This is a genomic window from Sphingobium sp. DN12 (assembly GCF_051058005.1).
Taxonomy (GTDB): domain Bacteria; phylum Pseudomonadota; class Alphaproteobacteria; order Sphingomonadales; family Sphingomonadaceae; genus Sphingobium; species Sphingobium yanoikuyae.
The window spans coordinates 223384-279591 of sequence record NZ_CP173717.1 but is presented as its reverse complement, the minus strand read 5'-3'; the positions used below and the strand labels follow the sequence as shown (position 1 = coordinate 279591).

58 protein-coding genes, 1 tRNA gene and 1 pseudogene (2 of these 60 cut by a window edge) are annotated in these 56208 nt (G+C 61.6%); 31 read left to right on the top strand and 29 right to left on the bottom strand.

Annotated features, from left to right (window positions below):
* Positions 1-62, bottom strand: the start of a protein-coding gene (gene bdcA / locus ACI6S0_RS01380) for an SDR family oxidoreductase (RefSeq protein WP_037510644.1). 652 nt of this gene lie to the left of the window's left edge; 62 of the gene's 714 nt are visible here — the first part of the coding sequence; its start codon is at positions 60-62; its stop codon lies beyond the left edge, outside the window.
* A gap of 72 nt (positions 63-134) precedes the next feature.
* On the opposite strand from bdcA, the gene ACI6S0_RS01375 reads away from it, so the two are divergent.
* Positions 135-728, top strand: coding sequence for a TetR/AcrR family transcriptional regulator (locus tag ACI6S0_RS01375; RefSeq protein WP_434404673.1), 594 nt, complete (start codon positions 135-137; stop codon positions 726-728).
* Between the two features lies 1 nt (position 729).
* Here the strand turns inward: ACI6S0_RS01375 and ACI6S0_RS01370 are convergent, their stop codons facing one another.
* From ACI6S0_RS01370 to ACI6S0_RS01350, 5 genes are all read right to left on the bottom strand, one after another.
* Positions 730-1719, bottom strand: coding sequence for a nucleotidyltransferase domain-containing protein (locus ACI6S0_RS01370; RefSeq protein ID WP_367347881.1), 990 nt, complete (start codon positions 1717-1719; stop codon positions 730-732).
* Entirely contained in the window at positions 1716-2579 is an 864-nt protein-coding gene (locus tag ACI6S0_RS01365) for an HprK-related kinase A (protein ID WP_434404672.1), read from the bottom strand. The genes ACI6S0_RS01370 and ACI6S0_RS01365 overlap by 4 nt, the downstream gene beginning before the upstream one ends.
* Positions 2576-2860 carry an HPr-rel-A system PqqD family peptide chaperone gene (locus ACI6S0_RS01360; RefSeq protein ID WP_434404671.1) on the bottom strand — a complete coding sequence of 95 codons (285 nt, stop codon included), beginning with the start codon at positions 2858-2860 and terminating at the stop codon, positions 2576-2578. The genes ACI6S0_RS01365 and ACI6S0_RS01360 overlap by 4 nt, the downstream gene beginning before the upstream one ends.
* 66 nt (positions 2861-2926) lie before the next feature.
* Positions 2927-4105, bottom strand: a complete 1179-nt coding sequence (locus ACI6S0_RS01355) for a glycosyltransferase (RefSeq protein ID WP_434404670.1) — start codon at positions 4103-4105, stop codon at positions 2927-2929.
* A 97-nt stretch (positions 4106-4202) separates the two neighbouring features.
* Entirely contained in the window at positions 4203-4643 is a 441-nt protein-coding gene (locus ACI6S0_RS01350; RefSeq protein ID WP_169861711.1) for a hypothetical protein, read from the bottom strand.
* A gap of 99 nt (positions 4644-4742) precedes the next feature.
* Between ACI6S0_RS01350 and ACI6S0_RS01345 the strand changes: the two genes are divergently transcribed.
* The 7 genes from ACI6S0_RS01345 (at position 4743) to phoB (ending at position 12059) form a co-directional block, all read left to right on the top strand.
* Positions 4743-5996 carry an ATP-binding protein gene (locus ACI6S0_RS01345; RefSeq protein ID WP_434404669.1) on the top strand — a complete coding sequence of 418 codons (1254 nt, stop codon included), beginning with the start codon at positions 4743-4745 and terminating at the stop codon, positions 5994-5996.
* Positions 5997-6139: 143 nt separating this feature from the next.
* Complete coding sequence (locus ACI6S0_RS01340) at positions 6140-7195, top strand: substrate-binding domain-containing protein (protein ID WP_434404668.1); 1056 nt, start codon at positions 6140-6142, stop codon at positions 7193-7195.
* A 7-nt stretch (positions 7196-7202) separates the two neighbouring features.
* The gene (gene pstC, locus ACI6S0_RS01335) at positions 7203-8597 is read left to right on the top strand and encodes a phosphate ABC transporter permease subunit PstC (protein WP_037510667.1); all 1395 of its coding nucleotides are present in this window, start codon (positions 7203-7205) and stop codon (positions 8595-8597) included.
* Positions 8597-9841: a phosphate ABC transporter permease PstA gene (pstA, locus tag ACI6S0_RS01330; RefSeq protein WP_434404667.1), complete on the top strand. Its 1245-nt coding sequence runs from the start codon at positions 8597-8599 to the stop codon at positions 9839-9841. The genes pstC and pstA overlap by 1 nt, the downstream gene beginning before the upstream one ends.
* 8 nt (positions 9842-9849) lie before the next feature.
* Positions 9850-10638 (top strand): phosphate ABC transporter ATP-binding protein PstB, encoded by a 789-nt coding sequence (gene pstB, locus ACI6S0_RS01325; protein ID WP_004210863.1) that lies wholly within the window; start codon positions 9850-9852, stop codon positions 10636-10638.
* A 23-nt stretch (positions 10639-10661) separates the two neighbouring features.
* The gene (gene phoU, locus ACI6S0_RS01320; protein WP_004210862.1) at positions 10662-11357 is read left to right on the top strand and encodes a phosphate signaling complex protein PhoU; all 696 of its coding nucleotides are present in this window, start codon (positions 10662-10664) and stop codon (positions 11355-11357) included.
* 3 nt (positions 11358-11360) lie between these two features.
* Positions 11361-12059 (top strand): phosphate regulon transcriptional regulator PhoB, encoded by a 699-nt coding sequence (gene phoB, locus ACI6S0_RS01315; protein WP_004210860.1) that lies wholly within the window; start codon positions 11361-11363, stop codon positions 12057-12059.
* 87 nt (positions 12060-12146) lie between these two features.
* Here the strand turns inward: phoB and def are convergent, their stop codons facing one another.
* Positions 12147-12677, bottom strand: coding sequence for a peptide deformylase (gene def / locus ACI6S0_RS01310; RefSeq protein ID WP_004210855.1), 531 nt, complete (start codon positions 12675-12677; stop codon positions 12147-12149).
* A gap of 99 nt (positions 12678-12776) precedes the next feature.
* On the opposite strand from def, the gene ACI6S0_RS01305 reads away from it, so the two are divergent.
* The 3 genes from ACI6S0_RS01305 to ACI6S0_RS01295 all read left to right on the top strand — a co-directional run bounded on the left by ACI6S0_RS01305 (position 12777) and on the right by ACI6S0_RS01295 (position 15004).
* Entirely contained in the window at positions 12777-13367 is a 591-nt protein-coding gene (locus tag ACI6S0_RS01305) for a TetR/AcrR family transcriptional regulator (protein WP_434404666.1), read from the top strand.
* 108 nt (positions 13368-13475) lie between these two features.
* Positions 13476-14669 carry an aromatic ring-hydroxylating oxygenase subunit alpha gene (locus ACI6S0_RS01300; protein ID WP_434404665.1) on the top strand — a complete coding sequence of 398 codons (1194 nt, stop codon included), beginning with the start codon at positions 13476-13478 and terminating at the stop codon, positions 14667-14669.
* Positions 14666-15004, top strand: a complete 339-nt coding sequence (locus ACI6S0_RS01295) for a hypothetical protein (RefSeq protein ID WP_434404664.1) — start codon at positions 14666-14668, stop codon at positions 15002-15004. Before ACI6S0_RS01300 ends, ACI6S0_RS01295 begins: the two co-directional genes overlap by 4 nt.
* Before the next feature lie 532 nt (positions 15005-15536).
* Here the strand turns inward: ACI6S0_RS01295 and recR are convergent.
* Positions 15537-16133: a recombination mediator RecR gene (recR, locus tag ACI6S0_RS01290; RefSeq protein ID WP_017503434.1), complete on the bottom strand. Its 597-nt coding sequence runs from the start codon at positions 16131-16133 to the stop codon at positions 15537-15539.
* Positions 16134-16312: 179 nt separating this feature from the next.
* Here recR and fmt point away from each other — a divergent pair, with 179 nt between their 5' ends.
* Together fmt and truA are read left to right on the top strand one after the other, a co-directional pair.
* Complete coding sequence (fmt, locus tag ACI6S0_RS01285; RefSeq protein WP_434404663.1) at positions 16313-17221, top strand: methionyl-tRNA formyltransferase; 909 nt, start codon at positions 16313-16315, stop codon at positions 17219-17221.
* Between the two features lie 4 nt (positions 17222-17225).
* A complete protein-coding gene (gene truA / locus ACI6S0_RS01280; protein WP_434404662.1) occupies positions 17226-17984 on the top strand; it encodes a tRNA pseudouridine(38-40) synthase TruA in 759 nt (252 codons plus the stop codon).
* On the opposite strand, the gene ACI6S0_RS01275 is transcribed toward truA, so the two are convergent.
* A complete protein-coding gene (locus ACI6S0_RS01275; protein ID WP_434404661.1) occupies positions 17957-18949 on the bottom strand; it encodes a GGDEF domain-containing protein in 993 nt (330 codons plus the stop codon). The two genes, truA and ACI6S0_RS01275, sit on opposite strands and share 28 nt — an antisense overlap.
* 240 nt (positions 18950-19189) lie before the next feature.
* Complete coding sequence (locus ACI6S0_RS01270; RefSeq protein WP_434404660.1) at positions 19190-19909, bottom strand: queuosine precursor transporter; 720 nt, start codon at positions 19907-19909, stop codon at positions 19190-19192.
* 87 nt (positions 19910-19996) lie between these two features.
* Between ACI6S0_RS01270 and ACI6S0_RS01265 the strand changes: the two genes are divergently transcribed.
* Positions 19997-20073 (top strand) — tRNA-Arg (locus tag ACI6S0_RS01265).
* Between the two features lie 422 nt (positions 20074-20495).
* Here the strand turns inward: ACI6S0_RS01265 and ACI6S0_RS01260 are convergent.
* The gene (locus tag ACI6S0_RS01260; protein WP_037517897.1) at positions 20496-21329 is read right to left on the bottom strand and encodes a hypothetical protein; all 834 of its coding nucleotides are present in this window, start codon (positions 21327-21329) and stop codon (positions 20496-20498) included.
* Between the two features lie 28 nt (positions 21330-21357).
* On the opposite strand from ACI6S0_RS01260, the gene ACI6S0_RS01255 reads away from it, so the two are divergent.
* From ACI6S0_RS01255 to ACI6S0_RS01235, 5 genes are all read left to right on the top strand, one after another.
* The gene (locus ACI6S0_RS01255) at positions 21358-21771 is read left to right on the top strand and encodes an ArsR/SmtB family transcription factor (protein WP_252364921.1); all 414 of its coding nucleotides are present in this window, start codon (positions 21358-21360) and stop codon (positions 21769-21771) included.
* Between the two features lie 51 nt (positions 21772-21822).
* Positions 21823-22866, top strand: a complete 1044-nt coding sequence (locus ACI6S0_RS01250) for a hypothetical protein (RefSeq protein WP_010335961.1) — start codon at positions 21823-21825, stop codon at positions 22864-22866.
* A 135-nt stretch (positions 22867-23001) separates the two neighbouring features.
* Positions 23002-24189, top strand: coding sequence for an RNA-guided endonuclease InsQ/TnpB family protein (locus ACI6S0_RS01245; protein WP_434404659.1), 1188 nt, complete (start codon positions 23002-23004; stop codon positions 24187-24189).
* Positions 24190-24298: 109 nt separating this feature from the next.
* On the top strand, positions 24299-25003 hold the full coding sequence (locus ACI6S0_RS01240) for a pirin family protein (protein ID WP_010335959.1): 705 nt from the start codon (positions 24299-24301) through the stop codon (positions 25001-25003).
* 47 nt (positions 25004-25050) lie between these two features.
* On the top strand, positions 25051-25803 hold the full coding sequence (locus ACI6S0_RS01235; protein ID WP_063977167.1) for a hypothetical protein: 753 nt from the start codon (positions 25051-25053) through the stop codon (positions 25801-25803).
* A 30-nt stretch (positions 25804-25833) separates the two neighbouring features.
* Here the strand turns inward: ACI6S0_RS01235 and ACI6S0_RS01230 are convergent, their stop codons facing one another.
* Entirely contained in the window at positions 25834-27015 is a 1182-nt protein-coding gene (locus ACI6S0_RS01230; protein WP_099233370.1) for a hypothetical protein, read from the bottom strand.
* 313 nt (positions 27016-27328) lie between these two features.
* On the opposite strand from ACI6S0_RS01230, the gene ACI6S0_RS01225 reads away from it, so the two are divergent.
* From ACI6S0_RS01225 to ACI6S0_RS01210, 4 genes are all read left to right on the top strand, one after another.
* The gene (locus tag ACI6S0_RS01225; protein ID WP_010338245.1) at positions 27329-28129 is read left to right on the top strand and encodes a hypothetical protein; all 801 of its coding nucleotides are present in this window, start codon (positions 27329-27331) and stop codon (positions 28127-28129) included.
* 174 nt (positions 28130-28303) lie between these two features.
* The gene (locus ACI6S0_RS01220; protein WP_010338244.1) at positions 28304-30568 is read left to right on the top strand and encodes a Mu transposase C-terminal domain-containing protein; all 2265 of its coding nucleotides are present in this window, start codon (positions 28304-28306) and stop codon (positions 30566-30568) included.
* Between the two features lie 21 nt (positions 30569-30589).
* Positions 30590-31540, top strand: a complete 951-nt coding sequence (locus ACI6S0_RS01215; RefSeq protein ID WP_029547813.1) for an ATP-binding protein — start codon at positions 30590-30592, stop codon at positions 31538-31540.
* Positions 31541-31545: 5 nt separating this feature from the next.
* Complete coding sequence (locus ACI6S0_RS01210; protein WP_249258716.1) at positions 31546-33396, top strand: TniQ family protein; 1851 nt, start codon at positions 31546-31548, stop codon at positions 33394-33396.
* On the opposite strand, the gene ACI6S0_RS01205 is transcribed toward ACI6S0_RS01210, so the two are convergent.
* On the bottom strand, positions 33393-33572 hold the full coding sequence (locus ACI6S0_RS01205) for a hypothetical protein (protein ID WP_037525480.1): 180 nt from the start codon (positions 33570-33572) through the stop codon (positions 33393-33395). The two genes, ACI6S0_RS01210 and ACI6S0_RS01205, sit on opposite strands and share 4 nt — an antisense overlap.
* A gap of 220 nt (positions 33573-33792) precedes the next feature.
* Here ACI6S0_RS01205 and ACI6S0_RS01200 point away from each other — a divergent pair, with 220 nt between their 5' ends.
* Positions 33793-34128, top strand: coding sequence for a hypothetical protein (locus tag ACI6S0_RS01200; RefSeq protein WP_029547811.1), 336 nt, complete (start codon positions 33793-33795; stop codon positions 34126-34128).
* Here the strand turns inward: ACI6S0_RS01200 and ACI6S0_RS01195 are convergent.
* Positions 34108-34377 carry a DUF1289 domain-containing protein gene (locus ACI6S0_RS01195; protein WP_080572840.1) on the bottom strand — a complete coding sequence of 90 codons (270 nt, stop codon included), beginning with the start codon at positions 34375-34377 and terminating at the stop codon, positions 34108-34110. The two genes, ACI6S0_RS01200 and ACI6S0_RS01195, sit on opposite strands and share 21 nt — an antisense overlap.
* Positions 34378-34482: 105 nt before the next feature.
* Between ACI6S0_RS01195 and ACI6S0_RS01190 the strand changes: the two genes are divergently transcribed.
* From ACI6S0_RS01190 to ACI6S0_RS01180, 3 genes are all read left to right on the top strand, one after another.
* A complete protein-coding gene (locus tag ACI6S0_RS01190; RefSeq protein ID WP_004210808.1) occupies positions 34483-34758 on the top strand; it encodes a metal/formaldehyde-sensitive transcriptional repressor in 276 nt (91 codons plus the stop codon).
* Positions 34759-34808: 50 nt separating this feature from the next.
* Positions 34809-35687 (top strand): CDF family Co(II)/Ni(II) efflux transporter DmeF, encoded by an 879-nt coding sequence (gene dmeF / locus ACI6S0_RS01185; protein ID WP_051125431.1) that lies wholly within the window; start codon positions 34809-34811, stop codon positions 35685-35687.
* 222 nt (positions 35688-35909) lie between these two features.
* Complete coding sequence (locus ACI6S0_RS01180; RefSeq protein ID WP_120249344.1) at positions 35910-37694, top strand: MbcA/ParS/Xre antitoxin family protein; 1785 nt, start codon at positions 35910-35912, stop codon at positions 37692-37694.
* A gap of 31 nt (positions 37695-37725) precedes the next feature.
* Here the strand turns inward: ACI6S0_RS01180 and ACI6S0_RS01175 are convergent, their stop codons facing one another.
* Positions 37726-39006 (bottom strand): three-Cys-motif partner protein TcmP, encoded by a 1281-nt coding sequence (locus tag ACI6S0_RS01175; RefSeq protein ID WP_010338237.1) that lies wholly within the window; start codon positions 39004-39006, stop codon positions 37726-37728.
* A 177-nt stretch (positions 39007-39183) separates the two neighbouring features.
* Here ACI6S0_RS01175 and ACI6S0_RS01170 point away from each other — a divergent pair, with 177 nt between their 5' ends.
* The 3 genes from ACI6S0_RS01170 to ACI6S0_RS01160 all read left to right on the top strand — a co-directional run bounded on the left by ACI6S0_RS01170 (position 39184) and on the right by ACI6S0_RS01160 (position 41936).
* Positions 39184-39924 carry a DUF5131 family protein gene (locus ACI6S0_RS01170; protein ID WP_017503063.1) on the top strand — a complete coding sequence of 247 codons (741 nt, stop codon included), beginning with the start codon at positions 39184-39186 and terminating at the stop codon, positions 39922-39924.
* A 66-nt stretch (positions 39925-39990) separates the two neighbouring features.
* Positions 39991-40941 (top strand): three-Cys-motif partner protein TcmP, encoded by a 951-nt coding sequence (gene tcmP, locus ACI6S0_RS01165; protein ID WP_010338235.1) that lies wholly within the window; start codon positions 39991-39993, stop codon positions 40939-40941.
* A gap of 134 nt (positions 40942-41075) precedes the next feature.
* Positions 41076-41936 (top strand): hypothetical protein, encoded by an 861-nt coding sequence (locus tag ACI6S0_RS01160; protein WP_010338234.1) that lies wholly within the window; start codon positions 41076-41078, stop codon positions 41934-41936.
* Between the two features lie 103 nt (positions 41937-42039).
* Here ACI6S0_RS01160 and ACI6S0_RS01155 read toward each other — a convergent pair whose 3' ends face one another.
* The 13 genes from ACI6S0_RS01155 to ACI6S0_RS01095 form a co-directional block, all read right to left on the bottom strand.
* The gene (locus tag ACI6S0_RS01155) at positions 42040-42663 is read right to left on the bottom strand and encodes a carbonic anhydrase (RefSeq protein ID WP_004210803.1); all 624 of its coding nucleotides are present in this window, start codon (positions 42661-42663) and stop codon (positions 42040-42042) included.
* Between the two features lie 145 nt (positions 42664-42808).
* The gene (locus tag ACI6S0_RS01150; protein ID WP_010338233.1) at positions 42809-43684 is read right to left on the bottom strand and encodes a bestrophin family protein; all 876 of its coding nucleotides are present in this window, start codon (positions 43682-43684) and stop codon (positions 42809-42811) included.
* A 52-nt stretch (positions 43685-43736) separates the two neighbouring features.
* Positions 43737-44117 (bottom strand): hypothetical protein, encoded by a 381-nt coding sequence (locus ACI6S0_RS01145; RefSeq protein ID WP_232015805.1) that lies wholly within the window; start codon positions 44115-44117, stop codon positions 43737-43739.
* Between the two features lie 114 nt (positions 44118-44231).
* Positions 44232-46718, bottom strand: a complete 2487-nt coding sequence (locus ACI6S0_RS01140) for a heavy metal translocating P-type ATPase (protein ID WP_026109590.1) — start codon at positions 46716-46718, stop codon at positions 44232-44234.
* Between the two features lie 49 nt (positions 46719-46767).
* Complete coding sequence (locus tag ACI6S0_RS01135) at positions 46768-47169, bottom strand: hypothetical protein (protein WP_232015803.1); 402 nt, start codon at positions 47167-47169, stop codon at positions 46768-46770.
* Between the two features lie 112 nt (positions 47170-47281).
* Positions 47282-47524 carry a zf-TFIIB domain-containing protein gene (locus tag ACI6S0_RS01130; protein WP_010338229.1) on the bottom strand — a complete coding sequence of 81 codons (243 nt, stop codon included), beginning with the start codon at positions 47522-47524 and terminating at the stop codon, positions 47282-47284.
* Positions 47525-47585: 61 nt separating this feature from the next.
* Positions 47586-48209: a cation transporter gene (locus tag ACI6S0_RS01125; RefSeq protein WP_010338228.1), complete on the bottom strand. Its 624-nt coding sequence runs from the start codon at positions 48207-48209 to the stop codon at positions 47586-47588.
* Complete coding sequence (locus ACI6S0_RS01120) at positions 48202-48696, bottom strand: SRPBCC family protein (protein WP_010338227.1); 495 nt, start codon at positions 48694-48696, stop codon at positions 48202-48204. The genes ACI6S0_RS01125 and ACI6S0_RS01120 overlap by 8 nt, the downstream gene beginning before the upstream one ends.
* Positions 48697-48758: 62 nt before the next feature.
* On the bottom strand, positions 48759-51986 hold the full coding sequence (locus tag ACI6S0_RS01115) for an efflux RND transporter permease subunit (protein WP_120249342.1): 3228 nt from the start codon (positions 51984-51986) through the stop codon (positions 48759-48761).
* 4 nt (positions 51987-51990) lie between these two features.
* Positions 51991-53148, bottom strand: a complete 1158-nt coding sequence (locus ACI6S0_RS01110) for an efflux RND transporter periplasmic adaptor subunit (protein WP_010338225.1) — start codon at positions 53146-53148, stop codon at positions 51991-51993.
* A 3-nt stretch (positions 53149-53151) separates the two neighbouring features.
* Entirely contained in the window at positions 53152-54414 is a 1263-nt protein-coding gene (locus ACI6S0_RS01105; protein WP_434404658.1) for a TolC family protein, read from the bottom strand.
* Positions 54415-54488: 74 nt separating this feature from the next.
* Positions 54489-54824 (bottom strand): hypothetical protein, encoded by a 336-nt coding sequence (locus ACI6S0_RS01100; RefSeq protein WP_010338223.1) that lies wholly within the window; start codon positions 54822-54824, stop codon positions 54489-54491.
* A gap of 453 nt (positions 54825-55277) precedes the next feature.
* A complete protein-coding gene (locus ACI6S0_RS01095) occupies positions 55278-55442 on the bottom strand; it encodes a hypothetical protein (RefSeq protein ID WP_257211626.1) in 165 nt (54 codons plus the stop codon).
* Positions 55443-55504: 62 nt separating this feature from the next.
* Here ACI6S0_RS01095 and ACI6S0_RS01090 point away from each other — a divergent pair.
* Positions 55505-55633 (top strand): annotated as a pseudogene (locus ACI6S0_RS01090) (transposase); the annotation flags it as partial.
* Positions 55634-55864: 231 nt separating this feature from the next.
* On the opposite strand, the gene ACI6S0_RS01085 reads toward ACI6S0_RS01090, so the two are convergent.
* A protein-coding gene (locus ACI6S0_RS01085) for an IS110 family transposase (protein ID WP_026109761.1) crosses the window boundary here: on the bottom strand, positions 55865-56208 show its 3' portion. The gene runs 673 nt beyond the window's last position; only the last 344 of its 1017 coding nucleotides appear in the window; its start codon lies off the right edge, out of view; the stop codon is at positions 55865-55867.

The window sequence follows — 56208 nt, the reverse complement described above, 5'->3', positions numbered from 1 at the left end:
GCGGCACCGATACCCCGGCTGCCGCCGAGGACGAGGACTTTCTTGGCAGTGAAATCGGTCATGGGACAATTCCTTGCTAAATTTGTAATGATCGCTATATAAATCACCGATCGCGCCCGTCAAGGATTTTTGTAATGACCATTAAAGAAAAAGCCAAGAGCCGGGGCCGCCCCCGTTCCTTCGACGAGGATGCGGCCCTTTCTGCGGCGCAGGCGCTGTTTCATCACCATGGCTATGACGGTGTCGGCGTCGCCGCGCTGGCACAGGCGATGGGGATCAATCCGCCCAGCCTCTATGCCGCTTTCGGTGACAAGGCGTCCCTGTTCGACCGGGTGCTGGCGCGCTACGCCCGCAATGCCCTGCCGGTGGACGATATCCTTGTGCCCGGTGCGCCGCCGGCGGCCGCGCTTACCGAACTGCTACGCACCGCCGCGCGCATCTATGCCGCCGATCCGGCCGCGCCCGGCTGCATGGTGCTGGAGGCCGCGCGCGGCGCCGACGCCACCGCCGCCGCACAGGCGCGATGCTGGAAGGACAAAAGCGTCGATCGGGTCCGGGACTATCTGGCGTCCGGCCATCCCGAGCAGGCACTGCCGGTCGCCGATTATATGGTGGCGGTCATGTCCGGCCTGTCGTCCGATGCCCGTGACGGCAAGCCGATCGAGCGGCTGCTCGCCATCGCCGACATGGCCGGCCTCGCGCTGGAAGCCACGTTATCCACCGCCTGACCTATTGCGGCCGATGCCCCTTGCGCCATTTGGTCAGCAGATGGCGCGCCAGCATCAGCGGCGGCATCCGCAACCAGTGCGACCGCACGAAGAAGGCGAAGACCAGCGCTTTGCGCGTCTCCTGCCCCCAGCCGTTGCGCGCCAGCAACCGCGCCCGTACCAGCCGGTCCCACAGGGTCAGCCGCGCGCCCGCGCCATAGATCGCCGCCGCCAACCGCTGCGCCTGCCGCACATGGGGAAGTATCCCGTGCCGCGCTGCCCGTGCCTCCAGCGCCACCGGATCGGCATCCGCCAGCAGGCCATGAATATCCCACAGGTTGCGCAGACCGCCCTGCAAATCGCCGTCCGCCAGCAGATGGGCGACCGCATGACAGACCCGGTCCTCCGCGCATAGCATGTATAATCCATCGGTTATCAACACCGCATCCGCCATCATCGCGGCCGCGTCCGGCGTGGGCCGCGCGGTCAGCGGCAGCACGGTATGATGCACGTCGATCATCCGGTCGCGCTCGGTGTGGATCATCGGCGGCAGCTCATGCATCCACTGCCGATAATAGGCGTCGTCATACGGGTCTTCCTTGACCCATTCCCAGCCGGCCGCGATCAGCGCATCGGCCGCCGCATCGATCCGGTCGCGCGGCACCAATATGTCGAGGTCACCGATGAAGCGCCCCCGCCCCGCCGGCAGGCCCGCCGCCGCATAGGCCGTCCCCTTGAGCAGGATCACCGGCAGGCCGATCGGCGCCAGCGCCGCCCGCGCCCGGTCCGCCTCCCATATCGCCTGCCGCGCCTCGCGCGCCGCATCGGCCTTCGCGTCCGCTAAAATCGGCCGCACCGCATCGGGCACGGCCCACCCGTCCAGCCGGAAGGCGAGCGTGCCGATCAGCCGCTCCGCCCGCGCCATCGCGATCAGGCTGTTCCAGCCGGCTGCATCCAACCCCGCCGTCGTCGCCGGATCGCGCAAGGCCCCGACCAGCAGCGCCGCGCTCATGCGATCTCGCTCCACAGCCGGTCGACCATGGCGATCGCCGCATCCCCCGAGGGGAAGTCGATCGCCCGCGCGGGCACCTGCGCCACGAAGCGCGTCAGCGCGGCAAAGCCCGGCTCGCCCAGCGCGACATAATTGGTCGACGCCTGGGTCAGGCGCATGAACACCTCCCCCTGCCCCACCGGCCTCTCCGCCGGTCCGGAGCCGAAGCGGGGGAACAGCAGCAGCGCCGGCATCCCGCCCTCACCCATCCGCGCCACCGCGTCGGCGCGCGGCACCATATGGCGGATATCGCCCTTGGCCGTCGCGCCCAGCAGCGGCCCCATGCGCGCCGTCGGCACCTCGCCCGCGATCACATCGATCGCCTTGTTCTTGAGCGACACCAGCCGGGGAAAGGGCAATATCGCCCCGCTGTCGAGATCCAGCAGCGCAAACTCGTCCCCCATCAGCCGCCAGCCGCGCTCGCCCAGTTGCGCCGCCAGCGTCGACTTGCCCGATCCGGACTCGCCGGTCATCACCAGCACCCGCCCGTCCTTCTCGACGCTCGACGCGTGGAGCAGCAGATGCCGGCGCCAGCCCAGCGCCATCTGCAGGTTCATGCCCATTTCCGCTGCCAGCAGCCCATGGGCCAGGCTCATCGGCGCCGCGTCGGCCAGGGCATGATCGCCGGTGATGAAGATGGACGGCCGCACCCAGCGCCGGACAGCGCTGGTCGGCTGCAACCGCACGGTGAAATCGGCGATCGCGCCGCCGACGTCGGGATAATCGGCATAGAGCCGCTTCAACTGGTCGATCGGCTGCGCCCAGGCGGAACCGATGCGGAAGGTCGCCGGGCCGATGCGCAGGGTCAGGCTGTGCCTCATGCCGGGCGCACCAGTCCGATCCGGTCGAGATAGGCAAGATGCTGGCCGATCTCGCCCACCACATCGCCCTCGCCCAGATCATAAAGCTGTGCCAGCCGATCGCGCAGCATCGTCGCGCTCGCCGGCAGGCCGTCGGCCATCGCCTCCAATATCTCGGGCACCGGGCTGATCACCATATGGGTCTGGCCCGACGGGCGATGATAGAGCAGGACGATATCATCCAGCGGCCGGACGATGATCGCCTCCGCCCCTTCTCGACGATAAACTTCTTCCCTGACCACGCGTCCGGCACCTCCATGGTTCCCCTCTTGCCCTAAAGCCAAAAGGGTAGCCAAGTGCCTAACGCATCAGGGAAAGGCCTGCAGCGCAACGCCGACCGGAAGCTCGCGCGCGCCGACCGTCATCAGCGCGCGCATATAGGTGTCGAGCGCCCGGTCCAGCCCATGTTCGCGCACTGCCTGCGCCAACTGCTCGGGCGGCGCGGGATGGGCCAGCGCCCATTCGATCGCACGGGCAAAGCCATCGACATGGCCGACCGGCACCGGCGGATGCTGGCCGGCGGCGGCCAGCAGCGGATGGATATTGCGGGTGCAATCGGTCGCCACCACGCCCGCGCCGCAGCCCAGCGCCTCGATCATCGTGCCCGCCAGCCCTTCCCAGCAGGACGGCTGCAACAGCAGGTCCGCTTCGGCAAACAGGCTGGCCATGCGGTGCGGACAATCGACGAAGCCCAGAAACTCGACCCGGTCCGACAGGCCCAGCCGCGCGCATTGCGCCTCCAGCTGGGCGCGCAGCGGTCCCTGCCCGACGATGCGCAGCCGCCAGTCGCGATTCCGCAATTGCGCCAGCGCGGCAAGCGCGGTCGCCTGGTCCTTCTGCGGCGCCAGCCGCCCGACCATCAGCAGTTGCGCCGGGCGCTGCGGGCAACAGGCGGTGCCGCGATCGTTGCACGCCTGTTCCATCAGCCGGGTGACGGTGGGACGCGGCATCAGCCGCACGTCGCGACCGCCAAGCGGCCCCTCCTCGGCCAGCAATTGCCGATCGGTCTCACCCATGACGATGGTCATGCTGCAGGCCCTGGCAATCGCACGAAACCGGGTCTTGCGCGCCCAGGCGGACAGGCCCTGCTGTCCCGGCCGGACGATCGGGTTGGAAATGCGGCCGACCGCACGGGTCTGCGTGCCCAGCGTCGCGGCGGCAACCAGCATGTTGCTCTGGTTGCCGGCCGAATAGACGACATCGGGCCGATGGCGACGCACCATCGCCGCCAGCGGCAGGAATTGCGCGATCATCGACAGCCGCCGGCCCCAGCGCGGCGCACAGACACGGCGAACCGTCAGGGCCGGGTCGATCATCCCGGCCAGCGGCCCGTCCAGATGCGCCAGCCACAGTTCGACCCGCAGCCCGCGCCGGTGGAGATGATTGGCAAGCTGGATCGCGACCCGGTCGAGCCCCCCGTCACCGGGGCGATAGAGATAGACGACCGCGAATGGAGAATGTGCCGCCACCTGGCGTGCATGGAACATGGTGTCGCCCTTGCGCTCGACGGAACTGTCGATGCTTCGACGCCGTCAACGCGGGCGACCCGTAATCGGTTCTTTCAGTTCAACCCGGCTTTGGGGCTTAACGCGGCATTTGCAGCGATGCGAAACAGGTGAAGCCGCTCTGTCCCGACTGCAACCGACGGATATAATTCAGATAAGCCTGATTCTGCTCATAGCTGGTGCCGGGCAGCGGCCGGCCGCGCAGCGCCTGCTTGACCTGCTCGCCGGTATAGGTGCGCCCGCTCGCCGGATAGGCGCCCGGCGTTCCCGCCGGCACCATCTGGCCATTGGGGGCGATATAATTGCCCGACCGCGACGGATCGGGCACCGGAATGGTGCAGTTGAGAACAGACGCCGCCGTATTGGCCAGCGCCGGGCGGATCGACACGATCGCCGATGCCGCGACCGCGCCGCCCATCAGCAACTGGCGCCGCGAAGGGACTGCCAGATCGGGCGCTACGGCTTCGTTCGTCGCCTTTTCAGGCTCCACGCTTTCCGGTCCGGGGATGGGCTCGCTCATGTCACAATGTTCCGCTATCGCGCTTGCCAAAGCGTAAATATTGGGCGCTATTGATCACAGCCATCGCAGCAAATGCGCGAAGAATCCAGCGCGGTAACCATGAATCGACTGACTATTTCTCAGATTACGGCCTCGCTGGCCGTGCTTTTGCTGGGCACGGGCGGCGCCCTGATTCTCGGTGGATCGCCGCTCGCCATCGCCCTGCCGGTGCTCGCCGGCCTGATCGTGCTGGTCATCACGGCCGAAGGCGTGCCGGTCGGCCGCGACGTGCCGACGATCGCGCTCGATGCGCCCGACCTGTTCGCCCACCCCGAATTTCCCGGCCTGCTGGAAGCCATTTCCGATCCGCTGATGCTGGTCGAGCGGGGCCGGATCGTCCATGCCAACCAGGCCGCCAAACGCCTGCTCGGCAGCCATATAGAGGGGGAGGATGCGCGCATCGCCATCCGCCACCCCGCCGCCGCCGAACGGCTGGCCAGCGTTGCACCGCTCGCCGAACCGGTGATGATCGAACTGGTGGGCCTGGGCACCCGCGAACAGCGCTGGCAGATGCGCATCGCGTCGGTGGGCGCAGTCGGCGACATGCGCCGGCTCGTCCATCTGGTCGACCATAGCGGCACCTATGCGGCCGAGCGGATGCGCGTCGATTTCGTCGCCAATGCCAGCCATGAACTGCGCACCCCGCTGGCCGGCATATTGGGCTTCATCGAGACGCTGGCCGACCCGGAACTGGGCAAGGATGTCGAAACCCGCAAGCGCTTCCTCAAGATCATGGACGGCGAAGCGCGCCGGATGCAGCGGCTGATCGACGATCTCATCTCATTGAGCCGGATCGAGGCGGAGAAATATCGCCTGCCCGAAGCCGCCGTCGACCTGTCGGAACTGACCGCCGAAGTGGTCGGCGTGTTCCGCACCAGCAATGGCGATCGCGGCCGTGAGGTGGAGATGGAGATCACCCCCGGCCTGCCCGCGATCCAGGGCGATCGCGCCCAATTGTCGCAGCTTATCCACAATCTGGTCGGCAATTCGGTCAAATATGGCCGCCCCGGCACGCCGATCCATGTCACCCTGGGCGAAGGGCCCAGCGGCATGGTGCGCCTGTCGGTCGCGGACGAAGGCGAAGGCATCGGCCCCGATCACCTCCCCCGCCTGACCGAGCGATTCTATCGCGTCGATTCGGGCCGCAGCCGGGCGATGGGCGGCACGGGCCTGGGCCTGGCCATCGTCAAACATATTGTCGAACGGCATCGTGGCCGGCTGGATATTTCCAGCGTCCTTGGAAAAGGCACCAATGTCAGCATCTTGCTGCCCGGCGCCCCGACCGACGACGCCGCGATCAAGGCCAAGGCGTAAGAAAATTTCACTCCGAAGACGCGATCCGGCCCCTATGTCATGAAAATGCAATCTGACTGTCACAAAGGCGCGATGGTCCGCGGCTAGGCGCCTCCCTGAGGGGCGCGACATTGCGAATCGCGGCCTGTTAGTTGGAGGTTTCCGTGAAGCAATTCGCCCTTTTCGCCGCGACCGCTGTGGCCGCTCTTTCGCTTGCCGGCTGCGGCGACCAGTCGGGCGGCGGCGCTGGCGCGACCCGTGACCAGATCCGCGCGGTCGGTTCCTCCACCGTCTATCCCTTCGCCACTGCGGTCGCCGAACTGTTCGTGCAGGGCAATCCCGGCATGAAGTCGCCGATCATCGAATCGACCGGCACTGGCGGCGGCATGAAATTGTTCTGCGCCGGCGTCGGCGCCCAGCATCCCGACATTGCCGATGCCTCGCGCCGCATGAAGAAGGCCGAGTTCGAGCAGTGCCAGAGCAATGGCGTGAAGGACATCATCGAGATCCAGGTCGGCGTCGACGGCCTCGCCTTCGCCGAGAGCAAGCAGGGCCCCGGCCTCAAGCTCACCCCCAAGATCGTCTATGAGGCGCTGGCCGCCAATCCCTATGGCAAGGGTCCGAACAAGGCCCAGACCTGGAAGGATGTCGACCCCAGCCTGCCCGCGATCGCCATCTCCGTCTTCGGCCCGCCCTCGACCAGCGGCACCCGCGACTCGCTCGCCGAACTGATCCTGACCAAGGGTTGCGAGACCGACCCGGCGATGGAAGAACTCAAGAAGAAGAGCGAGGACGAGTTCAAGGCCACCTGCACCCGCATCCGCGAGGACGGCAAATATGTGGACTCGGGCGAGAATGACAATCTGATCGTCCAGAAGCTGGGTGCCAACCCCAACGCCGTCGGCGTCTTTGGCTACAGCTTCCTGGAAGAGAATAAGGACACGCTGAAGGACGTGCCGATCAACGGCATCGAAGCCAGCTACGAAACCGTCTCGACCGGTCAATATCCCGGCGCCCGCCCGCTCTACATCTATGTGAAGAAGGCGCATATGCAGGCGATCCGTGGCCTGCAGGGCTTCCTCGACACCTTCGCCGCCAACTGGAACCCCGACGGCGCGCTCACCAAGCGCGGCATGGTCGCGGCGCCGGAAGACGTGCGCAAGAAGAGCGCCGAAGTCGTCAAGTCGCTCAGCGTCCTCGACGGTTCGCAGCTGAAGTAAGGGCATCATGACCGGTCCTGCAATCCTCCTGCTGCTGGCGGGCCTGGGCGCGATCGCCTGGGTCAGCGCCCGCGCCCGTGCGCTGCGCCTTGCCGGCGTGGCGCGCGCCAGCGGCCGCCGCGACGCGGTACACAGCCTGCCCGGCTATCATGGCTGGTATGTCGCGCTGTGGACGCTGATCCCGGCCGGCATCTTCCTGGCGGTCTGGGCGAATGTCTCGCCCGGCCTCGTCACCCAGTCGGTCCTGTCCGACCCGGCGGCGCAGAGCCTGCCGATGGACGGCTTCTCCCGCTCCGCCATCCTGGGCGAGGCACGGGCGATCGCCACCGGCGCGCAGGCGGGTGCCTTCAACCCGGCCGCCAATGCGCTGGTCGAACCCTATCGCACCGCGCTCAGCCATTATGGCATTGCCGGTGCGGTGCTGGCGCTGGTGCTCGCCTTTGCCGGCGGCGCCTATGCCTTCACCCGCGTCCGTCCGGACTTCCGTGCCCGCACGCGGGTCGAGCGACTGGTCATGGCAACGCTGCTGATCGCCTCGCTGATCGCGATCATCACCACGCTCGGCATCGTTGCCTCGCTCCTGTGGGAAAGCTTCCGCTTCTTCTCGATGGTGAACCCGATCGACTTCCTGTTCGGCACCAAATGGAGCCCGCAGTCGGCCGCCATGGGTTATGGCAATGAGGATGCGTTCGGCGCGGTGCCGCTCTTCTGGGGCACGATCTTCATCGGCGCGATCATCGCCATGATCGTCGCCATCCCGCTCGGCCTGATGAGCGCCATCTATCTCACCCAATATGCCAGCCCCACGGTGCGCAAGTGGATGAAGCCGACGCTGGAGATGCTCGCGGGCGTGCCCACGGTCGTCTATGGCTATTTCGCCGCGCTCACCATTGCGCCGGCTCTGCGCGACTTTGCGGTGATGATCGGCATCCATGGCGCTTCTTCGGAAAGCGCGCTGGCCGCCGGCCTCGTCATGGGCGTGATGATCATCCCGTTCGTCTCCTCCATGGCCGATGACAGCATCGCCGCCGTGCCGCAGTCGATGCGCGACGGCAGCCTGGCGATGGGTGCCACCACCAGCGAGACGATCAGCCGCGTGCTGATCCCGGCCGCCCTGCCCGGCGTCGTCGGCGGCGTGCTGCTCGCCGTCAGCCGCGCCATCGGCGAGACGATGATCGTGGTGATGGCCGCCGGTCTGGCTGCCAACCTCACCCTCAACCCCTTTGCCAGCGTGACCACGGTGACGACCCAGATCGTCCAGTTGCTGACCGGCGACCAGGAGTTTGACAGCGCCAAGACGCTTGCCGCCTTCGCGCTCGGCCTGGTGCTGTTCATCGTCACCCTGCTGCTCAACATCGTGGCCCTGCGGGTCGTGAAGAAATATCGCGAGGCTTACGAATAATGAGCGCCGAACGCCTCCCCACCGACTGGAAGTCGGACGCCATGCGCAAGCGGATCGCCCGGCGCTATGCCGCCGAACGCCGCTTCAAGGCCGCCGGCATGGCCGCCGTGCTGCTCAGCGCCGCCTTCCTCGCCTTCCTGCTCTTCACCATGGTCGGCAACGGCATGCGCGGCTTCACCCGCACGGAAATCGCCCTCAAGGTCGATTTCCCGGCCTCGCCGCTGCTGCTCGATCCGGCCAACATCACCGATGAAGCGCTGGCCAACGCCAATCTGCCGATGGTGACCAGCACCGTCGCGCAAAAGGCATTGGGCAAGGATGCCGACGCGATGATCTCGCCGAGCGCCTGGATTGCCATCCGCGACGCGATCAAGGCCGATCCCAAGATCCTCGCCCGCACCGAGACGATCGACGTGCCGGCCGCAACCGCGATCGACCTCGCCGCCAAGAGCAAGGGATCGCCCGAGGCCGAGGCCCAGGTCGCGCGCCTGCGTCAGGCCGGCCTGCTCGCCACCGGCATCAACTGGGGCTTCCTGACCGCCAGCGACGGCACTGATCCGACCCAGGTCGGCATCTGGGGCGCGTTCAAGGGGTCGCTGCTGACCATGTTGGTGACGCTGGTGCTCAGCTTCCCGATCGGCGTCGCCACGGCGCTCTATCTGGAGGAATATGCCCGCAAGAGCTGGTGGACCGACATCATCGAGGTGTCGATCAACAATCTGGCGGCCGTGCCCTCGATCATCTTCGGCCTGCTCGGCCTGTCGATCTTCCTCAACCTGCTGCACCTGCCCCGCTCGGCCGCGCTGGTCGGCGGCATGACCCTGGCGCTGATGACCATGCCGGTCATCGTCATCGCCGGCCGCAACGCGATCAAGTCGGTGCCGCCCAGCATCCGCGACGCCGCGCTCGGCATCGGCGCCTCGCCGGTCCAGGTCGTGTTCCAGCATGTGCTGCCGCTGGCCCTGCCCGGCATCCTCACCGGCACGATCATCGGCATGGCCCGCGCGCTCGGCGAAACCGCGCCGCTGCTGATGATCGGCATGCGCGCCTTCATCGCCACGCCGCCCGGCGGCGTGACCGATCCGGCCACTGTGCTGCCGGTGCAGATCTTCCTCTGGTCGGACGAAGTCTCCAAGGGCTTCGTCGAAAAGACCTCGGCCGCGATCATCGTCCTGCTGGCCTTCCTGCTCGCGATGAACGGCCTCGCCATCTACCTGCGCAACAAGTTTGAAAAACGGTGGTAATCACACCCATGACCGAAGAACAGCAAAGCCTGGCCGTGGCCAATCCGAAGATGACGGCGCGTGACGTCAAGGTCTTCTATGGCGAGAAACAGGCGATCAAGGGCGTGTCGATCGATGTCGACATGGACCATGTCACCGCCTTCATCGGCCCGTCGGGCTGCGGCAAGTCGACCTTCCTGCGGACCCTCAACCGCATGAACGACACCGTCGCCTCGGCGCGGGTCGAAGGCACGATCACGCTCGATGGCGAGGATATCTACGCCCCCTCGATGGACGTGGTGCAGCTGCGCGCGCGGGTCGGCATGGTGTTCCAGAAGCCCAATCCCTTCCCCAAGTCGATCTATGAAAATATCGCCTATGGCCCCCGCATCCACGGCCTGGCCGCGGGCAAGGCGGACATGGACGTGATCGTCGAAAAGTCGCTGCGTCGCGCCGGTCTGTGGGACGAGGTCAAGGATCGCCTCAATGACAGCGGCACCGCTTTGTCGGGTGGTCAGCAGCAGCGTCTGTGCATCGGCCGCGCCATCGCGGTCGAACCCGAAGTCATCCTGATGGACGAACCCTGCTCGGCGCTCGACCCGATCGCCACCGCCAAGATCGAGGAACTGATCCACGAACTGCGCGGCCGCTATGGCATCGTCATCGTCACCCATAACATGCAGCAGGCCGCGCGCGTGTCGCAGCGCACCGCCTTCTTCCACCTGGGCGAACTGGTCGAATATGGCGTGACAAGCGACATCTTCACCAATCCGCGCCAGGAGCGGACCAAGGACTATATCACCGGGCGCTACGGCTGATCCCGCGCGGAGAGAGACAAGACATGGCTGAACATACGATCAAGGCATTTGACGAGGAAATCGACCGGCTGCGCGGCCTGATCGCCGAAATGGGCGGTCGCGCCGAAGCGGCGATCGAGAATGCGATGCTGGCGCTCCAGCGCCAGGATCAGCGTCTCGCCGCCGAAGTCGTCGCCGACGACAAGCGCATCGACGCGCTGGAAGCGGAAGTCGAAAAGCTGGTGGTGCAGATCATCGCCCTGCGCGCGCCGATGGCCAACGATCTGCGCGACGTGATCGCCGCCTTGAAGATCGTCAGCGTGGTCGAGCGGATCGGCGACTATGCCAAGAATATCGCCAAGCGCGTGCCGCTGATCGCCGCCAACCAGCACAAGCTGGAACCGGTGTCGCTGCTGCCCTCGATGGGCCAGGTCGCGGCCGAGATGGTGCATGACGTGCTCAACGCCTTCGCCGCGCGCGACGCCGAACTGGCGCTGGCGGTGGTGGAGCGCGACCAGGTGGTCGACGATTTCTACGACAGCGTATTCCGCACGCTGGTGACCTATATGGTCGAAAATCCCAAGACGATCAGCGAGTGCGCGCACCTGCTGTTCATCGCCAAGAATATCGAACGCATCGGCGACCATGCGACCAATGTCGCGGAGATGGTCTATTATGCCGCAACGGGCCAGACCCTGCCCGAACGCGAACGCGGCGGCACCCAGCAGCAGGAGAATTGAGGCATGGCGCGGGCGAAGATGCTGTTGGTGGAGGATGACGCGGCGCTCGCCGAACTGCTCATCTGGCATTTCAAGCGTGAGGATTTCGAGGTCGCCCATACCGTTGATGGCGAGGAAGCGCTGCTGATGGCGCAGGAAAACACGCCCGACATCGTGCTGCTCGACTGGATGGTCGAAAGCCTGTCGGGGATCGAGGTCTGCCGTCGCCTGCGCCGCATGAACGGCACTGCCAATGTGCCGATCATCATGCTGACCGCGCGCGGTGAAGAAGAGGATCGCGTCCGCGGCCTGGAAACCGGCGCCGACGATTATGTCACCAAGCCCTTCTCGCCCCGCGAGCTGGTCGCCCGCGTCGGCGCGGTGCTGCGCCGCGTGCGTCCGGCGCTGGCCGGCGAGACGCTGACCTTCGCCGATGTCGAGATGGACACGGTCGGCCACAAGGTCCGCCGCGGCGGCCAGGTCATCCCGCTCGGCCCCACCGAATTCCGTCTCCTGAAGCATTTCCTGGAGCATCCCGGCTGGGTCTTCTCGCGCGAACGTCTGCTCGACAGCGTCTGGGGCCAGGACAGCGACATCGAACTGCGCACCGTCGACGTCCATATCCGCCGCCTGCGCAAGGCGATCAATGTCGATGGCCGCCACGACATCATCCGCACCGTCCGCTCGGCCGGCTATGCGCTGGACACCGACGGCCTGAACTGATCGTCGCCCCCCGCACATGCGGGCAAGAAAAAACCTCCCCGGCGACCTGCGCCGGGGAGGTTTTTCTATTTCGGCAACAAGCGGCGATCAGGCCGCGCGGCGGGCCTTGTTCAGCTTCTTGAGCAGCATGTCGCGCTTCAGGCGCGACAGATGGTCGATGAACAGCACGCCTTCGAGATGGTCCATCTCATGCTGCAGACAGGTGGCGAGCAGCCCTTCCAGCTGTTCTTCGTGGATGCGGCCGTCGCGGTCCATCCAGCTGGCGCGGATCACCGCCGGGCGCTCCACCTCGGCAAACTGGTCGGGCACCGACAGACAGCCTTCATTATAGACCGACTGCTCGTCCGATTCCTTCAGGATTTCCGGATTGATGAACACCATCGGCTTCTTGACCGGCGGCGCGCCTTCCTCATCCGATTCCGGTTCCTGCAGATCCATCACCAGGATGCGCTTGGGCACGCCCACCTGGATCGCGGCCAGACCGATGCCCGGCGCGTCATACATGGTTTCGAACATGTCGTCGATCAGACGCTGCAGATCGTCGTCGATCGCCTCTACGGGGGTCGAGATGGTACGCAGGCGCGGATCGGGCGCCTCAAGGATCGGAAGAATGGCCATGGCCAAAACATAAGCGGAACGGAGGAAAATTTCAAGCGAGACGGGCGCTGGCCCACGCACCGCTTGCCGCCCCGCCCGGCGGGGTCTAGGCGAAGGGGCGTGACTGACGAAACCGCACAGCAGCGCCGCTACAAATCCTTCGAGGATACCCACCAGATGCTGATCGAGCTGGCGGTCGGGCTGATCGCCGATCGCGGCATCGATGCGCTGTCCCTGTCCGCCCTCGCCCGCGCCGCCGGGGTCAACCGCACCACCATCTATTATCATTTCACCGATCGTGACGCCCTGGTCGCGGCGGTGAAGCTCTGGTCCTCGCAGCAGATCGTCGCCGCCTTCCGCCCGGAACTGCCGCGCCAGGCGCGGATCGACTATGTCACCCGCTTCGTGCTCGACAATCCCGCCATCATGTCGCTGTGGATCGAGGATTTCATCGCGCCCGGCGACATCCGCGCCAGCTATCCGCATTGGGACGCCCTGGTATCGGGCATCGGCACCAGCCTTGCCGCCGCCTTCCCCGACGAGCCGATCGACGCCGAAATCTATTGCGTGATGCTGCTCACCAGCGCGCTGATCGGCCCGCGGGTCTTTCGCCATCGCGTCGCCCCCGATCTCGACACCGAAGCCACCATCGCCCGCTTCCGCCAGGAACAGCAGCGGGTGTTGCGCCGGGATGGCATCGCAGACGACTGACAAGATTTACAACAATAGTGTTGCAAATTCAGATTGACCCGCTCATGCTGGCGAAAAGACAGACAGCGGAGAGCGATGATGCACGGCGAACGGCCCGGCTTTCAGGGCATGAGCGACGACAGTCTGGCCTGGCTCGGCACCGCGCCGATCCCCGCCGCCCCCTATCATGATCCGGCCTGGTTCGCCCTGGAACGGGAAGCGGTGTTCCGCCGCGCCTGGTTGCAGATCGGCCATGTCTGCGAACTGCCCGACAGCGGCAGCTTCATCCGCCGCGAGATCGAGGCGCTCAATGTGTCGCTGCTGATCGTGCGCGGCCGCGATGGCGCGATTCGTGCCTTCCACAATGTCTGCACCCATCGCGGCACCCAGCTGGTCGAGGAGGAAAGCGGCAGGCGCGGCACCTTCTCCTGCCCCTATCATCGCTGGTCGTTCGGCACCGATGGCGCGCTGCTCGCCGCCCCCGATTTCGATCGCTTCTTCGTCGACAAGGCCGACTGCGCCCTGCCCCGCGTCGCGCTCGACATCTGCGGCGGGCTGATCTTCGTCCATCTCGGCACGCCAGACAAAGGCCTGCGCGACGATCTTGGCCCCTATGCAACGATGCTCGACGGCTTCCCGGCGGCACAGGCCACCACCTTTTCCGAATATGTCTATGAGATCGACGCCAACTGGAAGCTGACCTACGACAATTTCCAGGAAAACTACCATCTCCGCTTCATCCATCCCCGCTCGGGCGCACCCGCCGTGGGCGAGGACAACCCGTTCGGCTATCCGGCGAAGATGGGCTTTCACGGCCCCCACCGCACCCAGACGATCTGGACCAATCCCGCCCCCGCGCCCAAACCGGTGCAGGCGCAATCCTTCGGCCGCGCCGCCCGCTTCGCGATGGCCGACGGCACCGCCGGCTCGCACAGCCGCGACTATCTCGCGCTCTTTCCCAATTTCTTCATCCTCGGATCGCCGGCCCAGCCCTTCTCCCACACCGTCTGGCCGATCGACGCCCGCCGCTCGCGCGGCGTGATCCGCCTCTACTGGAACGGCGAGGATGACTGCGCCAGCCGCCGCTATGCCCGCGAATATGCGATGGCCAGCGCGCGCGACATCCATGCCGAGGATCGCGACGTGATCGAGGCGGGCCAGCGCGGCCTCAACAGCGGCGCGCTCAAACATATCCATTTCCAGGCGCAGGAGGCGCTGTGCCGCCACCTCTTCAACGCCGTCGACGAACGGGTGCAGGCCTATCGAGCAGAACGGACCAGCGCTACGCCCCGGCCCGTCTCGCGGGCGGAGGCAATGGCATGACCACGCTCCTCCCCGCCGGCTTCGAGGCACTCGCCCCCTTTGCCGATCGCTGGGCGATCGACGGCTCGATTGCCCGCGCCGCCCGGCGCGGCGACGCCGATCCGGCCGACCGCGCCGCCTTCTTCGCGGCGGCCGCCCCCCTGCTCGACGCTGCCCTCACCCATCTCGACCGCTACCCGCTCGACGCCCTGCCGCCGGCCGAACAGCGGCTGATGGACATGATGCTGACCCTCGCCCATGTCTCGCTGACCGAAGAGATATTGGGCGACCAGGAACCCGCCCACGCCCGCCAGCGCCACCATATGCGCATTACCCGGACCCTGGCAGGCGCCTGAGAGACGCAGGCCCGCCCCGTCATTCCGAGCGCAGCAAAGCAATGACGAGGATCGGGTTTTGACCGCTGACGACGAGAAGCGGACGTTTCCTGCTCCCCTCCCTTCCAGGGAGGGGCCGGGGGTGGGTGCGCCGCGTAGCGGCGGTCTACGGTCGATAGGGCAGAAGCTCGCTGCGCTCGCAACCCACCCCAACCCCTCCCTGGAAGGGAGGGGCCATGTCTTGTTCCCACCCAAATTCGCCGCCCTTCCCGTCCATCATCCGGCCTGTCCTACACGCCGCTTGTCTGATCTACTGCCCGAATGGATCATCACCCCTCCGACCTTCTCCCCCTGTCACGGCCCGCTGCGCACGGGCCATCGACGCGTGGTGATCGCGCCATAGGGGCGTTCCTGGTGCGCGGCAGAAGCGCGACTGTCGCGTCACAGGGGCGATGCGGGCGCGTCGCAGGCGCGTTCCCGGCGCATTTCACCCAGAAAGCCCGATAACGGTGTGAACTTCGGGACACGCGTGCCCCCGCCTTTGGGCCGTCCCTCAGCCCAGCGGCCGCCGCGCGCGCAGCGCCTGGGCCAGCGTACCCTCGTCCAGATAGTCAAGTTCGCCGCCCACCGGCACGCCATGGGCCAGCTGGGTCAGGCGGATCGGGAAGCGCTCCAGCCGCTCGGCCAGATAATGGGCGGTGGTCTGCCCCTCCAGCGTGGCGTTCATCGCCAGCACCACCTCGTCGATGCCACCCGCTTCGACCCGCGCGACCAGCGCGTCGATACTCAGATCCTCCGGCCGCACCCCCTCCAGCGCAGAGAGGCGCCCGCCCAGCACATGGAAGCGGCCGGGGAAGAGGCGCGACTTGTCCAGCGCCCACAGGTCCGCGACATCCTCCACCACGCACAGCGCCCGCGCATCGCGGCGCGGATCGGCGCAGATGCCGCAGGGATCGACCGTGTCGACATTGCCGCAGGTCTGGCAGGTGACCAGCCGTTCGTTGACCGCCGCGAGCGCGCGCAGCAGCGGCTCCAGCGCGCCCTCGCGCTTCTTGAGCAGATGCAGCACCGCGCGGCGTGCCGAACGGGGGCCAAGGCCGGGCAGTCGCGACAGCGCCTGGGTCAGCGTCTCGATTTCTGGGGATGCCATGGAACCGAGATAAGGGCTTGCAAGTCGTCCCGACAAGAGGTTTGAGAGCGATCTTGGAAATAGGCCCCAGGCAGATTTCAAATGCGGTGCCAGCCCGCTCCCCCACCCGGCCACCCAACGGCAGTATCTTGAAGGGTGGCCGGGTGGGGGAGCGGGCTGGTGCGGGAAGCGGAAAAACTATGCATATCATTTACATGGGCACCCCCGATTTCGCCGTTCCAGCGCTCGATGCACTGGTGAAGGCCGGGCATGACATCGTCGCCGTCTACAGCCAGCCGCCCCGTCCGGCCGGCCGTGGCAAGGCGCTGCGCCCCTCCCCGGTGCAGGCCCGCGCCGAGCAACTGGGGATCGAGGTGCGCACGCCGGTTTCGCTGAAGGACGAGGCGGTGCAGGCGGAATTCGCCGCGCTCGACGCCGATGTCGCGGTGGTCGCCGCCTATGGGCTGATCCTGCCGCGCGCGATCCTGGCGATGCCGCGCCATGGCTGCCTCAACATCCATGGCTCGCTGCTGCCGCGCTGGCGCGGCGCCGCGCCGGTGCAGCGCGCGATCCTGTCGGGCGACAATGTCACCGGCGTCACCATCATGGACATGGAGGCGGGGCTCGACACCGGGCCGATGCGCGCCAAGCATGTCACCCCGGTCGAGGACAAGACGGCCGGCGAATTGACGCAGGAACTGGCGCAGGCCGGTGCCGAGCTGATGGTCGATGTGCTGGACGATCTTGCCGGCCATCCGCCGGTGGTCCAGCCCGAAGAGGGCGTCACCTATGCCGCCAAGATCGACAAGGCGGAGGCACGGATCGATTTCAGCCGCGACGCGCATCAGGTCGAACGCCAGGTCCGCGCCTTCAATCCCTTTCCCGGCGCCTTCTTCGAATATGGCGGCGAACGCTTCCGCATCCTCGCCGCCACGGTCGAGGATCATGCCGGGCCGGCGGGCGAACTGCTCGACCACAGCCTGCTGATCGGCTGCGGCCATGGCGCGATCCGTCCGACGCTGATCCAGCGCGCGGGCAAGGCAGCGATGTCGGCGGGCGAATTGCTGCGCGGCTTCGACATGCCCACCGGCAGCCGGGTCGACGCCTGAGCCGATGGCCCGTTTCGCCTTCACCGTCGAATTTGACGGCCGTCCGTTCATGGGCTGGCAGCGTCAGGCCCATGGCCCCAGCGTCCAGCAGGCGATCGAGGATGCGATCCATGCCGTCACTGGCGAGCGCGCGATCCTGCACGCCGCCGGCCGCACCGATGCCGGCGTCCATGGCCTTGCCATGCGGGCCCATGCCGATGTCGAAAAGCCGCTGACGCCCTTCCGCCTGATGGAGGCGATCAATGCGAAGCTGCGGCCCCATCCGGTCGCGATCCTCGCCTGTGAGGAAGTCGCGCCGGACTGGCATGCCCGTTTCAGCTGCACCGGCCGCGCTTATGTCTACCGCATCGCCAATCGCCGCGCGCCGCTGACACTGGAATCGGGTCTTGCCTGGCGGGTGATCCAGCCGCTCGACGCCGACGCCATGCATGATGCGGCGCAGATACTGGTGGGTCATCATGACTTCACCACCTTCCGCTCTGTCCATTGCCAGGCGGCCAGTCCGCTGAAGTCACTGGCGATGCTGGACGTGGAACGACAGGGCGATCGCATCGCCATCCGGGCGGAGGCGCGATCCTTCCTCCATCATCAGGTCCGCTCGATGGTCGGCTGTCTCGCGATGGTCGGCATGGGCCGCTGGAGCGCCGATGACCTGCGCGATGCGCTGGAGGCGCGCGATCGGGCCCGGCTGGCGCTCAACGCGCCGCCCGACGGCCTCTATTTCGTGCGCGCCGATTATAGCAGCGCGGTGGTCACCAGCTGATTCTTGCCGGCGCGCTTGGCCGCCAGCATCGCCTCGTCCGCGCGCGCCACGATGCTATCCAGTTCGGTGTCATCGTCGGGGATCAAGGTCACCAGGCCAAAGCTGCCGCTGACACCGCCATGCGCGCCGCCCAGCGTCATCAGTCCGACGCGCAGCGCCTCGCCCAAATCCGTGCCTTCCTCGTCGACCAGCAGCACGAACTCGTCGCCGCCCATCCGCGCCACGACATGGCGAGGGGCGACCATATCCTCGATCAGCCGCGCCACATCGACCAGGCAACGATCGCCGGCGCTATGCCCGCGACTGTCGTTCAATTGCTTGAACCCGTCGAGATCGAGATAGATCAGGCTGACGGCGCGATGCACCTCGGCTGCCTGACGCAACAAGGCCCGCGCCCGCACCACGAAGCCACGGCGGTTGAGCAGGCCGGTCAGCGGATCATGGACCGCATCGAAATGGGCCTGCCGCATCTCCGACAGATCCTCGACCACGGCGACATAGAATTCCGGCGCATCCCGCTCGTCGCGGACCAGCGCCACGGTGAGGTTGATCCAGATCAGCGATGCGTCGGCGCGGATATAGCGCTTCTCCAGCGTATAGCGCTGCAACTCGCCCCGGTGCAGCCGGCCGAGCAGCGCGACATCGGCATCCAGATCATCGGGATGGGTGATCTGCTGGAAACCCAGCCGCATCAGCATCGCGGCGGGATATCCGGTAATCTCCTCGAAACGGGGATTGACGGTCAGGAAGCTGCCGTCGAGCGCGACATGGGCAATGCCGACCGGCGCGTGCTGGAAGGTCGCCTGGAACCGGCGCTCCGCATTGGCCAGATTGGCCTGGATCGTCTGCGCCTCCTGGCTCAGCGCCCGCGCGACATGGGTCAGGCGGTCGATCCGGCAGATCGCATCCGGGGTCATCACGGGATCGCGATCAGGGACAGTGGACTGGGCGGAGGCGATGGGCACGATGGGCGACTATTCTTTCCTGACTGGCACGCTTCCTCCTGCACCCAACAAGGTAAAGACTCTCTTTAGATTACATAATTTACTGGCTACAGAGTGGGTTTGAGAAAGCCGGTTCCGGCCCGCTCCCCCGCCCAACCACCCGACAGGATGACACTGGATCGGGTGGTTGGGCGGGGGAGCGGGCTGGAACCGTACCGAAAAATCGCCCTTTCGCGATTTTTCAAACAGGCTTCCGGATCGTCAGAGCCGGGTACGGAACGGGGTGAAGTCGGTGCCCGCATCATAGATGTCCAGCCCCTCGCGCCGCTTGAGGCCATTGACCACCACATAGGTGACGGGCGTCAGCACCGCTTCCCAGCCGACCTTCATCGCCCAGTTGGTGACCATCACGGTCAGCACCTGCGTCGTGGTCCAGTCGCCATAGAAAGCGAGCGGGTAGAAGAGCAGGCTGTCCACCCCCTGCCCCACCACGGTCGAGCCGATGGTGCGCATCCACAGATGCCGTCCCTGGGTGATGATCTTCATCTTGGCCAGCACGAAGCTGTTGGCCAGTTCCCCTGCCCAGAAGGCCACGAGCGAGGCAAAGACGATCCGCCAGGTGCTGCCGAACACCGCCTCATAGGCTTTCTGGTCGGGCCAGCCCTCGGCCGGCGGCAAGGCCACCACCACCCAGCTCATCAGCGCCATGAACAGCATCGCGGCAAAGCCCGCCCAGACGCAGCGCCGCGCCCGCGCATAGCCATAGACCTCTGTCAGCACGTCGCCGATCACATAGCCGAGCGGAAAGAAGAGGATGCCCGCGCCAAAGGTCACGCCGCCCAGCGACGACAGCTTGGCCGCGCCGATCAGGTTGGACAGCAGCAATATGGCGACGAAGGCCGCCATGAAGAAATCATAATAGCGCAGCGGCCGTGCGCCAAGCACGGTCGCGTCGATTTTCCGGATGCCCGCGTCGCTCATCCTTCGGTGCATATCCCGCCGACACACGATTGCAACGGCTGCGAAAGATTGCGCCGCGGCCCAAGCCCCGCTATCGCTCCCGCGCACGGCCCCGTAGCTCAGTTGGATAGAGCATCCGCCTTCTAAGCGGATGGTCGCAGGTTCGAATCCTGCCGGGGTCGCCAAGATTGTATCGGTTGTCAGCAAGACTGCTCCTTTACTTCATTTTCGTGATCCTCTGAGAGGCAGAAATGGCTAATTTCGGCCACTTCGGTTTAAGAGGGTGTAGCGAAGTATGCGGTTTTCGCCGTCAGCGAGGAATTAGGAACGTCCCATTCAGGACGGCAAATCAAGGCGATTGAGTATCCGTCTGAGCAACGTCCAAGGCCCATCCCGGCGAGGATGTGACGATATTTGCACCCGGGTATCTATCCCCTGCACCCCTAGTCGGAGATTTTCGCACTGGAAGATCCGAGCGGTGTAATCGCTGACGTCGGCCAGCCTACTCTCGTTCTCGATCTTCATCTGAGCGATATCGAAAGCCGCTGCCTCATCGCCACCCGGCCAGATTGTGATCGTGACGACCATCATGGCCTGCGCGCCATCTCTACGGCGCGAACCTAGACTCGAGCTGCAGGTCCAGCCCTTCAGCCAACGCACTTTGAGGATTGCTGGCTACCATCGCCAAGATCGCCCCCATCGCGTCCGACACCATAGAGACCGCCAGCGGGTTGCTCGCGTCGTACCCTCTGCGGACCTCAGCCTGGTCCGCCAACTGTCTTCCATAACGAAGTCTGAGCAATCCTTTCGCCTCGGCGAGATCGCAGGCCATCATCGCATGGTAGACATGGTGGATCTGATCCACCCGCACATCGACGATCGTCGCGGTGTACAGCGTCCGACCATGGCCGGCACTCTCCCGGTCCCTGCCGGTATTCCAGAGCCCTCCGGTCGTCGCCTCCCCCGACATGTAACCGTCGCTACGGAGGATTTGGTCGACCAGATCACTGGGCGTTCCAAGCTCCAAGTCCAGGGCATGAAACATGATGCATCTCATCAACCCTGGCGCGGTCAGGCACGCTTCCAGCGGTCGCGCCCCGCCGAACGGAGGCTGCGAGCTATAGAGCCAAGCCAATGGATCGGACTGCAAGCTGTCACGCTCGAACCGAGCGCCGGTTTCGACGGCCGCGATCACGAGGCGGTCTACCATCTTGTAGGTCAAGTCGAATGAAACATCGTCAGGGCTATCACTGGCCAGCGGATCAGGGCGTCCCAACAGAGCTGAAGTGGTGAAGTAATCCAGCGCTGAGCGCTGGGTCCGTGCAGCTATTCTCTGTTCGTACATCTCGTGCGTCAGCATTGCGAAACCCTTTCTGTCACCATCCTTTTCAAGAGAAGCCTGCGCGAGTCGCACGCTCCATTTATCGACTTGTACATTCATTTCAATGATTCTGGAATTATAGAATTGAATGGCGTTCGATTTCCTGTTTCAACGGACGTCTCAACGGACATCAGCCGGCACATTCTTGATTTGGCTGACGGATCTGTCCGTCACTAACCGTTTGACCGGTTGGGATGGATCGCTGATAGTCTGGCCCATGGACTCATCAGCAATGGTCGAGGCCCTGGCTGCGCTAGGGCAACCGACTCGCCATGATATCTACCGCCTACTCGCCCGGGCGCCTGAAGGCCTGCCGGCGGGAGAAATTGCGCGCCACCTCAATGTCCCTGCAAACACGCTATCTTCCCACCTGGGAATTCTATCGCGTGCCCACCTGGTCTCCTCGCGCCGTGCGGGAAAACAGGTGATCTATCGGGCTGATACAGCCGCAGCGTCGTCCATCAGCACATACCTCAATGGTCTGGCCTCAGTGACGCCCTGAATTTTCTGAATACGCTCAGCTTCGCTCCTCGAAACTCAGGAGTGAAGAAAAATGGAAGATCGCATTGCCCACTACATGGTGACCTTCACGCCTCAGCAGTGGCCGGAAGCTTACCGGCGCGCTCTAGAAGTCGAAGAGCTCCCAAGGAAGGGCAGTCGGCGAATGGCAGCAGCTGTTACCGCTGCCGCCACTCGGCTGGGGTATAAGGAGCGCAACTTCTTCAAGATCATTCGGGCGTACAAGGACTCGCTCCAGCTGAACGATCAGGTTCTGTCCAACTACCCCCGTCAGCTTCCTGCTGAAACGAGAGCAGCTCTCGAAGAAGCCATCGCGCACGCCGGCCCGGGCGCTCGGCCAGGGGCGATCCAGTCTGCCGCCGAAGCCTTATGCGAGAAGCGTAAAATAAGTCCACCAAGCAAACGGGCAGTCCGCACGAGACTCAATCTGCCCATGGAAGTGACCGATATCGCGTCCTACACCGGCATGAATACCGACTACGCCATCGATATGTCGCCACTCGATGTGGCGGTCGATGGCCCTAATGACATCCCCTATCACGCTGTGCTCACGGCTTTCATAGATGTCAGCCGTGGCACTGCTCTCGCTCATGTCGTCACCGCAGATCGGCCAACTGCCGACGACATCCTCCAGTTGGTCACCGAGGCCGCTGAGAAGACGAGTTCCGCATCACCCGCACGCGCATCTTTGGCGATGTACCGGAACGCTCCTGTCGATGACCCGCGCACGAAAGCCCAGTTACGCTCAATCGGCATCGCCAAGTCAGACGTTCAGGTGGATTCTCGTCGGCCAGGATTGGCCCTCACTGCTATGTTCGGCACCAAGCTCGGCCGCGTGCCTCTCAATCCGCGCCGCAATCCTTCAATCCCATTCGCAATTCGCGAAACTCTGCCTCTGCCTGTCGTGCGTCCAGCCGTTGCTCTGCTTCTGGAGCGCTATCACGCTGGCCTGCAGATCAATCGCGAGGCCGAGCCCGCCGTATCAGCCGCGGCAGCGGTCCATGCGATTACCAAAGGGCCAGCCAAAGCGACGCCAACTGACGTCGCCTATGCCCAATCTCTGTCCCCGAGCAGGTAGCACGTTATCGGCAAGGTGGGATTAATGGGGCACGCTGACTAATAGGATCCCAACCGTCAGTCCCATTTGCGCCTGATTGATCTTCGAATATCCACCTTGCGTTAACTTTTGCGCGTCACATGCAAGCACATGTTCTTGCAGTATAAATTTCCGATCGAGCCAACCCGGGCGCAACATGCGCGCCTGGCGTCGATCCTGCAGCTGCAGCGAAATTTATACAACGACGCGCTCCAAAATCGGCGTGCAGCCTTTCAGCGCGGCGTCCATCTCACATACGAAGACGATACCAAGTCTCTCCCTGCGTATAGAATGGCCAACCGCCAGCATACTGCCCTGCCCTGGGGCATTAACAACTGGACCTTGCGCTGCGTCGATACCGCAATGACGAGGTATCGCGATCGCCTGACGGCCAACCCCAACGCCGGGTTCCCGCGCTTCCGCTCCGAAGAGCGTTGGCGCAGTTTTGGCGTCCACGGCGTACGAGGATGTGTTATTGCCGATGGCTACCTAACGGTCGATGGCATCGTCGGGAAATTGCGCATGCGCATGCATCGCCCTTTGCCGGCTGACGCTCGCCTCGCCAGACTCACCTTCACCCGCAGAGCCCGCCAATGGCATGTTGCCATCCTGATTGATTGCAAAGTCGGCGATCAAGAGCATAAGAAACCCGGTAGCGCATGCGGCCTCGATCTCGGCATAGAGCAACTAGCATCGCTGTCAGATGGCTCTCTCTTCGACGACACACCCCGTAAGACCACTCAGAGTTCCGCGTTGCGTCGGGCCTACCGGGCACTGGCAAGATGCCAGAAAGACTCCCGCCGAAGTAAAAAGCTGCGCGAACGCCAAGACCGCGCCAGTCAACGGGTGATAAACCTCCGTTCCACGCGGCTGCATCAGATCTCGGCGGCGATCACTAATCGATTTGAAACGATCGTGGTCGAAGATCTCGCGCTCAAACAATTTCCCCGACCAACACGCACACGACGCCCATCAGACGGCGTTGGCGCAATCGCGATACGAGAAAACGGTCAGGTGTTGCACGAGCCAAGACCAAAGCGCCTTCTTGAGATGATCCGCTACAAAGCTGAAAAAGCTGGTGGCAAAGTCGTCGTTGTCGATCCGAGACACATTACGCAAACGTGCAATGCATGCGGATCACCAACCTCTGAAAGTAACGATGCTGACCGGCACATCTGTGCGTGCGGCGCCGATGTCCCACGAGGCACCAACAACGCAATCAACATCCTTGCGCGCGGTCTCTCCGCGCATGCGGCCGCTTTGGGTCGCAGGGTGGGCAAGGTTTTGCCCAACGCCAGCGTCTAGCTGCGCGTCCACCCGGAAATGCAGCGCGTTTGCATAGCAACTGCCTGTCCAAAGCCAGTTTGGTTTTTTCAAACCCGCTTTAGCCATACATATTCGCACTGGAACCCTGATGATCACCTTACGCCCCTCCCGCGACTTCGGCAGCTTCCGTTTGGATCATTTCCAAAGCCTTCAGCATTTCGGGCCTGAGAGCTGCGGCGGACATCCGATGCAGTGGGGCGATATGATCATGTGGAACCACGAGACGATCTCTCCCCGCGCTGCCCTGCCGCAAACTCCGCATGCCGATACCGAGATACTGACCTACGTCACCAGTGGGTTCCTCTATCACGAAGATAACCTGGGCAATGTCGGGATGCTCCAGGCAGGCAATTGTCAGATCATGTCAGCTGGAACTGGTGTCTTTATCAGGCGCGGCAATCCAGACGAAGCTGAACCAGTCGAATTCGTCCAGATCTGGCTGATGCCCAACCATCAGGCTGGCGAGCCATTTTCCGTCACGAATGGGTTCGCTGATGATGGTGAGCCGGGGCAGTTCGTTACATTGGCCAGCGGGTTCGACAATGAAGGCAATTCACTGCCAATGCGAGCCAATGCCCGCCTCTCGCGCATTGTGCTGACCGACAGTGGCACTGCGGATTACCGATTTGAAGCAGGCAATTTCGGCTATGTCGTGCCGCTCACCGGCGCTGTTCAGGTCGGTGATGTTGTCGCCAACCGCAACGACGGAATTCTCATCAACGATGTTGAAGTCATAACCATAGTCGGCGTCGGAGACGCGGAAGTGCTCCTCATAGAGCTTTCTGAAGCCTGAGGGCTGATCGCTTTAAGAAAACCTCACAGGGTGGATGACCAAGCCAAATGAATCAGATCGCTCGGGTTGTGAACGTATTTTCCACCCCATACGAAGCATGGAGTTACCGCCAGTCCACCGATGAAGAAGCGCTATCCCTTTGCCAAAAGGGTTATTCGTTAGCCGAATCCTTCACCACGAAAGACAAGCTGCTTGAGGAAGTCTCGAACCATGTCCAGGCCGCGGCGCGCATGCTTCGTGAGGGTGCAGATAACGCGCTCGAGCGTCACATAGACAAAGCGCTGTCAGCAAGCTCTGAATATCGCGATCTCCGCAACCTGATGCCGTCAAACGTGCCTCAAGCCCTAAGTGCTTATCAGGCTGAGTTCTCAGAGGCCGACTTATCTGCGGCGGATAGCGCGATCAAAGCTATCGGGGTGACGATGCCAAATGGACAATTCTTGTTCCACGGTGGCTTATGGCCGCTCGGCGTACAAACTTTCACGACAACCCGCCCATTCTCCACATCCTTCTGCCCGCAAGTGGCACGCAAGAATGCAGAGTGGAAAAGCAAAGCTTATGACGCTGGCCGGATGGACCTGATGGTCGTCCACGTCATCCAGCCACAAACCAAAGCCTACGCTTACAGTAGGGATGGAGACCACGGCAACGAGAAGGAAGTCGTTTTCGCCACCGGCGCACAGCTGACCTTAACCCGCGAAACCCACATTGCTGACGTGACAGCCTATAAGGTTGGGCCTTGCTATGAAACGTTGAAACGCACTGTTCCGGCGTATCTGGTGGAAATCGACATCTCATAACATCGCAACGATCGTGTTGCTTGGTTCCGACTAGAACTCCGGCCGCATCACCACATCGCGGAAAAGGGCAGTTATCGCACTCGCACGCTCTTCACGCATACGCTGAGACTTCTCGACCGTCGGCTCCGCCTGCTGCCACTGGCTTTCGTTCCAGCGCATCGCCTCCACGAGCAGCGCCCGCTCGAGAACCTCTTGCTCAATCCCCTCGCTGATCGAGTTGCTGAGAGGAGCCCCCTCCTCCGTAAATCGCGGTTTGAACTGATACGGCCCCAGCGTGTCGCCCAGGTAGCGGACCAGCTGCGTGCCGTGACGCCACTTCCCGCCTGCATGGATGTCGAACGACACTCGGCGGTTGAAGACCCGAAAGCGCTTCTGTAACTGCTTGCTCTGCCGCGCTCCTCCTGGAGGCGCGATAAAGTCGATCGACTCCACTCGATCAAAATGCACCTGCGTATGTTGCACCAGATGGCGCATGAGGTCGTGGTCCATATTGCGGGTAGCGCGCATGAGCCCGTCTTCCGGAATTAGCGGATCGCCCACCCCCAATCCAAGGATCATCCTTGAGCCCGTATCAAGAATGAACGTCGCCGTAGCCAATTCCACCCGGCCGTTGATCTGAACCATCACATCGACTGCGGTCTGGTCCACCAGGATCTGAAGACCAGCAGCCCCAGCCGCCGGCTCTGCGACACCTTCCCGGCGGAGTACCTTTATGCGTCGCTGGATCGAGGATGCGGACGGAGGCGCCTCGCCCGCGTCCGCGCAGGATTCAAATATCCAGCGTATGATCGACGCGGGCGAAGCCGCGGGCTCATGCTGCAGTTTCCAGCGCAGCGCACGCTCGGCAACGGGTGCGAAGCCTTTCTGTGCTGGTGCCGCGACAGCCTTCACCCGGAAGCTCGGTGACAGACCTCGTGTTGGGCCCAGATCCTTCAGCTTCTTCAGCAGTCGGTAAAAATTGCGCTGCTCCATATCGAGCGCGCTGCACGCGTCGCCCACGGGCATGGGGTCATCGTCGCGAAGATAGAGGTCCATCGTCCTCAGTCTGGCGATCACCGCCTCCCGCTTAGAATCATCCAGAGACAGGAACAGGGCGTACTCTGATTCGCCAGAAAAGCCTGAAGCGGCATGCCGTTTGACCAACTCCTCGTCAGTTTCGAGGGCCGACCGGTCCGAACCAACGTCGCGCGTGCCGTTTTTCTTACTGTTCATCCATGACTTATTAGAACAGTAAGGCACGCATCGTCAAGTGAGTTGGTCACGATACTGTGCAGTTGAAACCACATTCCTGTTGCCATCACGGTCATTTTAGCGTTCCTAAATGCACAGTATCGTGACCAACATGGAGACAGTGCGATGACGACTAAACCGCGAAGTGCAGATCAAAACAACCTCGTTTCAATCGTTTATACAGAGTATCTGATCGAGATCATTCGACATTTTGAACGACAGCAGCGCGTTAAGACGTGGAGTCGTTCTCGCTCCAAATGGCCCAACAGCAACCGTCGCGGTTGGACGTTCTGGCATGACTGACGCATATGAAGAACTGGCTGAGATCGACGTTCGCGCCGCTATCAACCTCATGCTGCGCAACCCGTCATACGAACCTTCCGCTGGCCGGTTGCGCGCCGAAACCTTGCTGAGGAAGCACAACAGCCTGGTCAACACCATGGCTCGCATTGTGGTCGCCAACGACAATGGATCGCTCCGAACAGTCTCTGGCGGAACGCACCATGCGAGTGGCTGGTACCCTTCCGTGAAGGTCGGCCGCACACAGCATTATGAGAGCCTGCATCAGCTTGCACTGATCGAGCGGTGCGAGACGGACCCCAATGTCGTCCACTACCAATCAGAGGCTCGCCGCTTCGAATTCATCCTGAGGAAGAAGGAGCGGTACACAAGCGACGTCGACATATTGGACGCCGATGGCCGCCTGGCGGTTGTCGAGGTCAAAGGCGACGATGCAGACCTCCGAGATCCGGAATATCGGCTGAAGCTTGCCGGCGTCGCAGAGATTTGCCGCCGGGTAGGCCACGAATTCCGTATCACCTTCGGTTCCGAAATTTTCGAGAATAGCCGCCACCGCTTCAACGTACGCCTCGCCAGCTCGATGCGCCGCACGGCCATCTCATCGTCGCAGAAGCGGCTCGTCGAAAGCCTCCGCAGCAAAGGCGATGACATGCAGTTGGGCGAATTCGCTGAGCTGATGGCGCCCGGAAATTTTGTCCAAGGGCGGGCAATCACTTTCGCCATGCTGGTGAGGCGCATCGTGTCGATCGATCTCACGCAGCCTTTCATCGATGAGATGCCTGTCAGCTTCATCTGATCATAGATCAAATACCCCAGGAAGGATTCAACCATGACCTAGAGTGAAATCATAACTACCTGACGAACCCGCAGGCACCCATCACAACAGAAGCAATGCCATTCGCAGCGTAGAAATATCTACTGCTGATGGATTTTGCGCGCCCTCAGAATGCCCAAATCTCGGGAGAGATACGTGAATTACTTCCCCTATAAGCTCAAACGCAATCAGCTATACAGTATCGAAGGTCAACCCTGTGTTTTTACATCACACGGATATGGCACCCGCCTGAACTTCGAACATGCTGCCACAGGCAAGCCCGTCGAATATCTCGATGACGCCGGCGTCGTCCGTCCAATGGACCAGGAGCGCTTTCGAGAGCTGCTTCAGAACGGTCAATTCTTCCAGATGGCAGACCGTGGGCAGTCGCCGGCCAAGAACAAGATCGCTGAATCACATCTCACGCCCGCCGAATGTGAGGAGCTCGATCCCGAAAGCGCACTTCGGCTGGCAACGTTACGGCTGCTCGACCGGAACGGCGTAATGACCGGCGTGAAGGCAATCTCTGCAGGATTTGCCGAGCACTGGACCCCCGAGTTGCACGCCAAATATGGCGAGGCACCCAATCCGCACACCGTGAAACGCTGGATGCGGGAGCGCGGTAAAGTCGGCGACCGCGATGCTCGTGAGGCCACAAGCGCCCAGGGGCACCATTGCTATGATGAAGATGGCATCCGCATGGAAATCCGCCAGCGCCTGGCTTTGACCTACTATGTGTCGAAGAAGAGCGTCACCGATATCAATGTGCTGACCAACGCCGAGATTAGCCGCGTCAACGATGGCACTTCGCTCGAATACGAGATGCCTACAGAGCCGCTCCTCCCGGTGAGCATGAGCACCACATATCGCGATATCAAAAAGCTGGAGTGCGAACAGACGGTTGCGGCCCGCCACGGCAAGCAGGCGGCCTACTCTCGGTGGCGTGGCGCAGGGAAAGGCCATGAGGCGGAGCGTCCTCTGGAATTCGGGCTTATGGATCACACACCCATACCCGCTCTCCTCGTCATCGACGTGGAACGCGCCATCATCCTGGGCCGCCCCACTTTCTCCGCACTTGTTGATGGGTTCAGCAGGGTCGTGCTCTCGCACATGCTGTCCTTCAATGCTCCATCATACGCCACCGTGTCGGAGTTGCTTCGCCGGTCTGTTCTGCCCAAGATCGTACCGCCGATCATCAAGAACAAGCACCCTGAAGCCCAGGACGTCTGCGGCCTGTGCAGCACATATCATGTGGATGGCGGCATGGAATTCCGCAGCCACGACATGGAGAGCATGAGCAAGGCGACCGGTGCAACGGTCCGCATCAGTGGTCGTAAAAAGCCGCGCGAACGAGCCCTTGTTGAGCGCATCTTCCTCACCATCCACAATTACGTGTCATCGAAGGTGGCCGGCGCCCATCTGCCGATCGCCCTCTCCCGCGAGTATGATTACGACCCCGCCGTGGATGCCGTGTTGACGCTCGACGAGCTCGAGACGCTCATCATGTTCGCCATCGCGGTCTATCACACGACCCCGCATGGCGGCCTGAACGAGAAACAGCCTCTGCTCTGTTGGAAACAGGGCACCGCCCAGTACGGGATCGTTCTACCGCGTGACCCTCGCATCTTCGAGAAGGCCCTCCTCCCCAAGATCAATTCGCACCGGCTGACCCACGCTGGCATCGAGTGGAATGGCCTGCGCTTCGGCGATTTCAAAGCCGTGCCTGACCTGCTCGCCGATCTTGTCCCTTTGGAAGGCAAGCGTCAGCGCCTGAAGAATGCCACTGCAACGGTGTCGTTCCGCTATGACCCATACGATCTGCGCAAGATTTGGGTGATCAACCGCAAAACCAATCAGGACGTCGAGTTGTACTGCCAAACGGCCGGCTATAGCGATGAGCCGATCAGCCTGTGGATGCACGAACAGATCCGTGAGAAGGCCAAAGCGGAAGCCGCCGACTTCAACTCACGGGAATGGCGTGACGCCTGCCGCGCCGAGCTTCTCGACGCCATCGACCAGCTGACGCCCGAAGCCAAGGAGCGTGAACGCAAGCTTCTGGCCAAGCTGTACGAAAACAAGCGCATCCGCAGCATCACCGGTGAACTCGCCAGCCTGCAGCGCGAGCGCCCCGAGCCGGTCGATATCCCGATCATCTATGCAGACGTGATCGAGCACGAGATGCACGATGCCGACACCCTGTCTCGTCGCCCCGCTCCACAGAAAGCTGCCCCTACCGCATCTAAACGGCGGAGCAACCGGCAGAAGGCGAAAGCTGCCAATGCCCGAGAGGCGACGCCAGAGGACATGCCAGAGCGCGACCGGCGTGCTCCTGCGCCGCCACCCACCCCGGACGCATCGACCACCGACCCCGAACCACGCCGTGAACGCAAAAAGCGCTCGAACGACAGCAGCTATTTCTAACCCCTACCCGAAAGGCAACTCATGACTACCACCACTCCAAACCCGCCCGTTGTACGGCCGAATGAAGCCGCTGCCCGCTCTCAACGCGTGGCAGATGCCCGCAGCGCATTCCGCCAGATCAAGATTGTTCATCCTCGCCAAGAGGCCATCATTGCTGGGTTGGATGAGGTCCGGCGCTCTGGCATCGCCACCCGTGGCGAGCGGCAATATGGCATCACCCTCCTGGCTGAAAGCGGTTCCGGCAAAACGACAGCAGCCGAACATTTCCGGGACGGCATCGAACGCCTGGGCGAACTTCCCGAAGGCAGCCGGCCCGTCCTGATCGTCAAGCTCATGAGCACTGGCACCGCCAGGTCGCTATTCTCTTCCATCCTGCAGGCCCTGGACGACCCCTTTTATGACCGCGGCACCGAACCCAACCTGCACAAGCGCGCCGTGCAAGCCATCAAACGGGATAACGTGCAGTTGCTCGTCATCGATGAAATCCAACATCTGTCGCGCCGGTCATCGGCCGCAACCCATGTCACGGATAGCCTGAAGACGTTCCTTGATTCTGGCCTTGTTCCTATCGCCTTTTTCGGCACCCACGACGCGGACAAGCTGTTCCAGTCCAGCCACGAGTTGAACGGCCGGCTCTTCCCTCCCCTCACGCTTCCTCCCCTTGATTGGTGGGCGGATGACGATCGGGATCTGTTCCTGGACTTCATCGAAGACCTCGATACCGCCATGGTCGACAAGAAGATCATGAAGGTTGCCAGCGGCCTAGTCGAAGAAGACATCGCCCGCCCCCTTTGCCTCGCAAGCAGCGGGATCATCGGCCGCACGTGCCGCATCGTAGAAACGGCGGCCATAAACGTCGTGCGTGATGGTCGACATGCCATTACCCGCAACGATCTCGCCCTGGCGGTGAACAGCTGGGCAATTGCCCATAGCTTCATCGACTATAACCCGTTCGTGGAGATCGAAGCTTGAGCCAAGTGAAATACCCGCTCGCGCCGATCGCTGGCGAAAGTCTCATGGGCCTTGTCGCCCGTGTGACTGCCGAGAACGGGTATCCACGGACGGGAACGCTGTTGTCCGAGGCTGGCTGGGTTTACGACAACAAGCCGACGGCGGCCACAACCAACGCCGAACAGCTACCGGCGCTGGCTGACATTCTGGTGGTGCCGTACCTCCAATTACTGCACCATGCCCACGGTCCAGAAGAAGGCAGCGCGATCATACATTGGTTTGGTGGACGCGCGTGGCAGAGCGAACTGAGAACCACCATCCGCCGATATGCACCGGCCAGCCTTGCCCTATCGGCTCATCATCGTGCGATTTGGCAGTTAGCCTCCGTCCCATTCTGCCCGGAAACCTTTCAGGTCTTGCGCAGTGAGTGTCACGAATGCGGCGCCACCCAGCGATGGCGCTACGCCAACGGCATTGCCACCTGCGACCAAGATGTCTGCAGCGCGGATCTCCGAGAGGGACAAGCCGAGTTCATCCCTCACGAAATGCGCGGCAATTTGGGCATCTATGCTGGCCTCTTCAGCCATGATCCCGATGTACGTGCCGCTTCGCGATCACAGCTTCCTGACCCGATTTCGAGCTTGGAGCCGCACGACATTGCCGACTTGGCCGTGAAGCTCTCCCCCTGGCTAAACGTCCAACTGCGCGGAAAATGGCTGACCAATCCTGACCTTACCATGGCGGTCATCAGCGCGCTTCACGACGCTGTAACGCTGCTGCGCCAATGGCCCATCGTTCCAGCCGATCTACTTCCAACTCCAGGCGAAGGGGGCAACTGGTCGAACAAGCTGGGGCACGCCGTCAAGCAAGCCCGGATCGGCCGCTCCTCGCCCCGCGTCAAAGCCCTATTCGCGATGTTTCTACATGGCCTCCAGCAAGAGCAAGCCGATCTCAGTCAGAGCCCCGATCTGACCAACCTCCCGTCGGCCGACGAGGGGAATGAAATAATTGGACTGATCTCCGCCAAATCAGCCGTGCGTGTGCTGCGCGAGACGGATACCATCATCGCAAAGCTGCGAGCCGCCGGCGTCTTCAAGCTAACCGACGTGCGAGTTCATGGCGTGGTTAGACCGTTCCATGATCCCGAAGAAATCGAGAAACTGGCACGTACCAAGCCCGACCGTCTGCCTTTGACCGCCGTGTCGCAGTCAACTCAGTTGCCCCGCTATGCCATAGCGCAGTTGATGCAATCTGGATTGCTCGCCCCGCTGACCCACCCGTACTGGGAGGCGCGATATGGCGTCCGCAATACCACCACGCAGGCCTGGGCGGCATTCGAGGCAAAGATCCAAGCCAAAGCCGATCCCGCTATGATTGACGGCGTTCCGCTGCAAATCGCAGCACGAGCTATTGGCGGTCGCGCCAAGCCCTGGGCCGGCATCTTCGCCTGGCTTCTGGGGCCGGATGGTCGATTTGGTCTGGCCCCCGAGGCGACGGACCTGTCCCACCAGATACTAATCCCGGCCGAACTCATCGACACTTTGCGGATGTTGGAAAACCCGTTGCCCGGTGCCCATGTCGAGGATGAGCTATCAGGCGCCGATGCCAGCGAGATACTCAACCTGGCCACCAATCGGTTTCTCAAATTCGTCGCCACCGGCCGCATACGTCGCCACGGTAAAGCATATCTCGCGTTGGATGTTCTTCAGACCGCCGCAGAGATCATAGGATCGGTCGAGATCGGCTACAGGATGGGATTGCCTCCCCAGTCAGCACAAAAATGGGCGCGGAAGGTCGGTTTGCCGACGATACATGATGCTGGCTACTGCCGCATGAGCTTCGCCAAGATCATGAAACAAGGCGCTTGGTCAGCCTAGACGACGCCCGCGTCGCGTGAGCGCTCCTCGATCCGGGCCAACATAGCACGCTTGCGCGCTGTTCGACGCGATCCGCTATTGCGCATGGCATCGGTACGCTCTGGGGTATCGATGATACCCAAGGCAGCCTTGCGCTCTCGGATTCCCGTTAAAAGGTCAGAGAGGGTGATGATCATGCCGCTCCATCCCTTCCGTGGATCCAGGTTCATTTTAGAAATGTGCAGCCCGCCAGCGACATTCCTGCTTCGGTGCCAATAATATCCCATGCAAGATGAATACGCGAGCAAGCGTCGGAGCAACTCCGAACGCCGCTCGATCGCCTTCAGGACATCGCTGTTCACGCCCCGTTAGGCCGGGCTTTTTATTATGCGCGGTTCTAGCGAATAAGAAGAAATCATGAGACCGACGATCTTACTGACCGCCTTGGCCCTCTCCCTGTCCGCCTGTGGGCCGGTCCACCCCAGATGGAAGAATGAAAGCTCCCACGACATCCGTGTGACCTATTTCAAAGGCACATCGCACTATGGGGTGCTCATCAAACAGGGTCGGGAAAACGTCCCTGTTGCGCCATTCGATTTCCAATCGGTCGAACGGATCGAAATCGAAGATAGCGGCCAGACACAGCGGCTGACCAAAGCCGCCGTGTCACAGATGCACGCTGAGTGCGGCCATGGCTATTCCTGCCGCATTCGATACGGAGACGATCATCAGTTAAAGGTCGCGCCTGGCTAACAGCTTCAGCTTGCCACCCATCGCACTGACGACATCAGCCGAGAAGTTGGTCAGTCGTCGGTGCGAATCATTCGTCAGGCTCTTTGCGCGCAGCTTGGACAGGCGCTGTGGCAAGTCCGCCGCAACCTTACGCGCCTCGCCCGGGCGCAGATTGCGCCAACGACGCACTTCCTCACGAGAACGACCACAACCACGGCACCAGCCGGACGAGGCGTCAAAACCACAAAGGTCAATGCAAGGCGAGCGCACAGATCATTCCATTGAATTTGATTGCATACCCTACCCACCTACCCTATAACGCATCGTCCTACCAGCAGCAATTTGCTGCGTGACACTGAGGCTACCGAGGGAAAAATGGCCCACATCAATGAAAACCGAGACGCGTTACTCGGGCGAATCAAGCGCATCGCGGGCCAGGTTGGCGCAGTAGAACGCGCGCTTGGCGGCAACGCGAATTGCACCGAAGTCCTCCATCTGGTCGCAGCCGTTCGCGGAGCCGTGAATGGGCTTCTCGATGAGATCATCGTCGAACATCTGGAGGCCCATGTCGCGCGCGACGGTCTGTCGCCCGAAGAACGCCAGCAAGGCGCAGAGGACCTCGTCACGATCATCCGGAGGTACAGCAAGTGAGCACCAAGACCGCCGTGCTGGCCGACACCGGCCACCTGACGCACGAACATATGTTCCTGGCCGCCAGCCATGACGACAATGCCCGCCGGACACTCTGGGTCGTGGTGCTCACCGCCCTCATGATGGTGGCAGAGATTGTCGCTGGTTACACTACTGGATCGATGGCCCTACTGGCTGACGGCTTCCATATGGCCACCCATGCCGGAGCGCTTGGTGTTGCGGCCGCGGCTTATGCCTATGCGAAACGCCATGCTCATAACGGCGACTTCAGCTTCGGCACCGGGAAGATCGGCGATCTCGCTGGATTCGCATCGGCCCTCGTCCTGGGCATCATAGCCCTCGCTATCGGCGTCGAGTCCGTCATGCGGCTGTTTGAGCCTATCAACGTCGCCTTCGCGGAGGCCACATGGATCGCAATCCTCGGGCTGCTCGTGAACATAGCCTCGGCCTTTTTGCTCTCCGGCGGCCACGGTCACGACCATGGGCATCACCATGGTCACAGCCATGGTGGCGACAACAATCTGCGTTCTGCCTACATGCATGTTCTGGCTGATGCCCTGACATCGGTGCTGGCAATCGCAGCTCTGTTGGCCGGCCGCTATCTGGGCTGGGTGTGGATGGATCCAATCATGGGCATCGTCGGCGCCATCGTGATTGCGCGCTGGTCATGGTCGCTGATGCGCGACACGGCCGCCATTCTCCTGGACCGCACAGATCGCCACGTAGCCGATGAAGTCCGCGAGTTGGTCGAAACGGCAGGCGATGCCCGGATCACGGACCTGCACGTGTGGAAGGTAGGCCCTGAAGCACACTCCGCGATCGTTGGCGTCTCTGCCCAACCGGGCGTAGATGCGACGGAAATCCGCAGACGCCTTGTGCCCGTTCATGAGCTTCAGCACCTCACCGTCGAAGTCGCGACAGTGGCATAACCGACAGGAATATCGTGATTTATCCCACATTTTCTTGAATCGCGAAAATGTGGGATAAATTTCGCGGTCGCATGAACGGTTCACTCACGCTGTTCCAAATAGCTTGGTTCGGCAGGAGAGGAAGAGATAAAAACAATGTAGGAACTTTGTGCGCGCTCCACGGCGACAAAGGAAATTCATCCATTGGACGCCTCGCCACAATAGATCTGTCCATGGTTCAAAATGCTGAAACATCCCTTCGCTCTTGTGAAATCAACCGGCAAGGTCGTTCACATCGATGACGCTTCTAAAACCCAAGCGCCATTTATCTGCGCCGGCTGCCAATCCGAAATGCGCCACGTTGCAGAAACCGTCCCACATACCCGTAAGGGTAGCGACAAAATCATAACGCGGCGCGGTCACTTTGCACATGTTTCGCATGACGAATGCACATCCGGCCTCGAAACAAGCCTTCACCTCTGGTCGAAGATGGTAATCGAAGAGGCCCGAACTGTCGGGCTTCCTCCGCACCATGTCGAATATCGAGACTTAGCCCGCGATTTCGAGACCGACTGGAAATACCATGCCGTGACGCTGGAAGAATGGCAGGACGGCATCAGGCCTGACGTCGTACTCTATCATCCCGATGGTCGCCTAAATGTCGAAATCAAGGTCTACCACGCGGTCGACGAAGTCAAGGCAGAGCTTCTCCGCCAGCGCGTCCAGTCATGTATCGAGATCGACGTCGTCGAATATGATTTCGAGACAATGTCGGGGCACGACCTGCGGCAGGCGATCCTGTTCGATGCGCCCCGCATCTGGATTGCACATCAGCTGGAAAATGAACGCATCGCGCTTCTCAAATCCGAACATGATGAAATGATTAGCGCCAAAGGTCTTCAGTTACGCAACCTACTGAATGATATTCCTCATTTCATTACTAAAAAAGAGCGCAAAAAGCACGAGGCCGAAGTCCTTGAGCTTGGCACCAGACCATTCATTGGTCGAGAAATTCCAGGGACGCATTGGTTCTGCGCGCCAACAGACAATTGGCAACATATAGTCCTGCGCGATTATCTCGATTCTAAGCCGGATCTGGATGGTGATATATCGTATGATCGCCCTCCGAATGTGTATCGTAAGTTTACCCACAAAATGGGCTTTCTTTTATCAGAGAGGGTTTTTGAAACCCAAGAAACTGGCCCTGTTACTCGCTGGCCATTCGAGAATACAACCCTCACCGATCCACGTCAGATCGATCGAGATGTTCTTGACGCTGCCGGCACAAATGCGGTTGAATATGGATCGCCGGATCAAACCGTCGCAACTTACATGCGGATGCTGTGCGACGAGCCCGACAGGCAAGGGGTGCACCCAATTGCTAGGCGGATCATTGCCCATGGATCCAAGCCCAACACCTTTGTCGTCAATCCCGAACGCAAAGCCTATACGAAGCGTCGCGAAGCCCTTCAGCTAAAATTTGAGGCCGCAGGGCGGCGGCGCGGTCTCTATGACGACGATTTTCGTGAGTGGTACATCATACCTCTCTCATCTAACGGCACAACACCGCGTCATATCTGCATGGAAGGAGGAGTCCCCTATGCGCGGCTCCTCGCAGACATAGATGCTATCGAGAACATGATTTCCGGCGGATGGCCCGTCCAACGCCTACTAGGTATCGAAGAGTCGTGGCTCAGAAGGAAACGAGCTCAGCAATACAATAAGCCCGACGCGGAAGGCGGCGGCCCACAGCCCTTCCGCCAAAACACACATCGTCGTTGTGCATCTTACGCTCTGATGCGTCAGCGGGTGTCTTGTTACCAAATTCTCATTGCCATGGCATCCCGCTTGTTTGAATCAAAGGATGACAGCGCGGTTTTTGTATCTACGCCAAACCCCGAACTTGGCAATGTGAGGCCCATCGATTTCGCTACCGATATCCCATCGCTCCAGCGATGCATCGACCTGATGCCTAGAGACCCCAAGCTCACCAGCCTCAAAGGAACAACCTACAAAAGGATCTGGTAGCTGACATACGGCATCTGAAATAATTGACCTGTCACGCTGCTCTTTGATCGAACACAGAGAAAAGGCCAGGCTCCCGAGACACCTTGATCTCGTCATCCCAAGCGAACGTCTTCACCGACCGTCGCAACGCCCCATCCTTGCCAGTGATAATCACATCCTGCGCCTTGCGTAGTTCGGCCAGCGCTGCATCCACGATCTCACCGATTACCGGCGCCTCGTTGCAATGGGATGCGAACAGTTCTTTCTTGGTCAGCGGCCCCTTCCCGGCAACAGCCCGTGCGTGAAGCATCCTGGCGAGTTGGTCGACAACGGCGTTCTCCGACCTCGTTCGCGCGTTGTCGTTGAAGCCGAAGTCCAGCATATCCTTCCGCACATCCTCGCTTGGATTAAAGCCAAGCGAGTTAAAGCCCGCCCGACCGAAATGCTCGAACGTGTTTTCCATTCCCCAGTGGATCTTGCCCATTTCTTCTCGAGCCGAATGGTGCTTCGACAGGTGCAGGAGCCAGTAATCCCGATTAGATCCACCTTCGGGGTGGATGAAAAACGGCGTGTAATAATCGGCACCAGTGTTCCGCTGGATATGCTCGTAGAGCGTGTTTTGGATGAAGCGCTTCCAACCCCGCATCTGCTTCATTTGCAGCATGTCCTGGACATCACTACGACCGAGATCAACCGCCGCTAAGCCTGCGGTGTCGATCATCCTGTCGTTCAGCAGATTTACCAGATGGTCTACCATGAAGGTCAGCACCACTTCCGGGTTCTGAAGGGCTGCCATGATCTTGCGGATTGTAGCGAATGTGACTGAACTCCATCCGTATTGATCCAGGAAGAACAAGGATCGATGCGCCCGCCCTCTTGCCTGGATGCGTGCGATCACATCCCCAGCTACCTCTTCAAACTTCGACGTGAGGATATGGATGTCCCGCCCGATCCGAGAGCCGTGGCCCTCGCTTTCCAGAAGATCCCGTAGAAAATCGATATGGTTACGATTCGCATCGACGAAGACAAAGTCGACATTGATCGCAATGCCACGTGTCCGTGCCGCTGCAACCTCAGCCCGAACCCGGTCCACTGCAGCCAACATTCGAAGTGGAGACCCATCAACCTGACCGCCATCAAGCGTATAGCGACCGCCACCGCAGAACCCATCAACGATAGTGAGGTTGAGAGCACGGGTGCGATGACTCTTCGTCAATGTACGAATGTACGCCCCAACATAGGCATCGAATATCTCATGCTTTGCCGCACTGTGGCGACCGAGTTCGGGCAGACTACCGCCCACGATCCAATCGTAACCCAGATTACCTGCCATGGACTGATGCCTCGCTGGCGCCCTGCCGCCATAGACAAGTTATGAGTAATACTTACAGCAACTGTCTATCCCCTTCTCATTCATTTTGCTCATATTTTCCAGTTTTGGCACCGAAACTCGTTGCCCCACGATTCGCGATATGCCAAGATTCATGGTACGTTCTAGGGGCGCGTTACTATGGCCGACGGCAGTGCAATCGAGTGGACAGATGCGACGTGGAATCCGGTGACGGGTTGTACGAAGATTACTGCCGGCTGCGACAATTGCTATGCCGCCCGCTTCTCTGAACGGTGGCGCGGCATCCCAGGTCATCCTTTCGAACATGGCTTCGACCTCACCCTTCGGCCTGAACGGCTAGCGCAACCGCTCGCTTGGAAGCGGTCCCGGATGATCTTCGTCAATTCGATGAGCGACCTATTCCACAAGGAGGTGCCCCGCACCTTCATCGATCAGGTCTTCGATACGATGGAAAAGGCGGATTGGCACGTCTTCCAAGTGTTGACGAAACGTAGTTCGCTGATGCGCAGCTATCTCAAGCGGCGCTACCGTGATGCCACACCACCGGCTCACATTTGGCTCGGTGTGTCGGTCGAAGACAGCAAATCCAGCGCTCGTATTACGCATCTGCGAGATGCACCTGCTGGCGTCCGCTTCCTTTCCGTAGAACCGCTGATCGGTTCAGTCGGAAAAGTTGATCTCACGGGCATTCACTGGGTTATTGCGGGCGGCGAAAGTGGACCGGGCGCGCGGCCGATGGCAATCGAATGGGCGCGTGAAATTCGCGACCTATGCGCCGAACAAGGCGTCGCGTTCTTCTTCAAACAATGGGGCGGCATCCGGCCAAAGACCGGCGGCCGTGATCTCGACGGGCGCGAATGGAACGAGCTGCCGGTTCCCGTAGCCTCGCGCGCCGCTTAACAACGGGCATATCCCCACCAGACAAGATCAACGGTGCCGCTGAGGCCTAACCGAGACAAATCCGACATGGCCGATGTGAAAAGAGCTGAACATACCTTTGGTGGCGGGTGGACCGAGATCAAGCTCAATGCTGTTTCCGATTACCTCAACTTTTACACGCGAGCGCTGCAAGCGAGTCCGTCGCCGACCAATCCCTTCGAAACGTGGTACATTGATGCATTCGCCGGGACAGGTGACCGCACCATCGAAAGCAAGTCGGCCGGGCTTTTTAGCCAAGAGCCAGGAGTCATGGAACGCGTCCGCCTGGAGGGCTCTGCACGTCGTGCGATAGCCATTGATCCGCCCTTCCGGCACTTCGTATTCATCGAGAAGGATCCGCAGCGCTTCGCCGCCCTTGAGCGGGTGAAATCCGACTTCCCGAACCGCGACATCCGATGCGTCCCTGGGGATGCCAACGACGAACTGCGCAAGGTTTTCTCCAATGGCCCTTGGACGCAGCCGGGCCGGAGCGGACTTCAGCGCGCCGTCGTATTCCTCGACCCCTACGGCATGTCTGTTCGATGGGACACGCTAAGATACCTCGCCAACACTCAGCGTGCCGACGTATGGTATCTCTTTCCGCTTCACGCTGCTCTTCGGCAGTTGAGCCACGACCATGCGGCTCTCGACGCTGGAAAAAGGGCATCGCTGAATGAGGTTTTCGGCACCCCCGATTGGGAGCAGCACTTCTACAAGTACACCCCCAAGCCTTCGGACCTCTTCGACTTTGCGGCCACATCAACGCCCAACCGAAGTGCCGACCCTGACAAGGTAGAAAAATTCGCGGCCGAACGCCTACGGACCATCTTCAGTTTCGTGTCCGAGCCGATCCCGATCTTGACCCGACATAAGCTGCGCCAGTTCTCATTGTTCCTGCTCAGCGGAAACCCCAACGAACGGGCAGTGTCGCTGATCAAGAGGGGCGTCGCTGCTCAGATTAAAAAGTTTGGTGGACGAACCTTGCCTTCGTCCCGGTGACGACAAGCACCATCCCGCATCAGTCCAGCTAGCGTTTCGATGTCGTCTGCCTAAGGGCACTGAGTGAAGTCCGGCCAACTCAAGATCGAAACTTGGACAGAAATATCAAAATATGATGTTGAAATGGAATAATAATGACAAATGAGATTGCTACCTGGCGCGAGATCAGCGAAGCGTCACGCGCTCTCGCAAAGCGTTTCGATCGGGACAAATTCCTGAAAACAGTCTTCAAAGGCTGCATCAAAGTAGGGAAGAGCAAGAGCAACCCAATCCGTGGAAACTTCGTAGCAGCCGGCCTGCGCGAAGCGATCGGTCATATCATCCACAAACTGTCACCTGACGAAGATGTCCGCGCATGCGTCTGGTTCGTGCAAGCACCAGACACCGATACAGTGACGAGGAGGCAACGGGCGAATTACATCATCAAGGCCGGCCTTTCAGACCAATTCGTAAAGGACATACTGAAGTTCGAGGTGAAGCCCCATGCCGACGAATTGATTGAAATGGTGAATGCGCTAAACCGCTCTACACATGTCCGCCCAAACACCATCCTAGCCGACGGTTCAAAAATCAGGCGGATTTTCAGCGAAGTTCTCGACGGAATCAACGCCCTACTGGATGCGGCTGAAGAGAGCCGGGACTTTATCGAAGAGGCAGTCGCAGGAGCGATGCAGACCGCCGTGTTCGAGAAGATGATTGGGGAAGCAATCCAGGAGCTCGATGAGCTGTCTACCCACACCGCAATTGACCATCACTGGGTCGACGAAATCGTGGTCACCGACATGGATGCCAACACGATCTACTACGAGGTGACCGGATCCGTTGTGGTCGAACTGCAATATGGCTCAGGATCTGATGTTGCGAACGATATCGGCTCCCGCGACACTGACGAATATCCTTATGAGGCAGAAATCGAACTTCCCATCAGCGACCCGCTGACGGTGACCGCGTCAGACGTGCGAGTAAAAGTCGACACAAGCAGCTTCTACAAATGACGCTCAGCATCAAAGGGCGACTATCACCGCCATGATATCCGCGCACTCCCGACGGACATAACCAGCCAAACTCTGATTATGTCCGTCGGGAAGGCCTGCGCTTTTAGAGCCAGCGAACCCGGCCGGTCGACAGTTCGTACACGGCGCCCACGACCTTCAACTCGCCACGCTCCTGCGGTTCGATCAGCATCGGCTCTGAGAACTTCTGCAGGCGTTCGACCATACGCCGGACGTTTTCCTCGACCGCGGTATCGACCAGCTTGTCTTCGCCGACATTGCGCTGAGCTGCCAAGACGGCCGGTACGATCGGCTCGATCATACGAGCAATGCTACCCGGAAACCGTGTATCCTTCGTCACGACGTCGGCTGCAGCCGCAACGGCGCCGCACTTCTCATGCCCCAACACGACGATGAGCGGCACCTTCAGCACGGCCACCGAATATTCGATGGACCCCATGCCGGCGGTGTCCACGTTGTTACCGGCAGTCCGGACAATGAACAGTTCGCCGAGGCCGGCGCCAAACAGCTGTTCTGGGCCAACGCGAGAGTCCGAACAGCCCACCAGCGTCGCGAACGGCTGCTGACCTTCTGCGAGCGCCAGTCGCCGCTCGCGTGACAAGTCGGCCGGCACCGGCGCATCGGCCACGAATGCCTCATTGCCGTCGACCAGACGCTGCAGGGCCTCGTCCGGGGTCGGTTGCGTGCTGATTACGCTTGCTGTTGCCACTTCATACTCCTTTAAATGAATGGGCGCGCAAGGCAGATAGGAACCGCCTGTCGCCGGCGCCCAACTCGATCGTAACGATTGATTTCCGCCCCTTTACGGCCTGTTGAAGGGTGTAACGGCTACGTCCGGCCTTTGATCCCCTACTCTACCACTGCGTTCCCGCCACAGGAGGAAGTGGCCCAGGCCCCTTCCGCCCTAGGGACTCCAGAAGATCGATCTCGATCGTCCGACACATCGTCGATAGCGGCACGTCATGGACGGTGTTGGCAAACGGGTCCGTCAGATCCTGCCCGATCCGCAACGCAGCCAGGAAGATCATCCCGATCAGGGTCGATCCGATCGGTGTGTAGAGATCCAACGTCTCCACCAACGAGATCGGCAACAGCACGCAGAACAGCCGCGTGAAGAAGTTCGGCATGAACTCAAAGCCATTGGGCAGCGGCGTATTCTTGATGCGCTCCATGCCCCCTTGGGCATTGGCGATATCGATCATCACTCGTTCGAACAGGGACTGCTGGATGGTGTCGATCTTCCCGTCAGTCCGCGCTCCAGACACGATCCGAGACATGTCCTCGAGCAACGCATTGGGGCGGTTCGTACGCTCGGCAGCCACTTCGGCGGCCTCCTTGCCCGCCAGCCGCTTAATATCCTCTGTCGGATCCTGCCCCCGCAGCCGGCACCGCATCGCGTGCGCGAAAGAGATCTGCCGCAGCACAATAGCTTCCGCTTCCGGGCCAGCCGGCAATACATTGCGACACAAACGGGCCATGCTGCGCGAGGCGTTGATCAAAGCGCCCCATAAGGTGCGCGCCTCCCACCAGCGGGCGTAAGCGGCGTTCGTCCTGAAGCCGAGAAACAAAGCTATGGCCGTGCCGAACAGCGCGACTGGCAGCGCAGGCTCCTTGATTGGCATGAACCGGTGGAAGATGGTGACTGCCACATCCCAGGCAAACAGGATGGTCAGTGGCTTCCAGATTTCGAGTATGATCTGCTGCAGGCGGGGACGCGCTCCGACGATCATCGCGGTGCTCCATTATCTATGATGTGAGAGGCGTAGCGCCCAATTCTTAAAATCAGGGGGCCACCAAGGATTCAGGCTGACGAGCGCCTGTTCGGTTCAGGATGTCGAAGTTGCCCTCGGCAAAGAAGCCAACATGCACCGGCCCAGGCGATAGGTTGTTCCAAGACCATTCGTACAGGCTGCCATGCTGCGGACGTAACTCCCCCCGCTGAATGCCCGAAGCAATCGTATCGGCAAGAATGGACCCTTGGTGCCCATCTTCCAGGCGAAGGCGATAGCGGACCTTCGCGCCGCGGCTCTCGCTTACGAACCGTACGGTCCCCTCCCCGGCCACATAGGCTGCTACGCGCTGCGTTTCGCCCGGCTGGATCGTAAAATGCACACGCTTCGTGGCGGGAGGATCATTAAGTGGTGCGTGCAGTACGCCGGACATCGCCCACACTCCCACCACAGCGAGAGCGACGCATATCAGTATGCCTGTCCCGACGAAGATGGCGTCGAATCTTCCGATCCTCACGTCGCTTCTCGATGGTGGTCCGCGTCCTGCTTAGACACGGACCGGATCTCGATACGCCAGAAGCCGCAGCGCGTTGATAACCACCAACAGCGTCGATCCTTCGTGAAGGGCGACAGCCGGTCCGATACCAAGACCCAGGATGGTCGCCGGAACGAGGAAGGCGACGACACCCAGGCTGACGAACACATTCTGCCGGATAACCCAGCGCGTGCTCCGGCTGAGACCGACAGCGAACGGCAGATGCGACAGGTTGTCTGCCATCAGCGCCACGTCGGCGGTTTCCAGCGCGACATCCGAGCCGGCTGCGCCCATCGCAATCCCGACGGTCGCTGTCGCCATGGCGGGCGCATCGTTCACGCCATCACCGACCATCGCGACCTTTGTCTCGGCCCTCAGCTTCTTGATGGCCTCGACCTTGTCTTCGGGCATAAGATCGCCCCAGGCTTCATCGATCCCGACCTGCTTGCCTATGGCATCAGCCACCCGCTGGTGATCGCCCGAGATCATGATCATCCGCTTGATGCCGATCTCGCGCAGGCGTTCCAGCGCCGCGCGGGCTGCTTCGCGCGGCGTATCCAGAAGACCGATAGCCCCCATATCCCGGGAGCCGCTGCGCACGACCATGCTGGTCTGTCCTGCCTCCCGGAGCGTCTTGATCGCGGTATCCATCTCGCCGGACAGCGGGGCTATGCCGTCGCTGCCGAACATCTCGGCCTTGCCGATGAGAACTTCATCCTCACCGACAAGAGCCGAGATGCCGCGACCCGTGAGGCTCTTCAGATTTTCGGCCTCCGGAACTGGATGATCGCCAATATGCTCGCGCCCATCACGCGCAATTGCCTGGGCCAAGGGATGGTCGCTGAGGCTTTCTACAGCCACCGCCAGCGCCATCAGTTCTTCCTTGGTGACGCCAGGCGCCGGGATGATCTGCTGGATGCGTGGCTCGCCCATCGTCAGCGTGCCGGTCTTGTCGAACGCGATGGCATCGAGCGATCCCAGCAATTCGAGCGGCGCACCGCCCTTTACCAGGACGCCGCCCCGCGCGGCACGGGCGACACCCGACAGCACGGCGCTCGGCGTCGCGATGGCCAGCGCGCAGGGGCTGGCGGCCACAAGGACGGCCATCGCCCTATAGAAACTGTCGCGGAATGGCTCATCGACGACGACCCATGCGAATAGAAGCAGGAATGCCAAGACAAGAACGGCAGGCACGAAGAAGCGCTCGAAGCGATCAGTGAACCGCTGGGTCGGCGACTTCTGCGTCTCCGCCTCGCTGACCATCTTCACGACCTTGGCGAGCGTGCTCTCGTTCGATAGGCGCGTGACTTCGATCTCGATGAGGCCGCTGCCGTTGATCGTGCCGGCGAAGACCCTGCTGGCTGCAGCGACGCGATCAGGATTGGCCCGAGCAGAGTCCGCGCTTTCGACCGGCTCCTTGTCGACCGGGATGCTTTCGCCAGTGACAGGCGCTTGATTGACCGCAGAATTGCCCTTGATGACGAAGCCATCGGCGGCGATGCGCTCGTCCGGCTTGATGATGACGACATCACCAAGGACCAGTTCCTCGACCGGCACGACACTGGAGCCACCATCCATGCGCCGAACGGTGGCCGTTCGCGGCGCCAACTCGGCCAGAGCTTCGATCGCACGCTTGGCGCGGCCCATGGCGTAATGCTCGAGTGCATGCCCCAAACTGAAGAGAAACAGCAACAAGGCACCTTCGGCCCAAGCGCCTAGCGCCGCCGCACCAGCGGCTGCCACCAGCATCAGTGTATCGATCTCGAAGCGCTTCTGGCGCAGATTTTCGATAGCCTCACGCACGGTGTAGAAGCCGCCGAACACATAAGCCGCGATGAAGAGAGCGAACGGCACCCAGGCGGGGGCCGTCACGAACGTCTCGATGAGGTAGCCCACCCCCAGCGCGCCGCCGCAGGCAAGAGCGAAGATCAGCTCGGTGTTGGGCCCAAGCAGTCCGCCATGCCCATGATCGTGGTCGTGCTTCTCGACAGCCGGGTGATCGTGATCCTTGTCGTGGTCGTGCGCCACGGGCTTCTTTCCGGAAGCCGCGAGTGCCTTGGGTGTTACACCGGCATCGCGAAGCCCCGTGAGAATGCCATCCTCCGACGTGATCGTGCGATCAAACTCAACCCGCACCGTCCCGGGAAGAATGGCCTCGGCTTCGAGCACGCCTGGCAGCGCGCGAAGCGTTTCGCCAATAGACCTGGCACGCCTTTGATGGCCAATGCCGTCGACCTCCCACACCGCATGGCCGATGCGCTCTGCGATCTGCGTCCCCGCCGCCTTCGCCAGCTCCCGGATACGAGGAAGAGAGATCGCGTCCGGATCATAGTGGATGCACAGCTGCGGCAGTGTGCCGGCTGGTTCCTTCGTGACATGCACTTCAGAAACACCGGGACGGCTTTCGATCAAGGATATCAGGCGCGAAACGCAGCCATCAGCCGTGTCGGTGACTTCGGGGAGCAGCAGGGGGACATCAAGGCGGAGTTTTTGAATCATGACCATCATCCTGGTTGGGACACGCTATCTTCGGTAAAAACAGTTGCCATCAGGGTGGATGCAGGCGTCCCTGCTTGCTGATCGTCCGGGTTCTCCTGCAGATCAGCGGTTTTTGATCGGCGCGTACTAGCTTCAACGTGTCGACGCCGGTCAGGCTGACATTGAGCTTATCGCCGACATAGGTCAGGCCCGTGTCGGGCGCAGTCAGACGGATCGGCTTCTGGTTCGGCAGGATCGCCAGATCGAGGGTCAGCCCATCGACCAGGAAATCGCCGTCCAGCTGCGTTCCATCCTCACATGCGTAGAGATGCTCCCCAACGAGCGTGGGAATGGAATTGCGATCATGACGGCTTTCATCGCCGCCACCATTCTGCTGACATCCCATCAGGCTGAGCATCAGGCCTCCTACGGTCAGGGAGAGACGGCTCAAACGATATTGTTTCAGGCGCATGTTGTTTCCCGGATCAGGAGGAAGAAACTGTCGTCATGGGCGGCGAGGGATGCCGCCCATGACGCGGGCCGTTCTCGCACACAGGGGGTAGGTGCGGCGGCCAAGCTGGTTGTCAGTCGAAGAGATCGCGCAGGAAGCCCTTGCGACGACCATGGTGGCCGCCCCGAGATCCGTGGCTGTCGCCACGATCGCTTCCATGCTTTGAGCCGAACACACCAAGCGTGCCTTCACGCCGTTCGGTCGGCTGAGTTTCGCTGATGCTGCGTTCGATGATCTTGTCGAGTTCACCGCGGTCGAGCCAGACGCCACGACATTGAGGGCAATAGTCGATCTCGATGCCCTGCCGCTCGCTCATGAGCAGGTCGACCTTGCAGACCGGACAGGGAAGTCCTTGCGGAGAAGTACGAGTTGTCATTTCAGGCCTCCTTGATTTCTGGGCGGCCCTTGGCCTCCCGAATTTCGCTACGAGCATCCTTCAGGATCTCGACCCCGCCCTTGATGGCGATCAGCGCAGTGGCGACGCCGACGAGAAGATCCGGCCAGTTTGTGCCGAGCCACCAAACCAGCACGCCGGCGATCAAAATGCCGCCATTCGAAATGAAGTCGTTGAAGCTAAAGGTTGTAGCTGCGCGCATGTTGACGTCGGGCTGCTCAAGCCGTTGCAGCAGCCTTAGGCAGATGAAGTTTACGATGGCTGCCACAGCCGACATCGCCATCATGGCCGTGCCAATGGGCTCGCTGCCGTAGACATATCGACGACCGACGTCGATGAGGATGCCGACTGCGAAGACCAGCAGCATGGAGCCTGAGAACATTGCCGCTCGGCTCTTCCACGTGACGCCTCGGCTCAGGGCTACAAGGCTCAGCGCATAAACGAGCGCATCCGACAGATTGTCGACGCCATTGGCGATGAGAGCGCTGGAATCTCCAGTAAAGCCAACGATGAAGAAGGCTGCAGATATGAGGACGTTGAGGATCAGCACGATCCAGAGCGTGTTACGCTCCAAGCGCTGATTGACGCCGCTCGTTGCTTCATCCATCGCTCTTCCCCCTGCCCTTGATCACGCTGAGCGAGCGCCGCTTGTGGCGATTGGCTGGAGAGACTGCGCGGATCGTGCGCTTCACCGCCGCCATGAAACTCGCATCCTGCGTTCTCATTTGACGGCGAAGGCCTGTGGCTAGCGGGCGTGCCAACAATCCAAGGATGCCCTTGCATTCGAAGCTGTGCCGGACATGCAGACCGGTTTCATCCTCATAAATTTCATACCCCTCTTCGATGCTGAAAAGCGGCAATGTGGCTGCTCTCCAGCGGATGATATCGGGCTTATCATTGGCTACAATTCTGGCTTCCAGCGATGCCTGCTTGCCCATCAGCGTCCAGGTCATGTCGATCTTGTTCCCAAGCTCGACGACCCCCGCACCAAAACAATAGTGCGGATGCCACGCCTCATAGCGATTGAGGTCGGCCAACAGTGTCCACGCCCGCAAACGCGAGATCTGAGGACTGAATATGGTTTCCTCTCTCATCGGTCTGATCCTTTCCTTCGATCAGGAAGAGGCGGGAGGGCAGTTGCTGCCCTCCCGTCACATCAGTGCTGCGGTTGAACAGACGGGGAGACCTCGATCTCTGGATCATCCTCCTCGACCATCGTCGTGCGGCCGTATCGCGCATAGAGCGTCGGCAGGACGAACAGGGTCAGGAGCGTCGCGGAGATCAGGCCGCCGATTACGACCGTCGCCAGCGGCTTCTGGACTTCGGCGCCAGCACCACTGCCCAGGGCCATCGGCACGAAGCCAAGGCTCGCAACCAGCGCCGTCATGACCACCGGCCTCAGACGCTGAAGCGCGCCCACCCGAGCGGCTTCGGCGCGCTCCATGCCGGTTCGCATGAGATCCTGAATGGAGGACACCATGACGAGGCCGTTCAAGACCGCGATGCCGGACAGCGCAATGAACCCGACCGCTGCGGAGATGGAGAAGTCCATGCCCCGCAAGAAGAGGGCCAGCACGCCACCCACCAGAGCGAGCGGAACGCCGGTGAACACGATCGCTGCATCACGGACCGACCCCAACGCTCCATAGAGGAGCAGCAGGATCAGGACAAAGCAGGCCGGGATCACCAGTTGCAGGCGTTCCTGAGCCGATGCCAGATTCTCGAACTGGCCACCCCATTCGAGATAGCTGCCTGGAGGAAGACGCACTTCCTTACCAATGGCAGCCTGCGCATCTGCGACCACGCCGCCAACGTCACGGCCACGCACGTTCGCCTGGACAACGACACGACGCTTGCCGTTTTCACGGCTGATCTGGTTTGGACCGTCGACGACGCGGATATCCGCAACGCTGGCCAGCGGAACAAACTGGCCGCTCGGGGTCGGCACCTGGACCTGACTGAGCAGCGAGATGTCACCACGCTGATCTTCGGAAAGACGGATCACCACCGGGAAACGGCGGTCGCCTTCGAAGATCATGCCCGACTGCTGGCCGCCCAGCGTTGCGTTCACGATGTCCTGCACGTCCTGAGCGGTAACGCCGAGGCGGGCCATGGCGTCGCGATTCACCCGAATGTCGAGCATCGGAAGGCCCGTGGTCTGCTCGACTTTCACGTCGGCAGCCCCCTGCGTGCGGCGCAGGACGCTGGCGATCTTCTCCGCCGTCGCGTTCATCGAGTTGAAGTCGTCCCCGAAGACCTTGACCGCAATATCACCGCGCACGCCGGCGATGAGCTCGTTGAAGCGCATCTGGATCGGCTGGGTGATCTCGTAGGCGTTGCCCGGGAATTTGGCGAGTTCCCCCTCGATCCGAGAGATGAGTTCCTCCTTCTTCAGGCTGGGGTCCGGCCATTCCTTCCGGTCCTTGAGGATGACGAACATATCAGTGGCGTTGGGCGGCATCGGGTCGGATGCCAGTTCGGCCGTACCGGTCTTGGAGAAGACGAACTTCACCTCCGGCTGCTTCGACATCATCTGCTCGATCGGCACCTGCATCGCCTGGCTCTGCTGCACCGACGTCGCCGGAATACGCAGGGCCTGGATCAACAGGTCGCCCTCATCGAGCTGCGGCAGGAAAACCTGTCCCAGAGACATGAAGGCCAGGATTGCAAGGACGAAGCCGCCGACACCCGCGCCGACAGTGACGACAGGCCGCTTCATCGCCCGGTCGAGACCGGGTTCGTAGCGGGCCTTGAGCCAGCTCATGATCCGTCCTTCCTTCTCTTCGATCCGCTTGGACAGCCACAGGGCGATCGCGGCGGGAACAAAGGTCAGGGAGAGGATAAAGGCGCAGACCAGCGCGATGATGACGGTAAGCGCCATCGGCACGAAGGTCTTGCCCTCGACACCGGTCAGGGTGAGGAGCGGCACATAAACGAGGATGATGATCGCCTGGCCATAGACCGACGGCTTGATCATCTCCCGGGCAGCAGAAGCGACCGTATCCAGCCGTTCCTTCACGGTGAGCAGACGCCCTTCGTGATGCTGATGCTCAGCCATGCGTCGCAGGGCATTTTCGACGATAATGACGGCGCCATCGACAATGAGGCCAAAGTCGAGCGCGCCAAGGCTCATGAGGTTCGCTGACACCCCGGCACGCAACATGCCAAAGCCGGTCAGCATCATGGTCACCGGGATGATGACGGCGGCGATCAGCGCGGCACGGAAGTTGCCGAGCAGCAGAAACAGCACCACGATGACAAGGACCGCGCCTTCGCCCAGATTCTTGGCGACCGTCTTGATGGTCGAGTTCACCAGCGCCGTACGGTTCAGCACAGGCTGGACGATTACGTCTGGCGGCAGTGAGGCGTTGATCTCCTCCAGCCGGTTGGCGACTGCGGTCGCGACGGTGCGGCTATTCTCGCCGATCCGCATGATGGCGGTGCCGACGACGACCTCAGTTCCGTTTTCGGACGCCGACCCCATGCGAATCGCCTGACCGGTACGAACAGATGCAACCTGACCAAGGGTGATGGGTACACCTTCCCGGGTGGCCACCACGATCTTGGAAAGTTCGTCGGCGTTACGGACAAGAGCGTCCGCACGGACTGCCAGACCTTCGCCATTGCGATTGACGAAGCCGCCACCGACGCTGTTGTTGTTGCGTTCGAGGGCTGTGCTGAGCTGCGTCAGCGTGATCCCCATCGAAGCCAGGCGCTGGACGTCGGGCACGACGAGGAACTGCTTGGCATAGCCGCCAATCGAATCGACGCCGGCCAAGCCCTGAGTGTTCTTCAGCAGCGGCGAAACGATCCAGTCCTGCGCGGTACGCAGGTAGGTCGCCTTGTCGGTGTCGTTCGTCAGCCGTTCGCCTTCCGGCGTGATGTAGCTGCCATCGGGCTGCATGCCGGGTTCACCCGGCTGGTGCTTGTCGTCCTTGCGATGCTCCAGACGGACGGTCCACATATAGACCTCGCCCAGACCGGTGGCGATCGGGCCCATTTCGGGCGTTACGCCATCGGGCAAGTTCTCGGACACGCCTGTCAGGCGCTCGCCGACCTGCTGGCGGGCGAAAAAGATATCCGTCTGATCGGAGAAGACCGCCGTCACCTGCGCGAAACCATTGCGGCTAAGCGAACGGCTATATTCGAGGCCCGGAATGCCGGCGAGCGCAGTCTCGATCGGGAACGCCACCTGCTTTTCGACCAGTTCGGGCGAAAGCGCGGGCGCACGGACGTTGATCTGCACCTGATTGTTGGTGATGTCCGGCACTGCGTCGATAGGCAGGCGAGACAGGGCGGCGGCGCCGATCACGGCGGCAATGGCGGTCAGCAGCAGGACGAGCCAGCGCTTGTGAACCGCCCATGTTACGATTGGGGCGATCATCGGCTCAGTCCTCCGCGGCTTCGCTCTTGCCGAGTTCGGCCTTGAGCGTGAAGCTATTGACGGTGGCGATCTCCTCGGTGCCCTTCAGGCCCGACTTGATGATCACGCTGTCGCCGGCACTGTCGCCCAATTGGACGGCGGTTGCCTGGAACCCGGTCTTGGTCCGCACAAAGACGACCGACCTGCCCTCCTCTGTCTGCACCGCAGTCAGCGGCACACGGATCGCGCCATCGCCGCCGCTGCCGGTGAGCGCGACCGATGCCGTAACCGGCTCGCCGACGCGCCAGAGGCCATCACGATTGTCGAGAGTCGCGATGACGGGAACCAGTCGCGTATTGGCATCGAGCGCCGGCGACACGAACGTCACCTTCGCGGTCGCCTGTCGACCAGCTGCCTTGATATTCACCGTTGCGCCCGGACGCACCCGGCCCGCATCCTGCGGCTGCAGGTTGAGCGAAAGCGACACGCTCGAAAGGTTGGCGACGCGGAACAATTCAGCATCCGCCGCGACCGTCTGCCCCAGCACCACGCTGCGGCCGATAACCTGACCCGACATAGGCGCCACGATGCCGATGCGATTGAGGCCGCCGCCACCCGTGCCCGCAGCAGAAACCTGCTGCTGCGCCAGACGAAGGGCGATGCGGGCTTCGGTCGCCGCAGTGCGGGCAGCGATGAGATCCTGCTCAGGCGAGACGCGCTGCGAAAACAGACGCTGTTCGCGGGCGAGATTGCTGTTCGCCAGAGACAGCCGTGCGCGAGCAGCTTCGGTCTCGGCGTTGAGCGAGGCGGCCTCGCGGCTCTCGATCACGGCAAGCGTCTGGCCGCGACCGATCGACTGCCCAAGGTTACGGGTCAGCGAAACCACGCGGCCACCGATCGCGGCCGATACCACCTGCGTGCCCTGAGGGTCGCCATCGATGGTAGCGGGGAGCTCGATCGTGCCCGAGCCGCCCATCATCGGGCGCGCCGTCTGAATGCCAGCCGATGCGATCTGATCGGCCGAGAGCGTGATCTTGCCCTCTTCGGCTTTCTCCCCTGCCTTTGCTTCAGCAGCGGGTGCCGCGTCGTTGGACGGATTCTCCTCGGCACCGCTTCCGCAAGCGGCGAGCGCCAGCATCAGGGACAGGGGCAAGGCGGCGTAGATGATCTTCTTAGATGTCATGGATCAGTTCCCCTGTTCCGGCGCGGGCGCTGTCAGGCGCTCCAGCTGCGCGCGGGCATTCTGGTAAGAGGCGAGCGCGTCGATGGCCGCGAGGCGCGTCTGGGCGAGCGTACGTTCGGCATCGAGCAGATCGAGCTGGCCGAACTTGCCTTCGCGATAGCCGATGCGCGCAATACGAGCCGCTTCCTGAGCTGCCTCAAGGGCAGGACCAGTAGCCGTCTGTGCAGTGACTGCGGCATTCGATGCCGATGTCTGCGCGTCGGTGATGGCCTGCTCGACGTCGAGTGCCGTCATACGCTTCTGGGCTTCCACCTGATTGCGCTGCGCGCGAGCCTGCGCGACAGCCGCCTTGCCCGAATTGAAGATCGGGATAGGCATCGTGACCGTGAAGATCAGGGCCGTATCGTTGGTGGCTGACAGCCTGCGTAAACCGGGGCCAGCTTCGAGATTGGGGACTCGTTGAGAATTGGCGAGTCGGACATTGGCATCAGCTACGGCAAGGTCCGCGTCTGCGGCAGCCAGGGCCAGCGTACCTACCGCGCTCGGTGGGACTTCGGGACCATAGCCACGTGGCAAGCGCTCCAACCAAGCCGTATCGAGCGGTCCGCCCATCGGTTGCCCAATCCGACGCTCGAGATTAGCGCGGCTGGCCTGTGCCAGCCGGATAGTCCGAACCAGTTCGGCATCGGCGTTGATCTTCGCAACGTTAGCGCGCTGCTCCTCGATCGGAGAGGCCCGTCCGGCCTTTACCCGTACACTCGCAGCGTTCGCGGCGTCGCCGGCTATCCGCGCCTGATCGCGTGCCGTTTGGACACGCCGTTCGGCAGCAGCCGCTTCGATATACAGCTGCGTGATCTGCAGCCTGATGTCTGCCTGCGTGATCGCCGAGACTAGCAGCGCCTTGTCGGTCTGGGCATTAGCGACCGCGATGCGTGCGGACCGCTTGCCACCCAGTTCGATGGGAACAGCCATGATGACCGTCGACTCGGCGCTACCAACGCCGCGATACGGTCCGCTTCCTGCGATATTCTCCACCTGCGTCTGCACGGTGGGATTGGGACGAAGACCAGCGACGGTACGTGCGGCGCGGGCCGCTTCGACATTGGCTTGCGCGGCTTCGGCCGCCGGGGCGCTGCCACCAGCGGCGGCGACTGCCTGATCAAGCGTATAGGGTGACGCCCCCGCTACCGCAGCGGGCATCTCCTGTGCCTGCGCCACAGCGACGCAGGACACGGCAGCCAATAAGGCTGCAATGGATCGGAACATGAATAGGAATCCTGAACACGAGTCATGGACGACCGGCGGCCTGAATTCAGGCGCAACGGTCCATTATGGCTCTGTCAGGCTATGGGTGGGCGCAGGTCGGGGCCGATGGCCCAGCGCTTGGACGGAATCGGCGCAGGGATGAACACAGGCGCGTCCACCGCCAACGGAAGCATATCTTCGCTTGCAGAGACCGGAACGAAAGCCGGAGCACCCTGGCAACCGCCATGATGATGCGGGATCGCCTTGTCGGCATCACCCTGCGTCTGGTCCGCGTCCCCTTCGCTATGCACGTAACCCGTGCACTCGATTGTGGGGGCACGGGCGTTAGGAACTTCCTGGGCATGCACCAGCGTCGTCGTCAGCATGGACAACGAAAGCAGGCAGAGCAGGAAACGTCCTAAGCGGCGCATGACAGGCTACATAGTAGGCTTTTCGCAGAATGTCATCTGCAAAATTAAAATCGCGGCATATTGGACTGTTTCCGAATGTTACATCAGATCATTGTGCCATGATAGCGCACTGATACACCATATCATCACGGATTAACTTTACCTAAACTATGATGCGATCAAATATACATTATGGCACAGACAAGAATCATTCGAATAAATCTGCATACCGACCTAGACACAAGGCGCAATTTGCAAAATAGCCACCCCCCGTCTTATGGGCATTACAGATCCTTTGGAATCAGGCTGCACTTTAGACAGAAGCTTTCTGATGCCGCTTATCCGCGGACCATCCGGGGAACCAAAGCTTCCTCTCAATCCGTGAGTGCCGCCCGATAATTGCTCATGCATTCTTCTACGATGCGATCTTGATTTCCGACGAAGATCACGGCTGGAAATCCATGCAGTATCCCCTTAGAGGCATTGCCAACCGTTGGCCGGCAAAAGCCTCCAGACTGCGACTGCCGTTATAATCACGCCGAGCGACAGAACGCCGCCAACGACAAGAAGAGCAGCGCGGTGCCACTTGATGCGGGCGTGGAGGTCATCGAACACGTCAGAGAATTGATCGGCGATCATGATCTGCCCCCCGCTGAGTGGCCCAGAGACTATGATAGTCTGGACCGCGAAAGGGACATTGAATGCCGAGCAAGAAGCACAAGCCGGAAGAGATCATCGGCAAGCTGCGTGAAGTTGAGATCGTGCTGGCGCAGGGGGCTTCGACCGCCGAAGCCTGCCGTCGGATCGGGGTCAGCGAGCAGACCTATTATCTCTATGGACGGCTCTCCCTTTGCAAGCGGCATTGAAACGTTCTGCGTGGATCAGTTGCAAACATCTATCCGGCGTCAGCTGGTTGTCCAGAGCGCCCAAATGGGAAATCCGCACACGCGCACCTCTACAGCTGGTAGGCCTCAAGGGCCTCGATAATAGTCAGGCTCGTCGCGCGTCGGCTCGATCAGTGCAGTCCATTTCTCCGTCTACTCGCAAACTGGTTCGGTTCTTCAGGCGGCGGCGCGGTATTGATCGCCCGTTCGAAGCACGGCCCAGATTATCCGTGCATTCTTGTTGGCGATGGCAACCGTTGCGCGGTTGAACCCGCGTCGCTCCCGAAGCTGGTTGGCCCATTGGCTGATGGGATCATTTTTATTGGGTGCCGTTCTCACGACGGCACGCGCGCCGTGAACCAATAGGCTGCGCAAATGCTGGCTTCCTCGTTTAGAGATGCCCATAAGCACCGCCTTATCACCGCTCGAGAACTGGCGCGGTACTAATCCAAGCCAGGCCGCCATGTGGCGCCCATTCCTGAAGTCCGAACCATCGCCGACCGCCGCGACAATCGCTGTTG

Coding starts and splice junctions, on each gene's coding strand:
- ACI6S0_RS01375 (WP_434404673.1), top strand. CDS start 135: ATGACCATTAAAGAAAAAGCCAAGAGCCGGGGCCGCCCCCGTTCCTTC.
- ACI6S0_RS01370 (WP_367347881.1), bottom strand. CDS start 1,719: ATGAGCGCGGCGCTGCTGGTCGGGGCCTTGCGCGATCCGGCGACGACG.
- ACI6S0_RS01365 (WP_434404672.1), bottom strand. CDS start 2,579: ATGAGGCACAGCCTGACCCTGCGCATCGGCCCGGCGACCTTCCGCATC.
- ACI6S0_RS01355 (WP_434404670.1), bottom strand. CDS start 4,105: ATGTTCCATGCACGCCAGGTGGCGGCACATTCTCCATTCGCGGTCGTC.
- ACI6S0_RS01350 (WP_169861711.1), bottom strand. CDS start 4,643: ATGAGCGAGCCCATCCCCGGACCGGAAAGCGTGGAGCCTGAAAAGGCG.
- ACI6S0_RS01345 (WP_434404669.1), top strand. CDS start 4,743: ATGAATCGACTGACTATTTCTCAGATTACGGCCTCGCTGGCCGTGCTT.
- pstC (WP_037510667.1), top strand. CDS start 7,203: ATGACCGGTCCTGCAATCCTCCTGCTGCTGGCGGGCCTGGGCGCGATC.
- pstA (WP_434404667.1), top strand. CDS start 8,597: ATGAGCGCCGAACGCCTCCCCACCGACTGGAAGTCGGACGCCATGCGC.
- pstB (WP_004210863.1), top strand. CDS start 9,850: ATGACCGAAGAACAGCAAAGCCTGGCCGTGGCCAATCCGAAGATGACG.
- phoU (WP_004210862.1), top strand. CDS start 10,662: ATGGCTGAACATACGATCAAGGCATTTGACGAGGAAATCGACCGGCTG.
- phoB (WP_004210860.1), top strand. CDS start 11,361: ATGGCGCGGGCGAAGATGCTGTTGGTGGAGGATGACGCGGCGCTCGCC.
- def (WP_004210855.1), bottom strand. CDS start 12,677: ATGGCCATTCTTCCGATCCTTGAGGCGCCCGATCCGCGCCTGCGTACC.
- ACI6S0_RS01300 (WP_434404665.1), top strand. CDS start 13,476: ATGAGCGACGACAGTCTGGCCTGGCTCGGCACCGCGCCGATCCCCGCC.
- ACI6S0_RS01295 (WP_434404664.1), top strand. CDS start 14,666: ATGACCACGCTCCTCCCCGCCGGCTTCGAGGCACTCGCCCCCTTTGCC.
- recR (WP_017503434.1), bottom strand. CDS start 16,133: ATGGCATCCCCAGAAATCGAGACGCTGACCCAGGCGCTGTCGCGACTG.
- fmt (WP_434404663.1), top strand. CDS start 16,313: ATGCATATCATTTACATGGGCACCCCCGATTTCGCCGTTCCAGCGCTC.
- truA (WP_434404662.1), top strand. CDS start 17,226: ATGGCCCGTTTCGCCTTCACCGTCGAATTTGACGGCCGTCCGTTCATG.
- ACI6S0_RS01270 (WP_434404660.1), bottom strand. CDS start 19,909: ATGAGCGACGCGGGCATCCGGAAAATCGACGCGACCGTGCTTGGCGCA.
- ACI6S0_RS01260 (WP_037517897.1), bottom strand. CDS start 21,329: ATGAATGTACAAGTCGATAAATGGAGCGTGCGACTCGCGCAGGCTTCT.
- ACI6S0_RS01255 (WP_252364921.1), top strand. CDS start 21,358: ATGGCGTTCGATTTCCTGTTTCAACGGACGTCTCAACGGACATCAGCC.
- ACI6S0_RS01250 (WP_010335961.1), top strand. CDS start 21,823: ATGGAAGATCGCATTGCCCACTACATGGTGACCTTCACGCCTCAGCAG.
- ACI6S0_RS01240 (WP_010335959.1), top strand. CDS start 24,299: ATGATCACCTTACGCCCCTCCCGCGACTTCGGCAGCTTCCGTTTGGAT.
- ACI6S0_RS01235 (WP_063977167.1), top strand. CDS start 25,051: ATGAATCAGATCGCTCGGGTTGTGAACGTATTTTCCACCCCATACGAA.
- ACI6S0_RS01230 (WP_099233370.1), bottom strand. CDS start 27,015: ATGAACAGTAAGAAAAACGGCACGCGCGACGTTGGTTCGGACCGGTCG.
- ACI6S0_RS01225 (WP_010338245.1), top strand. CDS start 27,329: ATGACTGACGCATATGAAGAACTGGCTGAGATCGACGTTCGCGCCGCT.
- ACI6S0_RS01215 (WP_029547813.1), top strand. CDS start 30,590: ATGACTACCACCACTCCAAACCCGCCCGTTGTACGGCCGAATGAAGCC.
- ACI6S0_RS01205 (WP_037525480.1), bottom strand. CDS start 33,572: ATGATCATCACCCTCTCTGACCTTTTAACGGGAATCCGAGAGCGCAAG.
- ACI6S0_RS01200 (WP_029547811.1), top strand. CDS start 33,793: ATGAGACCGACGATCTTACTGACCGCCTTGGCCCTCTCCCTGTCCGCC.
- ACI6S0_RS01190 (WP_004210808.1), top strand. CDS start 34,483: ATGGCCCACATCAATGAAAACCGAGACGCGTTACTCGGGCGAATCAAG.
- dmeF (WP_051125431.1), top strand. CDS start 34,809: ATGTTCCTGGCCGCCAGCCATGACGACAATGCCCGCCGGACACTCTGG.
- ACI6S0_RS01180 (WP_120249344.1), top strand. CDS start 35,910: ATGCTGAAACATCCCTTCGCTCTTGTGAAATCAACCGGCAAGGTCGTT.
- ACI6S0_RS01175 (WP_010338237.1), bottom strand. CDS start 39,006: ATGGCAGGTAATCTGGGTTACGATTGGATCGTGGGCGGTAGTCTGCCC.
- ACI6S0_RS01170 (WP_017503063.1), top strand. CDS start 39,184: ATGGCCGACGGCAGTGCAATCGAGTGGACAGATGCGACGTGGAATCCG.
- tcmP (WP_010338235.1), top strand. CDS start 39,991: ATGGCCGATGTGAAAAGAGCTGAACATACCTTTGGTGGCGGGTGGACC.
- ACI6S0_RS01160 (WP_010338234.1), top strand. CDS start 41,076: ATGACAAATGAGATTGCTACCTGGCGCGAGATCAGCGAAGCGTCACGC.
- ACI6S0_RS01150 (WP_010338233.1), bottom strand. CDS start 43,684: ATGATCGTCGGAGCGCGTCCCCGCCTGCAGCAGATCATACTCGAAATC.
- ACI6S0_RS01145 (WP_232015805.1), bottom strand. CDS start 44,117: ATGTCCGGCGTACTGCACGCACCACTTAATGATCCTCCCGCCACGAAG.
- ACI6S0_RS01140 (WP_026109590.1), bottom strand. CDS start 46,718: ATGATTCAAAAACTCCGCCTTGATGTCCCCCTGCTGCTCCCCGAAGTC.
- ACI6S0_RS01135 (WP_232015803.1), bottom strand. CDS start 47,169: ATGCGCCTGAAACAATATCGTTTGAGCCGTCTCTCCCTGACCGTAGGA.
- ACI6S0_RS01130 (WP_010338229.1), bottom strand. CDS start 47,524: ATGAGCGAGCGGCAGGGCATCGAGATCGACTATTGCCCTCAATGTCGT.
- ACI6S0_RS01125 (WP_010338228.1), bottom strand. CDS start 48,209: ATGGATGAAGCAACGAGCGGCGTCAATCAGCGCTTGGAGCGTAACACG.
- ACI6S0_RS01120 (WP_010338227.1), bottom strand. CDS start 48,696: ATGAGAGAGGAAACCATATTCAGTCCTCAGATCTCGCGTTTGCGGGCG.
- ACI6S0_RS01115 (WP_120249342.1), bottom strand. CDS start 51,986: ATGATCGCCCCAATCGTAACATGGGCGGTTCACAAGCGCTGGCTCGTC.
- ACI6S0_RS01110 (WP_010338225.1), bottom strand. CDS start 53,148: ATGACATCTAAGAAGATCATCTACGCCGCCTTGCCCCTGTCCCTGATG.
- ACI6S0_RS01105 (WP_434404658.1), bottom strand. CDS start 54,414: ATGTTCCGATCCATTGCAGCCTTATTGGCTGCCGTGTCCTGCGTCGCT.
- ACI6S0_RS01100 (WP_010338223.1), bottom strand. CDS start 54,824: ATGCGCCGCTTAGGACGTTTCCTGCTCTGCCTGCTTTCGTTGTCCATG.
- ACI6S0_RS01095 (WP_257211626.1), bottom strand. CDS start 55,442: ATGATCGCCGATCAATTCTCTGACGTGTTCGATGACCTCCACGCCCGC.